The organism is Inhella crocodyli (genome assembly GCF_004004565.1).
GTDB classification, from domain to species: domain Bacteria; phylum Pseudomonadota; class Gammaproteobacteria; order Burkholderiales; family Burkholderiaceae_C; genus Inhella; species Inhella crocodyli.
Genome location: NZ_SACM01000001.1, coordinates 1,452,305 through 1,506,564 on the forward strand (window position 1 = coordinate 1,452,305; position 54,260 = coordinate 1,506,564).

56 protein-coding genes and 1 pseudogene (2 of these 57 running past the window's edge) are annotated in these 54,260 nt (G+C 70.4%); 31 read left to right on the forward strand and 26 right to left on the reverse strand.

Annotated features, from left to right (window positions below; all coding sequences use genetic code 11):
- The 6 genes from EOD73_RS06780 to EOD73_RS06805 all read left to right on the forward strand — a co-directional run.
- Positions 1-1,032: the 3' portion of an isovaleryl-CoA dehydrogenase gene (locus tag EOD73_RS06780; protein WP_205702415.1), read on the forward strand. 147 nt of this gene lie to the left of the window's left edge; the window shows 1,032 of its 1,179 coding nt (coding positions 148-1,179); its start codon lies off the left edge, out of view; the stop codon is at positions 1,030-1,032.
- Complete coding sequence (locus EOD73_RS06785) at positions 1,032-1,406, forward strand: hypothetical protein (RefSeq protein ID WP_127682076.1); 375 nt, start codon at positions 1,032-1,034, stop codon at positions 1,404-1,406. Before EOD73_RS06780 ends, EOD73_RS06785 begins: the two co-directional genes overlap by 1 nt.
- Complete coding sequence (locus EOD73_RS06790; RefSeq protein ID WP_127682078.1) at positions 1,403-1,951, forward strand: GNAT family N-acetyltransferase; 549 nt, start codon at positions 1,403-1,405, stop codon at positions 1,949-1,951. The genes EOD73_RS06785 and EOD73_RS06790 overlap by 4 nt, the downstream gene beginning before the upstream one ends.
- On the forward strand, positions 1,948-2,643 hold the full coding sequence (can, locus tag EOD73_RS06795) for a carbonate dehydratase (protein WP_127682080.1): 696 nt from the start codon (positions 1,948-1,950) through the stop codon (positions 2,641-2,643). Before EOD73_RS06790 ends, can begins: the two co-directional genes overlap by 4 nt.
- The gene (gene aceK, locus EOD73_RS06800) at positions 2,624-4,369 is read left to right on the forward strand and encodes a bifunctional isocitrate dehydrogenase kinase/phosphatase (protein ID WP_127682082.1); all 1,746 of its coding nucleotides are present in this window, start codon (positions 2,624-2,626) and stop codon (positions 4,367-4,369) included. The genes can and aceK overlap by 20 nt, the downstream gene beginning before the upstream one ends.
- 84 nt (positions 4,370-4,453) lie before the next feature.
- Entirely contained in the window at positions 4,454-6,049 is a 1,596-nt protein-coding gene (locus EOD73_RS06805; protein ID WP_164845966.1) for a S41 family peptidase, read from the forward strand.
- 106 nt (positions 6,050-6,155) lie between these two features.
- Here EOD73_RS06805 and EOD73_RS06810 read toward each other — a convergent pair whose 3' ends face one another.
- Positions 6,156-7,556 carry an erythromycin esterase family protein gene (locus EOD73_RS06810; protein WP_164845967.1) on the reverse strand — a complete coding sequence of 467 codons (1,401 nt, stop codon included), beginning with the start codon at positions 7,554-7,556 and terminating at the stop codon, positions 6,156-6,158.
- A 91-nt stretch (positions 7,557-7,647) separates the two neighbouring features.
- Here EOD73_RS06810 and EOD73_RS06815 point away from each other — a divergent pair, with 91 nt between their 5' ends.
- From EOD73_RS06815 to EOD73_RS06875, 13 genes and pseudogenes are all read left to right on the forward strand, one after another.
- Entirely contained in the window at positions 7,648-8,145 is a 498-nt protein-coding gene (locus tag EOD73_RS06815; RefSeq protein ID WP_127682088.1) for a hypothetical protein, read from the forward strand.
- Positions 8,142-9,077 carry a phosphotransferase family protein gene (locus EOD73_RS06820; RefSeq protein ID WP_127682090.1) on the forward strand — a complete coding sequence of 312 codons (936 nt, stop codon included), beginning with the start codon at positions 8,142-8,144 and terminating at the stop codon, positions 9,075-9,077. The genes EOD73_RS06815 and EOD73_RS06820 overlap by 4 nt, the downstream gene beginning before the upstream one ends.
- Entirely contained in the window at positions 9,074-10,594 is a 1,521-nt protein-coding gene (locus EOD73_RS06825; RefSeq protein WP_127682092.1) for an SH3 domain-containing protein, read from the forward strand. The genes EOD73_RS06820 and EOD73_RS06825 overlap by 4 nt, the downstream gene beginning before the upstream one ends.
- 75 nt (positions 10,595-10,669) lie before the next feature.
- Positions 10,670-11,849, forward strand: a pseudogene (locus tag EOD73_RS06830) (acetyl-CoA C-acyltransferase).
- 60 nt (positions 11,850-11,909) lie between these two features.
- Positions 11,910-12,575 (forward strand): SDR family oxidoreductase, encoded by a 666-nt coding sequence (locus EOD73_RS06835; RefSeq protein WP_127682094.1) that lies wholly within the window; start codon positions 11,910-11,912, stop codon positions 12,573-12,575.
- A 16-nt stretch (positions 12,576-12,591) separates the two neighbouring features.
- Complete coding sequence (locus EOD73_RS06840; protein WP_127682096.1) at positions 12,592-12,999, forward strand: DUF6841 family protein; 408 nt, start codon at positions 12,592-12,594, stop codon at positions 12,997-12,999.
- Positions 13,000-13,018: 19 nt separating this feature from the next.
- Positions 13,019-14,149: an acyl-CoA dehydrogenase family protein gene (locus EOD73_RS06845; RefSeq protein ID WP_127682098.1), complete on the forward strand. Its 1,131-nt coding sequence runs from the start codon at positions 13,019-13,021 to the stop codon at positions 14,147-14,149.
- A gap of 73 nt (positions 14,150-14,222) precedes the next feature.
- Positions 14,223-15,464 (forward strand): alpha/beta hydrolase, encoded by a 1,242-nt coding sequence (locus EOD73_RS06850; RefSeq protein ID WP_127682100.1) that lies wholly within the window; start codon positions 14,223-14,225, stop codon positions 15,462-15,464.
- Between the two features lie 37 nt (positions 15,465-15,501).
- Positions 15,502-16,122, forward strand: a complete 621-nt coding sequence (locus EOD73_RS06855) for a 2-hydroxychromene-2-carboxylate isomerase (protein ID WP_127682102.1) — start codon at positions 15,502-15,504, stop codon at positions 16,120-16,122.
- A 44-nt stretch (positions 16,123-16,166) separates the two neighbouring features.
- The gene (locus EOD73_RS06860) at positions 16,167-16,733 is read left to right on the forward strand and encodes a hypothetical protein (protein ID WP_127682104.1); all 567 of its coding nucleotides are present in this window, start codon (positions 16,167-16,169) and stop codon (positions 16,731-16,733) included.
- A gap of 110 nt (positions 16,734-16,843) precedes the next feature.
- Positions 16,844-17,029 carry a hypothetical protein gene (locus EOD73_RS06865; protein ID WP_127682106.1) on the forward strand — a complete coding sequence of 62 codons (186 nt, stop codon included), beginning with the start codon at positions 16,844-16,846 and terminating at the stop codon, positions 17,027-17,029.
- A 36-nt stretch (positions 17,030-17,065) separates the two neighbouring features.
- Complete coding sequence (locus EOD73_RS06870) at positions 17,066-17,320, forward strand: hypothetical protein (RefSeq protein ID WP_127682108.1); 255 nt, start codon at positions 17,066-17,068, stop codon at positions 17,318-17,320.
- Positions 17,321-17,374: 54 nt separating this feature from the next.
- Positions 17,375-18,262, forward strand: a complete 888-nt coding sequence (locus tag EOD73_RS06875; protein ID WP_240660643.1) for an HDOD domain-containing protein — start codon at positions 17,375-17,377, stop codon at positions 18,260-18,262.
- A 4-nt stretch (positions 18,263-18,266) separates the two neighbouring features.
- Here EOD73_RS06875 and EOD73_RS06880 read toward each other — a convergent pair whose 3' ends face one another.
- Genes EOD73_RS06880 through EOD73_RS06895 form a run of 4 tightly spaced genes read right to left on the reverse strand, consistent with a single transcriptional unit; the run spans position 18,267 to position 21,367 of the window.
- Complete coding sequence (locus EOD73_RS06880; protein WP_127682112.1) at positions 18,267-19,388, reverse strand: acyltransferase family protein; 1,122 nt, start codon at positions 19,386-19,388, stop codon at positions 18,267-18,269.
- A gap of 4 nt (positions 19,389-19,392) precedes the next feature.
- Positions 19,393-20,085 carry an ABC-2 transporter permease gene (locus tag EOD73_RS06885; RefSeq protein ID WP_127682114.1) on the reverse strand — a complete coding sequence of 231 codons (693 nt, stop codon included), beginning with the start codon at positions 20,083-20,085 and terminating at the stop codon, positions 19,393-19,395.
- Positions 20,082-20,972: an ABC transporter ATP-binding protein gene (locus tag EOD73_RS06890; protein WP_127682116.1), complete on the reverse strand. Its 891-nt coding sequence runs from the start codon at positions 20,970-20,972 to the stop codon at positions 20,082-20,084. The genes EOD73_RS06885 and EOD73_RS06890 overlap by 4 nt, the downstream gene beginning before the upstream one ends.
- The gene (locus tag EOD73_RS06895; protein ID WP_240660619.1) at positions 20,969-21,367 is read right to left on the reverse strand and encodes a GntR family transcriptional regulator; all 399 of its coding nucleotides are present in this window, start codon (positions 21,365-21,367) and stop codon (positions 20,969-20,971) included. Before EOD73_RS06895 ends, EOD73_RS06890 begins: the two co-directional genes overlap by 4 nt.
- A gap of 133 nt (positions 21,368-21,500) precedes the next feature.
- Between EOD73_RS06895 and EOD73_RS06900 the strand changes: the two genes are divergently transcribed.
- Positions 21,501-22,997 (forward strand): sulfatase-like hydrolase/transferase, encoded by a 1,497-nt coding sequence (locus tag EOD73_RS06900; protein ID WP_164845968.1) that lies wholly within the window; start codon positions 21,501-21,503, stop codon positions 22,995-22,997.
- A 21-nt stretch (positions 22,998-23,018) separates the two neighbouring features.
- Here EOD73_RS06900 and EOD73_RS06905 read toward each other — a convergent pair whose 3' ends face one another.
- Positions 23,019-23,489, reverse strand: a complete 471-nt coding sequence (locus EOD73_RS06905; protein WP_127682120.1) for an Lrp/AsnC family transcriptional regulator — start codon at positions 23,487-23,489, stop codon at positions 23,019-23,021.
- 111 nt (positions 23,490-23,600) lie between these two features.
- Between EOD73_RS06905 and hppD the strand changes: the two genes are divergently transcribed.
- From hppD to EOD73_RS06920, 3 genes are read left to right on the forward strand one after another with little or no spacing between them, the layout of a single operon-like run.
- Positions 23,601-24,737 carry a 4-hydroxyphenylpyruvate dioxygenase gene (gene hppD / locus EOD73_RS06910; protein WP_240660620.1) on the forward strand — a complete coding sequence of 379 codons (1,137 nt, stop codon included), beginning with the start codon at positions 23,601-23,603 and terminating at the stop codon, positions 24,735-24,737.
- A gap of 21 nt (positions 24,738-24,758) precedes the next feature.
- Positions 24,759-25,475, forward strand: coding sequence for a DUF8198 family protein (locus tag EOD73_RS06915; protein ID WP_127682122.1), 717 nt, complete (start codon positions 24,759-24,761; stop codon positions 25,473-25,475).
- Between the two features lie 47 nt (positions 25,476-25,522).
- On the forward strand, positions 25,523-26,212 hold the full coding sequence (locus EOD73_RS06920; protein WP_127682124.1) for a response regulator transcription factor: 690 nt from the start codon (positions 25,523-25,525) through the stop codon (positions 26,210-26,212).
- Between the two features lie 15 nt (positions 26,213-26,227).
- Here the strand turns inward: EOD73_RS06920 and EOD73_RS06925 are convergent, their stop codons facing one another.
- Positions 26,228-27,376, reverse strand: coding sequence for a PAS domain-containing sensor histidine kinase (locus EOD73_RS06925; RefSeq protein ID WP_164845969.1), 1,149 nt, complete (start codon positions 27,374-27,376; stop codon positions 26,228-26,230).
- Between the two features lie 97 nt (positions 27,377-27,473).
- Here EOD73_RS06925 and EOD73_RS06930 point away from each other — a divergent pair, with 97 nt between their 5' ends.
- Positions 27,474-28,820, forward strand: coding sequence for a DUF3422 domain-containing protein (locus tag EOD73_RS06930; RefSeq protein WP_127682128.1), 1,347 nt, complete (start codon positions 27,474-27,476; stop codon positions 28,818-28,820).
- 6 nt (positions 28,821-28,826) lie between these two features.
- Here the strand turns inward: EOD73_RS06930 and EOD73_RS06935 are convergent, their stop codons facing one another.
- The 5 genes from EOD73_RS06935 to EOD73_RS06955 form a co-directional block, all read right to left on the reverse strand.
- Positions 28,827-29,183: a carboxymuconolactone decarboxylase family protein gene (locus EOD73_RS06935; protein WP_127682130.1), complete on the reverse strand. Its 357-nt coding sequence runs from the start codon at positions 29,181-29,183 to the stop codon at positions 28,827-28,829.
- A gap of 64 nt (positions 29,184-29,247) precedes the next feature.
- Positions 29,248-29,397, reverse strand: a complete 150-nt coding sequence (locus EOD73_RS06940) for a DUF3149 domain-containing protein (RefSeq protein WP_127682132.1) — start codon at positions 29,395-29,397, stop codon at positions 29,248-29,250.
- Positions 29,398-29,484: 87 nt separating this feature from the next.
- A complete protein-coding gene (locus tag EOD73_RS06945; protein WP_127682134.1) occupies positions 29,485-30,000 on the reverse strand; it encodes a hemerythrin domain-containing protein in 516 nt (171 codons plus the stop codon).
- Positions 30,001-30,010: 10 nt separating this feature from the next.
- Positions 30,011-30,400: a SirB2 family protein gene (locus tag EOD73_RS06950; RefSeq protein WP_127682135.1), complete on the reverse strand. Its 390-nt coding sequence runs from the start codon at positions 30,398-30,400 to the stop codon at positions 30,011-30,013.
- A gap of 36 nt (positions 30,401-30,436) precedes the next feature.
- Positions 30,437-32,368, reverse strand: a complete 1,932-nt coding sequence (locus EOD73_RS06955) for a TonB-dependent receptor plug domain-containing protein (protein WP_164845970.1) — start codon at positions 32,366-32,368, stop codon at positions 30,437-30,439.
- 227 nt (positions 32,369-32,595) lie between these two features.
- On the opposite strand from EOD73_RS06955, the gene EOD73_RS06960 reads away from it, so the two are divergent.
- The 4 genes from EOD73_RS06960 to EOD73_RS06975 are packed head-to-tail and all read left to right on the forward strand — an operon-like array spanning position 32,596 to position 36,714.
- On the forward strand, positions 32,596-34,299 hold the full coding sequence (locus tag EOD73_RS06960) for a cytochrome D1 domain-containing protein (RefSeq protein ID WP_375137435.1): 1,704 nt from the start codon (positions 32,596-32,598) through the stop codon (positions 34,297-34,299).
- Between the two features lie 60 nt (positions 34,300-34,359).
- The gene (locus tag EOD73_RS06965; RefSeq protein ID WP_127682141.1) at positions 34,360-34,668 is read left to right on the forward strand and encodes a c-type cytochrome; all 309 of its coding nucleotides are present in this window, start codon (positions 34,360-34,362) and stop codon (positions 34,666-34,668) included.
- A gap of 22 nt (positions 34,669-34,690) precedes the next feature.
- Complete coding sequence (locus EOD73_RS06970; RefSeq protein ID WP_127682143.1) at positions 34,691-35,659, forward strand: hypothetical protein; 969 nt, start codon at positions 34,691-34,693, stop codon at positions 35,657-35,659.
- Positions 35,656-36,714: a hypothetical protein gene (locus EOD73_RS06975; protein ID WP_127682145.1), complete on the forward strand. Its 1,059-nt coding sequence runs from the start codon at positions 35,656-35,658 to the stop codon at positions 36,712-36,714. The genes EOD73_RS06970 and EOD73_RS06975 overlap by 4 nt, the downstream gene beginning before the upstream one ends.
- Here EOD73_RS06975 and EOD73_RS06980 read toward each other — a convergent pair.
- The 8 genes from EOD73_RS06980 to EOD73_RS07015 form a co-directional block, all read right to left on the reverse strand.
- Positions 36,699-37,388: a Crp/Fnr family transcriptional regulator gene (locus tag EOD73_RS06980; RefSeq protein WP_127682147.1), complete on the reverse strand. Its 690-nt coding sequence runs from the start codon at positions 37,386-37,388 to the stop codon at positions 36,699-36,701. The genes EOD73_RS06975 and EOD73_RS06980 overlap by 16 nt on opposite strands.
- Before the next feature lie 44 nt (positions 37,389-37,432).
- Positions 37,433-39,040, reverse strand: coding sequence for an MFS transporter (locus EOD73_RS06985; RefSeq protein ID WP_127682149.1), 1,608 nt, complete (start codon positions 39,038-39,040; stop codon positions 37,433-37,435).
- A gap of 76 nt (positions 39,041-39,116) precedes the next feature.
- Entirely contained in the window at positions 39,117-40,916 is a 1,800-nt protein-coding gene (locus EOD73_RS06990; protein WP_127682151.1) for a nitric oxide reductase activation protein NorD, read from the reverse strand.
- Positions 40,916-41,836: a 4Fe-4S binding protein gene (locus tag EOD73_RS06995; protein WP_127682153.1), complete on the reverse strand. Its 921-nt coding sequence runs from the start codon at positions 41,834-41,836 to the stop codon at positions 40,916-40,918. Before EOD73_RS06995 ends, EOD73_RS06990 begins: the two co-directional genes overlap by 1 nt.
- Positions 41,837-41,885: 49 nt before the next feature.
- Positions 41,886-42,701: a CbbQ/NirQ/NorQ/GpvN family protein gene (locus EOD73_RS07000; RefSeq protein ID WP_127682155.1), complete on the reverse strand. Its 816-nt coding sequence runs from the start codon at positions 42,699-42,701 to the stop codon at positions 41,886-41,888.
- Positions 42,702-42,765: 64 nt separating this feature from the next.
- The gene (locus EOD73_RS07005) at positions 42,766-43,494 is read right to left on the reverse strand and encodes a cytochrome b/b6 domain-containing protein (protein ID WP_127682157.1); all 729 of its coding nucleotides are present in this window, start codon (positions 43,492-43,494) and stop codon (positions 42,766-42,768) included.
- A gap of 93 nt (positions 43,495-43,587) precedes the next feature.
- Positions 43,588-44,394 carry an alpha/beta hydrolase gene (locus EOD73_RS07010; RefSeq protein WP_240660621.1) on the reverse strand — a complete coding sequence of 269 codons (807 nt, stop codon included), beginning with the start codon at positions 44,392-44,394 and terminating at the stop codon, positions 43,588-43,590.
- Positions 44,391-44,732, reverse strand: coding sequence for a YciI family protein (locus EOD73_RS07015; RefSeq protein WP_127682159.1), 342 nt, complete (start codon positions 44,730-44,732; stop codon positions 44,391-44,393). The genes EOD73_RS07010 and EOD73_RS07015 overlap by 4 nt, the downstream gene beginning before the upstream one ends.
- A 417-nt stretch (positions 44,733-45,149) precedes the next feature.
- Between EOD73_RS07015 and EOD73_RS07020 the strand changes: the two genes are divergently transcribed.
- Entirely contained in the window at positions 45,150-46,019 is an 870-nt protein-coding gene (locus EOD73_RS07020; RefSeq protein WP_127682161.1) for a hypothetical protein, read from the forward strand.
- 425 nt (positions 46,020-46,444) lie between these two features.
- Positions 46,445-46,987 (forward strand): nucleotidyltransferase family protein, encoded by a 543-nt coding sequence (locus EOD73_RS07025; protein ID WP_127682163.1) that lies wholly within the window; start codon positions 46,445-46,447, stop codon positions 46,985-46,987.
- A gap of 51 nt (positions 46,988-47,038) precedes the next feature.
- On the opposite strand, the gene EOD73_RS07030 is transcribed toward EOD73_RS07025, so the two are convergent.
- Entirely contained in the window at positions 47,039-48,457 is a 1,419-nt protein-coding gene (locus EOD73_RS07030) for a cbb3-type cytochrome c oxidase subunit I (RefSeq protein ID WP_127682165.1), read from the reverse strand.
- Positions 48,458-48,467: 10 nt separating this feature from the next.
- Entirely contained in the window at positions 48,468-48,893 is a 426-nt protein-coding gene (locus EOD73_RS07035) for a c-type cytochrome (protein ID WP_127682167.1), read from the reverse strand.
- 162 nt (positions 48,894-49,055) lie between these two features.
- Between EOD73_RS07035 and EOD73_RS07040 the strand changes: the two genes are divergently transcribed.
- Positions 49,056-49,529 (forward strand): DUF411 domain-containing protein, encoded by a 474-nt coding sequence (locus EOD73_RS07040; protein WP_127682169.1) that lies wholly within the window; start codon positions 49,056-49,058, stop codon positions 49,527-49,529.
- 7 nt (positions 49,530-49,536) lie between these two features.
- Here EOD73_RS07040 and EOD73_RS07045 read toward each other — a convergent pair whose 3' ends face one another.
- The 4 genes from EOD73_RS07045 to EOD73_RS07060 all read right to left on the reverse strand — a co-directional run.
- Positions 49,537-52,428, reverse strand: coding sequence for an adenosylcobalamin-dependent ribonucleoside-diphosphate reductase (locus EOD73_RS07045; protein WP_127682171.1), 2,892 nt, complete (start codon positions 52,426-52,428; stop codon positions 49,537-49,539).
- 111 nt (positions 52,429-52,539) lie between these two features.
- A complete protein-coding gene (locus EOD73_RS07050; RefSeq protein WP_164845971.1) occupies positions 52,540-52,824 on the reverse strand; it encodes a DUF2249 domain-containing protein in 285 nt (94 codons plus the stop codon).
- A gap of 64 nt (positions 52,825-52,888) precedes the next feature.
- Positions 52,889-54,187 (reverse strand): NnrS family protein, encoded by a 1,299-nt coding sequence (locus EOD73_RS07055; protein WP_127682173.1) that lies wholly within the window; start codon positions 54,185-54,187, stop codon positions 52,889-52,891.
- 16 nt (positions 54,188-54,203) lie between these two features.
- Positions 54,204-54,260, reverse strand: partial view of an NAD(P)H-dependent flavin oxidoreductase gene (locus tag EOD73_RS07060; protein ID WP_127682174.1) — the 3' end only. It continues 1,146 nt past the right edge of the window; the window shows 57 of its 1,203 coding nt (coding positions 1,147-1,203); the start codon falls outside the window, past its right edge — the gene reads right to left on this strand; the stop codon is at positions 54,204-54,206.

Here is a 54,260-nt window from a genome sequence, read left to right on the forward strand (position 1 = left end):
ATGGGCGAGCTGGGCGTGCTCGGCATCACCGTGCCCGAGGAGTACGGCGGCGCCAACATGGGCTACCTGGCGCACATGGTGGCCATGGAAGAGATCAGCCGCGCCAGCGCCTCGGTCGGCCTGAGCTACGGCGCGCACAGCAACCTGTGCGTGAACCAGATCAAGCGCAATGGCAACGAGGCCCAACGCGCCAAGTACCTGCCCAAGCTGATCAGCGGCGAGCACGTGGGCGCGCTGGCCATGAGCGAGCCCGGCGCCGGCTCCGACGTCATCAGCATGAAGCTCAAGGCCGAAGACAAGGGCGGTTACTACCTGCTCAACGGCAGCAAGATGTGGATCACCAACGGCCCCGACGCCGACACCCTGGTGGTCTACGCCAAGACCGAGCCCGAGCTGGGCGCGCGCGGCGTCACCGCCTTCCTGATCGAGAAGGGCATGAAGGGCTTCTCCATCGCGCAGAAGCTGGACAAGCTGGGCATGCGCGGCAGCCACACGGGCGAGCTGGTGTTCCAGGACGTCGAGGTGCCCGCCGAGAACATCCTGGGCGGCCTGAACCAGGGCGCCAAGGTGCTGATGAGCGGCCTGGACTACGAGCGCGCCGTGCTGGCCGCCGGCCCCATCGGCATCATGCAAGCGGTGATGGACAACGTGGTGCCCTACATCCACGACCGCAAGCAGTTCGGCCAGAGCATCGGCGAGTTCCAGCTGATCCAGGGCAAGGTGGCCGACATGTACACCGTGCTGCAGGCCGCCCGCGCCTTTTGCTACACGGTCGGCAAGAACCTCGACCTGCTGGGCGCCGGTCACGTTCGCCAAGTGCGCAAGGACTGCGCCAGCGTCATCCTCTGGTGCGCGGAGAAGGCGACCTGGATGGCCGGCGAAGGCATCCAGATTTATGGTGGCAACGGGTACATCAACGAGTACCCGCTGGGTCGCCTGTGGCGCGACGCCAAGTTGTACGAGATCGGGGCCGGCACGAGCGAAATCCGTCGCATGCTGATCGGCCGAGAACTCTTCGCGGAGACGATGTGATGTTGATGCTGGCCTTTGGCGGTTTGATGGTCGTGTTGGGCCTGCTTTCGGGCGGGGTGCTCACGGGGTCGGCCGTGGGGGTCAGCGGCTTGCAACCCGGCTGGACGGCCTGGCTGGCCTACCCCGGACTGACCTTGCTGGGCTACGGCCTCTTCGTGGCCGCGGCCAACGACGGCCCCATCCAGGGCCTGACGCGCGGCGCCGGCGCGCTGTGCACCCTGCTGGGCATGGCGGCCATCGCCGTGCTGGTGCTGCGCTCGCTGGGCATCCTGGCCTTCGAAGGCGGCACCTTCACCCTGTGGTGGGTCTTCGCTTGCAGCCTGGTGCTGGGGCCACTGGGCTGGATGGGCGGCAAGATGCCCCGCCCCGCATGAGCCTGCCGACGCTGGCCCTGCCCCACCCAGGCTGGACGCTGCGCCCCTGGCGAAGCACCGACGCCGAAGCCTTGGCCCGGGCGGCCAACGACGACGAGGTGCTTCGCTGGATGAGCGACACCTGGCCCGAGCCCTACACCCTGAAGGATGCGCAGTGGTGGGTGGACGAAGGGCAGTTGGCGATGGGCGACAACTGGGCGATTTGCCTGCACGACGTTCCCCAAGGCGGCTGCGGCCTGTCGCCGCTGGACGGCTTCCAGCGCTGCAACCTCGAAACCGGTTGGTGGCTGGCTCCGGCCCACTGGGGGCAAGGCGTGGCCAGCCACGCCGCGCGCCTCATGGTCGCGCGCGGCCTGGCGCAAGACGGCATCACCCGCGTGTTCGCCCCCATCCATGCCGGCAACACCCGCAGCATGGGCGTGGCCCGCCGTGCCGGCATGGCGCTGGAAGGCGTGCAGCGGCGCAGCGCCTTCAAGCGCGGGCAAGTCATCGACCGCCACCTCTACGCCGCCGTGCGCGACGACCTCCCGAACCCGGCCCCATGAGCGACGCCCTCGACCAACTGTTTGCCAACAACCAAAAGTGGGCCGCCAAGATGGAGGCCCGCGAGCCGGGCTTCTTCACCAAGCTCCTGGCGCAGCAAGAACCGCAGTACCTGTGGATCGGCTGCAGCGACAGCCGCGTGCCCGCCAACGACCTGGTGGGCCTGCTGCCGGGCGAACTCTTCGTGCACCGCAACGTGGCCAACCTCGTGGTCCACAGCGACCTCAATGCCCTGTCGGTCATCCAGTACGCGGTGGACGTCTTGAAGGTGACGCACATCATCGTGGTCGGCCACAGCCAGTGCGGCGGGGTGCGCGCGGCGCTGAGCGGCCGACGCGCCGGCCTGGTGGACAACTGGCTGCGCCACGTCCAAGACGTGCGCGACGCGCACCAGGGCCTGCTGCGCTGCATCGAAGACCCGGCCCGCCAGGTCGACGCCCTGGTCGAGTTGAACGTGCTGGAACAGGCCCGCAACCTGTGCCACACCACGGTGGTCAAGGACGCCTGGGAGCGCGGTCAAACCGTGGTCGTCCACGGCTGGGTATACGGCCTGCACAACGGCCTGCTGGACGACCTGCGCATCACCGCCAGCGGCCTGCACGAGGTGCAGATCGCCTACGCCAAGGGCCTGGCGGCCGTGGCACAACGCTACTTGGGCTCCACCGGCATCGACGATGTTTCCCCACCGCCTTAACGACCCCCGCGCCTTCGAAATTGCCGAGTGCCTGCTCGGGGGCTTCAACCGCCACTACCGCCTGTTTCGCGAGACGACCGCGAAGGCCAAGGCCCGCTTCGAGACGGCCGACTGGCACGGGCAACAGCGCGCCCAGGCCGACCGGATCGAGTTCTACGACCAGCGCGTGGGCGAAAACGTCGAACTGCTGCAGTCGCGCTTCGGCGCCAGCCAACTGCCCATGGAGGTCTGGCAGCAGGTCAAGCTGCACTACATCGGCCTGCTGACCGACCACCTGCAGCCCGAGCTGGCCGAGACCTTCTTCAACTCGGTGTGCACGCGCATCCTGCACCACAGCTACTTCCACAACAACTTCCTGTTCGTGCGCCCGGCGGTCAGCACCGAGTACATCGAGAACGACGAGCCCGCCGCCACCCCCACCTACCGCGCCTATTACCCCGAGCCCGGCAAACTGGCCGAGACCTTCCGCCGCATCGTCACCAACTTCCAGTTGCAGCGGCCGTTCGCCAACCCGGCCCGCGACGCGGCGCACGTGATGGACGCCGTGCAGTCGCGCCTGGGTGGCGAGCGCTGGCGCACCAACTTCCAGATCCAGGTGCTCTCCAGCCTGTTCTACCGGAACAAGGGCGCCTACATCGTGGGCAAGATCGTCAACGGCTTCCGCGAGATCCCCTTCGCACTGCCCATCCTGCACGACGCCAACGGCCAGCTCGTCATCGACGCCATGCTCTTCGGCGAGGACGACCTGCTGATGCTGTTCAGCTTCGCCCGCGCCTACTTCATGGTGGACATGGAGGTGCCCAGCGCCTGCGTGCAGTTCCTGCGCGGGCTCATGCCCAAGAAGCCGCGGGCCGAGCTGTACAACGCCATCGGCCTGCAAAAGCACGGCAAGAACCTGTTCTACCGGGACCTGCTCTACCACCTGCGCCACAGCTCCGACAAGTTCCGCATCGCGCCCGGCATCAAGGGCATGGTCATGCTGGTGTTCGACCTGCCCAGCTTCCCCTTCGTGTTCAAACTGATCAAGGACTTCTACCCGCCTCAGAAGGACACGACCCGCGAGCTGATCCAGAGCAAGTACCTGCTGGTCAAGCAGCACGACCGCGTGGGCCGCATGGCCGACACGCTGGAGTACAGCAACGTCGCGCTGCCCCGCCACCGCTTCGACGAAGAACTCATCAAGGAACTCAAGCACTTCTGCCCCAGCCTGTTGGAGGAGAACGGCGACGACCTCGTGCTCAAGCACGTCTACATCGAGCGCCGCATGGTGCCGCTGAACATCTACCTGCAAGACGCCACCCCCGCGCAAATGGAAACCGCGGTGGTCGAGTACGGCAACGCCATCAAAGACCTGGTGGCGGCCAACATCTTCCCGGGCGACATGCTGTGGAAGAACTTCGGCGTCACGCGCCAGGGCAAGGTCGTGTTCTACGACTACGACGAGATCGAGTACCTGACCGACTGCAACTTCCGCAAGGTGCCCGCGCCACGCAACGAGGAAGACGAGATGAGCGGTGAGATCTGGTACGCCGTGAACAAGGGCGACGTCTTCCCCGAAACCTTCGGCCCCTTCCTGCTCGGCCACCCTGGCGTGCGCGAGCCCTTCATGAAGCACCACGCCGACCTGCTCGACCCGGCCTTCTGGCAGCGCTGCAAGGACGCCATCCTGGCCGGGCACGTGCACGACGTGTTTCCGTACGACGCGAACCGACGATTTGCACGCTGACAATCCGCGCCCTCTTCAAAAAAGGGCCGTATGCGTTTTCTTCGTTTCTCCCGCGGGCTGTGGCCCCTTGTCTGGCTGGCGAGCATGTCGCTGGCCGCGGCGCAATCGCCTCGCTTGGAGGCCGCACAACGGCGCATGGACGAGGGCCATGCGGCGGAGGCTTTGGCCTTGCTGGAGGAAGACCGCAGAGACAACGGCCTGACCTCGCACAACGCCTGGGACTTGCTGCGTTTGCAGGCCGATCAGGGTCGGCACCATGAAGCGCTGCAGACGCTGGAGACCATGCTGCGGGTTGGGCGTGCCGTGCCTGCCGCGTGGCTTGAAGCCGAGGCGCGTCTGGCACCGTTGCGCGAGGATCCACGCTGGCAAGCGCTCGTCGCACGCGCACACCAACGCGACGCCTTGGAGCGTCGCTTGCAGGGTGCCGCTGCACTCGAAACCGGCTACCGCGCCAGCTTGCCCCTGGTCGAGCGCTTGGCTGGCGTCTCGCGCCTGTGGATGGAGGCGAAGAACCACTTTGCCAACTTCGACTTGGTCCCGGACTTGGACTGGGATGCGCTCTACCTGCGCACCCTGGAACGGGTGCAAAAAACACCGGACACCCTGACTTACTACGGTGAACTGATGCGCATGGTGGCCGCCTTGAACGACGGCCACAGCAATGTGTATCCACCCGAGGCCTTGTGGGAGGCCCTTTGGGCACGTCCCGCCCTGCGAACGGCTCGCATTGAGGACCGGGTGGTGATCACGGCCGTTCTCGATCCTGCCCTGGCGAAGCAGGGCGTGCGGGTTGGACAGCAGGTCCTCCGCGTCGATGGACTGGCCGTCGAGACCCACGTCGCCCGACGTGTGCTGCCGACCCTCAGCGCCTCGACGCCGCAGGACCGCAAGCATCGCGCCTACGGACAGTCGCTGCTCGCTGGCAACCTGGGCCAGGCGGTGCGCTTGCAGCTGGGCGACGGCACACGAACGCGCCATGTGCGCATACCGCGGGTTTCGGTGGCCCGCGCTTGGGAGTTGGAAGAACGACCGGCCTTTGCCTGGCGCAAGTTGCCCGGTGACATTGCCTTGGTGGAGCTCAACAGCTTTGCCGACGACAGCGCCGCCGACGCTTTCATGGCCGCCTTCGACGAGATTGCCCAGTCCCGCGCCATCGTGTTCGACGTGCGCCACAACGGCGGCGGCAACAGCCAGGTGGGCTACCGCATCTTGGCCACGTTGAGCGATCGCCCCATCGCCAGCTCACGCTGGTGGACGCGAACCCAGGTGTCCGCCTGGCGTGCCTGGGGACGGGCAATGCCCTTGGAGGGCGGTCACCATGGCGACGTCCTGCCCGACCCCAAGCGCCACTACCGCGGGGCGCTGGCGCTGCTCGTTGGGCCTGGGACGTACTCGGCAGCCGAAGACTTCACGGCCGCGTTCCGCTCGCTCGGGCGGGGCCCGGTCCTGGGCGCCGCCACCGGTGGCAGCACAGGCCAGCCGCTGTTCTTCAAGCTGCCCGGCGGCGGCCAAGCTCGCCTGTGCGTCAAGCGCGACCTGCTGGCCGACGGGCAGGAGTTCGTCGGTCGCGGCATCGCGCCCGATCAGCCGGTGGCGACCACATGGTCCGGCTGGCTGGCTGGCCGCGACGAGGTGCTGGACGCTGCGGTGCAAGCGCTGCAAGAGGTCGCGAAACCCTGAGCATGGCGGGATGGCCTCACTCGCTGGTCGCCCTCGTCCAGCTGTCCATGGTCGTCTGGGCTTCGGTCATCGCCGCACGAGCGCTGGGCCGACCGAGCCCCGGTCCTCAGGGCATGGGCTTGGCGTAGAAGCGCGACGGGCTCAGCGTCGGCAGGCGCACGAGCACGTCCACGCCGTAGCCCAGGACGTCGGGGCTCTCGTAGGCCCGCTCCATCTCGGGCGGCATCACCGCCGCCCCGTAGCCACCGCGCACGAAGGGCGTGGCCCGAAACCAAGCGGCAAAGCGCTCGTCGCGCGGCATGGCGGCCAGGTCGACCCAGAAGGCCGCCGCCGCATCGCCGCCGTCCACCAGGGCCGCGTCGAGCGAGCCGGGGCCCATCGTGCGAAACCACGTGGGCACGGCCCCGCCCCGCTCCATCTGCCCCTCGGCATTGATGCGGCGAGCGTGGAAGGTCGCGGCGCCGTACGTGAAGTTCACGCTCTGGTAGCCCGCCTGCAGCCGTTGGCGCAAGGCCAGGCCGGTGGTGGGCGCGGCGGCACCGGCCAGCAAGTAGCCGTGGTCGGCCACGTGCCCGTCGTGCGCCCACAGGGCCACCCGCCCCTGCCGCCCCGCCGCCCGCACCGTGCGCTCGGCCATGGCCACGTCGCGCCGGGTGAATGCCTCGGTGGGCAGGTCCATCATCGAGGCGCCTTGCACGTTGAACTCGAAGGTGTGGATGGCCATGCGCAGGGCGTACGCGGCCTCGTGCCCGTCAGGGTCGAGCTCGGGGGGCAAGGCCGCTTCCAAAGCCGACGCCGCATCCCGCCAGGCCTCCCACTCTGCCCGGGTGGCCTTGGCAAAAGGACCGGGCATGGAGGTGGGCGCCCCTTGCACCAAGGTCCCCAAGGCGGCCTGCAGGCGATCGGCCCGGGCGGCATCGCGGGCGCGCAGGGCGGCCAAGGCCGCCTGCCCGTCGCGCACCGGGTCTTGCACGTCGATCCCCACCACGCGGACCGGCTCCACCGCCTGCCGGTTGAAGGCTTGCAAACCCAGCAGCAAGCGCCCCAGGGCCTCCACGCGGTAGACCTCGAAGATCCGCGATTCGTGCAGCGCGCGCCCCACGTCGGACTCGGCGCTGCCGGGGGCGATGAAGCGCTGCAAGCGCTCGCCCACGGCGCGGTTGGACTCGAGCGCGACGACCCGGAAGCCGTGCTCGCGCACCAGGGCCAGGATGAGGTCGGCCTTCAAGACCATGTCCTCGTGCGTGCCGTGGGTGGCTTCACCGATGCCGACCACGCGGGCCGGCGCCAGTCGCGCGGCCAAAGCGGCGACGGCGTCGGGCGCGCCCAGATCGCGCCGGTTCTTGCCCAACCAGGCCTGAAGGGCCGCGCGGTTCTCGGCGCTCATCTGCGCCGGCGACGCGTACACCCCATCCAGCGAGGTTGGCGCGGTCTGCGCCTGCAAGGGCGACGTGGCCAGGGAAAGCAGCAGGGCCAGGGTCAGGCCAGGGTGACGCAGGAAGGGCACGGTCGGGTCTCCAACGATGGGCTTCGGAACGGCAGCGAGCAGGATAGGCCGCAGCGCAGAATCGAGGCCCCACCGGCCCCCCCGCGATTGCATGGACATCAACTGGCACGAAACCCTCGAGATGGCGAGCTTCATCGTCACGGTGGTGGGCTTGCCCTTCGCCATCTGGGTGTTCCTCAAGCAAGAGCGCGCCGAGCGTGAGAACGAGGAAGAGGAGGCCTACCTGCTGCTGGCCGACGCCTACGACGAGTTCCTCAAGGTCGTGCTGCAGCACAGCGACCTGCAGCTGCGCACCGCCGCCGCGCTGGAGAACCCCACGCCCGAGCAGCGAGAGCGCATGCAGGTGATCTTCGAGATGCTCATCAGCCTGTTCGAGCGCGCCTACCTCGTGGCCTGGAAGCCCGACATGAGCGAGAGCGAGCGCCGCCGCTGGAACAGCTGGGACGACGCCATGCGCGAGTGGTGCGGGCGCGACGACTTCTTTTTCCTGCTGCCGCAGCTCCTGCGCGGCGAAGACGCCGCCTTCGCGGCGCACTTGCAGCAGGTGGCCAAGGACGTGCGCGGCAGCCAGTTCATGGTGCGCCCGTGACCCGCCTGCCCCTGCCCAGCGGTGGTCCTGCACAAGACCCGCGCGCCTTCGACGCCTTTCACGACCAGCCCGAGGCTTGGCGTCCGGCCATGGAAGCCCTGGTCAGGGCCCAAGGCTGGACCGGCGACTGGCGGGCGGCGGGCGAGGGCACCGTGCTGGTCGCGCTGTTGGGCGATGCGCAGGTGCTCAAGCTGTTCCCGCCCTTCTTGGCCGACCACGCGCACTTCGAGCAGGGCCTGCTGCAGCGCCTGCAGGGCCAGCTGAGCCTGCCCACGCCCACGCTGCTGGCCCAAGGCGAGCAAGACGCCTGGCGCTGGACGCGCATGACCCAGCTGCCCGGCCAGCTCTTGCTGACCCGCTGGCCGTACATGACCGAGATCCAGCGCCTGACCTTGTTGCAGCGCCTGGGCGAACTGGCGCGCGAAGTGCACGCCCTGCCCGTCGGCGACCAAGCCGAGCGCGCCCCGGCCTGGGCCGACTTCCTGACCCGGCAGCGGGCGCAGTGCGTGGCGCGCCAGCAGCGCACCGGCTTACCCGCGCACTTCCTGGCCCAGTTGCCCGCGTTCCTGGACGGCCCCTTGCCTGCCGAGGGCGCGCCCGACGTGCTGCTCACCGGCGAGTACACGCCCATGAACCTGCTGGTGGACGAGCACGACGCCCTGGCGGGCATGTTCGACTTCGGCGACGGCCTGGTGGGCCTGCCCGCCTACGACTGGCTGGGGCCGCTGTGCTTCTTGTGCAGCGGCGTGCCGGCGCGCGTGCAGGCCTGGTTCGACGGCCTGCTTCAGCCGGTGCCCGCCGACCCCGTGCCACTGCTGCGCCTGATGCTGTTGCACCGCTACAGCCACCTGCCCTTCCAACTGGCCAGCCTGCCAGGGTGGCAAGACGAGCCCACGCTGGCGCGCCTGGCCGAACGTTTGGTGGGCCGATGAAACGGCTGGCCCTTCTGTTGGCTTGGGGCGCCCTGAACGCGGGGGCACAGCCCCCCGAACTCGGCACGCGGTGGGTTCAGGTGCCGGTGCTGCCCGTCCGCACCGAAGCGCGGGCAGACGCTCCCGTCTTGGTCCACCTGCAACAGGGCAGCCGTTTGGCGGCCGTGCGGGCGGTGGCGGGCACCGAGTTTTGCTGGGGCAGTGTCCGCTGGGACCAGACCGGCTTCGTGCCCTGCCACGTGCTGAGCGCCACCCCGGTGGCACCGCGGCGTGCGGGCGTGGGCGGGGTCCCGAGCGAGCTGCGCTGGGTGGCCGGCCAAGGCGTCTTTCTGCGTGCGGCGCCGAGCCCGCAGGGCGAGGTGCTGGCGCGGCTTCCCCTGAACGCCGAATTGATGCTGGAGGCGCCGAGCGGCACCGACTATTGCCCCGTCCGAACGGCGGTCGCCCCTGGCGCGCCCGTCCAGCGGGGCCACATCGCCTGCCGCTACCTGGCCGAAACGCCCGTGGCCATGGAGCGCATCGCCCAACCCCAAGGCCCCGACGGCCTGCCCAACCCCGACTTCAACCCCCGCCTGGCCTTCGCCATCGAGCCCAACTGGGAGCACCTCGGTCAGTACGTCATGTGGCGCGGCCGACCCTGCGACGCCCTCGCGGGCTGCGCCGCACTCGCGCAAGACCCCGAACTGGCCGCCATGCGCCGCCAGTTGCACGGCCAGATGGTGGACCACCGCGACCCGCCGCGACCCTGGCCCGCGTGGACGCCGGAGGCCTTGCGACCGGTGCGGGGCAACGGCTTCGAGGCCGATGCCGCGCTGAACATGGCGCTGTGGCAGGCGCTGCCCCTGCCGGCGCTGCGCCCCTCCTGGTTCCGCAATCCGACCGAACTGGCCGGCCCCGGCGAGCCCCTGGCCGAATTGGCCGCGCGCTTCGACGCCCGGCAGCAGTGGTTCGTCGGCGAGCTCTACGCCCCCGGCCCCCAGTTCGCCGGGGCGCGCGTCGAACGCCTGACCAAGAAACTGCACCGCATCGACCTGCTCGGCGACGGCCGCGTCCGTGGCGAAGAACACACCCCGCAGTGGGCGAACCGGGCCTGGCTGCCCGACAACGAGGCCATGTGCCAGAACTGGCACGGCCTGGGCTACGCCTTCGGCGACACCGACGCCGCCACGCGGCGGCGCAATGGCTTCCCCCCAGCCACCCAAGCCGGTGGCCCGCCGCGCCTGTTCTGGTTGCACAGCACGCGTCCCCTGCCGCCCGGCCCGGCGCGCAGCGAACGCCAGGTCTTCGCCCTGGACCGTGCCCGCACCGGCTTCACCCAAGCCGAGCTGCGCCCCTTCGACCTGGACGCCGACGGCGTGCCCGACCTGCTGTGGGTCGAAGCCACCGGCCGCGGTCCCGGCCACCTGGACGAAATCCCCAAGCACGACGACCCTTGGCTGCGCCTGCTGCTGGTGAACCTGAACGGCGCTTGGCACCTGCTGTCGGCCGACGCCATCAGCTGGGGCTGTGGCTGCTGAGCCCCTGCTGATATTGCGCCGCAGCAAACGCGCCAAAATCGCGAGTTCCATTCGATTACAGCCCCGGAGCCCACCATGTCCGATCCCATCGTCATCGTTTCCGCCGCCCGCACGCCCATCGGGGGTTTGCTGGGCGATTTCGCCCACCTCGCGGCCTGGGAGCTGGGCGCCGTGGCCATCCAAGCCGCCGTCGAGCGCGCCGGTGTGCCGGGCGACGCCGTCAACGAAGTGCTGATGGGCAACTGCCTGATGGCCGGCCAAGGCCAGGCCCCGGCCCGCCAAGCGCTGCGCAAGGCCGGGCTGCCCGACAGCGCCGGCGCGGTGACCCTGAGCAAGATGTGCGGCAGCGGCATGCGCGCCATGATGTTCGGCCACGACATGCTGGCCGCCGGCAGCGCCGACGTCGTCGTGGCGGGCGGCATGGAAAGCATGACCAACGCGCCGCACCTGATGTTCGCGCGCAAGGGCGTCAAGTACGGCATGACGCAGATGTACGACCACATGGCCATCGACGGCCTGGAAGACGCCTACGAGCGCGGCAAGGCCATGGGCGTGTTCGCCGAGTCCTGCGTCAGCCACTACCAATTCAGCCGCGAGGCGATGGACCAGTACGCCATCACCAGCACCCAGCGCGCCAAACAGGCCAACGAAGACGGCAGCTTCGACTGGGAAATGGCCCCGGTCACGCTGCGCAGCCCGAAAGGCGACACGGTCATCAAGCACGACGAGCAGCCCTTCAAGGCCAAACTCGACAAGATCCCCGGCCTGAAGCCCGCCTTCAAGAAGGACGGCGCCATCACCGCCGCCACGGCGTCGAGCATCTCCGACGGCGCCGCCGCCCTGGTGCTGATGCGCGAAAGCGAGGCCGCCAAGCGGGGCCTGAGCCCCATCGCCCGCATCGTCAGCCATGCCGTGCACGCCCGCGCGCCCGAGTGGTTCACCACCGCGCCCGTGGGCGCCATCGAGCTGGCCTTGAAGAAGGCCGGCTGGGACGCCAAGAGCGTCAACCTGTGGGAGGTGAACGAAGCCTTCGCCGCCGTGACCATGGCCGCGATGACCGAGTTCAAGCTGCCGCACGAGATCGTCAACGTGCACGGTGGCGCCGTGGCCCTGGGCCACCCCATCCGGTGCCAGCGGCGCGCGCATCGTCGTCAGCTTGCTGGGCGCCCTGAAGAAGCGCGGCCTCAAGCGCGGCGTGGCGGCGCTGTGCATCGGCGGCGGCGAGGCCACCGCCATGGCCGTGGAAATGATCTAAGCCCCCGTCCTTCCACCGAACCCGACCGCGGCCCCGGCCGCGGTCTTTGCTTTCCTCTCCATGCACCTCCTTGTCATCGGCGCCTCGCGCGGCATCGGCCTCGAGTTCGTCAAGCAGTACCGGGCCGAGGGCCACCAAGTCACCGCCACCGCGCGCGACGAGGCCAGCCTCATCCGCCTGCGCGACCTGGGCGCCAAACCGGTGCGCCTGGACGTGCTCGACCCCGGCTCCTGCGCCGGCCTGGCCTGGCAACTCGACGGCCTGCAGTTCGACATCGCCATCGTCAATGCCGGCGTGTACGGGCCGCACGTGGACGCGCCCACCGCGCCCTCGCAAGACGACTTCGACTTCGTCATGCGCACCAACGTGCTGGGTCCCATGCGCGTGCTGCCCGCCCTGACCGAGACGCTCGCCCAAGGCGCCAAGCTGGCCGTCATCAGCAGCAAGATGGGCTCCATGGCCCTGCGCGCCAGCCCCAACGGTTGGCTGTACCGCGCCAGCAAGGCGGCGGTGAACTCCGTGTTGAAGGACGCCAGCATCGTGCTGGGCGGGCGCGCCACCTGCGTCGCCTTCCACCCCGGCTGGGTGCGCACCGACATGGGCGGCCCCCAGGCCGACCTGAGCCCGGCCGACGCCGTGGCCGCCATGCGCCGCACCTTGGTGGGCTTGGGCGCCGGCGACAACGGCAGCTACCTGAACTTCGACGGCCAGCCCCTGGCTTGGTGAGCCGAGCCTTCCCACCATGCAACTGCACGACATCGAGGCCTTCTTCCGGGCCTACGCCGACGCCTACCAAGACCTGAACGGCGACGCTGTGGCCGCCCACTGCGCCGCGCCCATGGCCATCTCCCAAGGGGGCAAGGTCACCTGGTGGGCCGAGCACGCGCCCGTGCAGGACAACATGCGCCAACTCTGCGCCGTCTACCGCGAGGCCGGCCTGGACCGCGTGGACTTCGCCATCGAGCAGGCCACGCTGATGGGCGCGCACGACGCCTTCGCCCTGCTGCGCTGGACGCTGACGCGCGCCGACGGCTCGCTGCTGCAGCAGTTCCGCACCGGCTACCACCTGCACCGCCACGGCGGCCGCACCCAAGTGCTGCTGGTGACGGCCTTCGACGAAAACCTGGCGGCGATGAAGCCCGGCGCCTGAACCGACCCAAGAGACCCCCATGCTCCTCTCCGAAGACCACCTCGCCGTCCAAGACGCCGTTCGCGCTTACGTGCAGGCCGAAATCGCCCCCCACGCCGCCGCCTGGGACAAGGCCCACCAATTCCCCGCCGAGCAACTGAAGGGCCTGGCCCAACTCGGCTGCTACGGCGTGGCGGTGCCGCCGGAGTACGACGGCGCCGGCCTCGACTACCTGGCCTTGGCGGTGATCCTGGAAGAGATCGCCGCCGGCGATGGCGGCACCTCCACGGTGGTCAGCGTCAACAACTGCCCGGTGTGCTCCATCCTCATGGCCTTCGGCAACGAGGCCCAGAAGGAACAGTTCCTCAAGCCCTTGGCCCGTGGCGACATGCTGGGCGCCTTTTGCCTGACCGAGCCGCACGTCGGCTCGGAGGCGGGCGGCTTGAAGACCACCGCGGTGCGTGACGGTGACGACTACGTGCTCAACGGGGTCAAGCAGTTCATCACCAGCGGCAAGAACGGCGACGTGGCCATCGTCATGGCCGTCACCGACAAGGCCGCCGGCAAGAAGGGCATCAGCGCCTTCTTGGTGCCCACGGCCACCCCCGGCTACACCGTCGCCCGCTTGGAAGACAAGATGGGCCAGCACAGCAGCGACACGGCGCAGATCCTGTTCGAGAACTGCCGCGTCCCCGCCGCCTACCGATTGGGCGACGAAGGCCAGGGCTTGAAGATCGCCCTCAGCGGTTTGGAAGGCGGCCGCATCGGCATCGCCAGCCAATCCGTGGGCATGGCCCGCGCGGCGCTGGAAGCCGCCCTGGCCTACAGCAAGGAGCGCGTCAGCTTCGGCCAGCCGATCTTTCAGCACCAGGCCATCCAGTTCAAGCTGGCCGACATGGCCACGCAGGTGGAGGCCGCGCGCCAGCTCATTTGGCACGCCGCCGCGCTGAAAGACGCCGGCAAGCCCTGCCTGAAGGAAGCCGCCATGGCCAAGCTGTTCGCCAGCGAAATGGCCGAGCGGGTGTGCTCGGCCGCCATCCAGGTGCTCGGCGGTTACGGCTACGTGAGCGACTTCCCGGTCGAGCGCATTTACCGCGACGTGCGGGTCTGCCAGATCTACGAAGGCACGAGCGAGGTGCAGAAGATCTTGATCGGCCGCGCCATGGCCTGAGGGCCACCAGGTTCGGGATCGCCAAGGGGGCGGCGTGCTGCTACGGTGGCGCCCGCTCACCGAGACCCGACCCATGGACATCAGCGTTTACTACGCCACCAACCGCGCCCACGAGGGCGAGCACCGCTTCCAGCCCACGCGTTACGGCAAGCGCTTCTCCAGCGATGGCATGGAGAACCTGCGCTTCGGCCGCGTGGTGTTCCAAGCCGACCGCGCCCGCGTGGACGCGCTGCTGGCCCAGGCGCCCAACCCGCGCATCGGCGCCGGCGATGGCGAGGCGCTGCAGGGCTACTTCACGCAGTGCGTGAAGGACAGCCAACGCATCGAGGCCTACGCCGAGCACATCCCCGACGCCGGCTTGAACGAGACCGCGCAGGCCGATGTCCGCTTGGGCTCCTTGGCCATGTTCGCCGACCTGCGCGCCGACATGCAGGCCGGCCGCGACCTGCTGGTGCTGGTGCACGGCTTCAACGTCAGTTGGGAAGAGGCCGTGGCCACGGCCGCCGCCTTCGAGGCCGCGCTCAACCGCGTCGACCCCGCGCTGGACGACCCGGCCCAGTGCCACCCGGTGCGCGTCGTGCTGTTCACCTGGCCGAGCGACGGCGCCGCCCTGCCCTTCGCCAGCTACAAGAGCGATCGCGCCGACGCCCGCGGCACCTCGGGCGCCTTCGGCCGCGGCCTGCTGAAGCTGCGCGACCACCTGCACCAGCTCGGCCGCGAGGCGCGACAGGGCAGCGTGCAGATGCGGCAACTGCGGGAGGCCATGGCCGGCTCGCCGCAGGCCGAGGTCGACCGCGCCGTGGCCCGCTTGGAGGCCACCGCGCTGTGCGGCCAGAAGATTCACCTGCTGGCCCACTCCATGGGCAACTACGTGCTGCAAAACGCGCTGGCCCGCGTGTTCGAGTTCAGCCCCGGTCCGACCATGCCGCGCCTCTTCGACCACGTGGTGATGGCCGCGGCCGACGTCGATGACGACGTGCTCGAGCCCGGTCAGCCCCTGGCCCGTTTGCACCAGGTGGCGCAAACCGTGCTTGTGCTGCACAACGCCGGCGACACGGCGCTGAAGATCAGCGACTACACCAAGGGCAACCCCGATCGCCTGGGACAGCGGGGGGCGGCCAGGCCGCAGCACTTGCACCAAAAAATCGTCCAAGTGGACTGCCAGCCCCTGGTCAGTGGCCTCACGCAGCACAGCTACTTCACCAACGGCCGCGTGGCCCGCGACCTGCGCTTGGCCATGCAAGGCCTGAGCCCGAAGCAGCGCGGCCTGACGCCCTTGGGCGTGGCGCCGAATTGTTGGCAGCACGCGGGGTGATTCCGGGCCGCGCGCTGGGGGGCGCACGCGCATACTCATGGCCATGCGCCTGCCCATCGACTTCTACTTCGATTTCTCGAGCCCCTACTCGTACATCGCGTCCGAGTGGATTGGCGCGGTGGCCGCGCGCCACGGCCGCACGGTGCGGTGGCACGCCATCCTGCTGGGCGCGGCCAACCAAGTCACCGGCCTGCAGCCGCCGGTGAACTTCCCGCTCAAGCGCGACTACCTCTACCGCGACGTGCAGCGCTCGGCCGCCTTTGCCGGCGTGCCCATCCGCATGCCCGACCCCTTCCCCATCCCCACGCAGAACGCCGCCCGCGTGTTCTGGTGGCTGCACGAGGCTGACCCCCAACGCGCCGTCGCCTGGGCGCGGGCGGGTCTGCGCGCCTACTTCACGCGCAACGTGAACCTGAGCGACGTTCCGGCGCTCAAGGCCCTGGTGCACGAGACGGGCTTGGACGCCGACGCGGCCGAAGCCGCCTGGAACGACCCCGCCTGGAAGGCCCGGCTCAAGGCCGCCAACGAGGCGGCCATCGCCACCGGCGTGTTTGGCGCTCCCTACGTGGTGGTGGACGGCGAGCCGTTCTGGGGCAACGACCGGCAGGCCCAGATCGAGGCCTGGCTCGCCAGCGGGCCGCCGCGCGGCCTGGAGTGAGGGGCGCCGCGGCCTGATCAAGCCGCATTTATCATTGCGCCCCTATGCCGACCGCGCCCCGCGATGTGGCGCAAGTCCGTTTGGACAACGCGCTGCGCCTGTTCGACGAATTCGTCGCTGCCACCATCAAGCACCCTGACGCCGCCGCGCTGCGCGGCCTGGAGCGGCGCTTTGCCGAACGGGTGCTGATCCAGCCCAGCTACTGGAGCCAGATCAAAAGCCGCTCGCGCCAGATCGGCGAGCGCTTGGCGCGGCAGTTCGAGCAGTGCTGCCACAAGCCGCGCGGCTGGATGGACCTCGACCCGGCCGAAGGCGCGGCCCCTTCGCCGGCCCCCGGCGCGGCACCCGTGCCGCGGCCCGACGAGGGCAGTCCCAGCGTGCCGCAGGACGACGACGAGCGCTTCATCGTCGGCCTGGTGCTGACCTACTACCGCCGCCACCCCCAGCGCGCCCGCACCCGACTGCTGGACCTGCTGGGCGAAGTGCTGACGCCCGCGCCCAGCCCGGCCCCCACGCCGACACGCCCAGCCCCGGCCACCGACGACAGCCTGAACGACTGGCGCAAGGCCGCGGCCGGCATCGCCCCCCTCAAGCCCTCGAAGAAGCGCTGACCGCGCGCGCCTTTTTTTGGCGCCCCACGTTGTGGGGGCTTGATTTCCTGAGCAAGTGTTCTTTATCATTTGCGCACTGTTTATCAGACAGTGTTGCTCAGGAGATCACGATGCCCCATTTCACCCAAGCCCGACCGATGACCGCCAAGGCCTTGCGCAAACCGCGCAATCCGGTGGTCGCACCCGCCCTGCTGCGCCAAGCCGGCCGACACCAGGGCCCCCATGCCCGGCAGTCGGCCCAGTCCCAGCTGCGCCACGCCTTGCAAGACCTTCATCCCCCCACGCCCCACGACTGAATCGCCGCCTGCACGGCGGCGATGCCGGAGACCGACATGCACGCTTCGCCACTCGCCACCCGCCACGCCACCCAAAGCAGCGCCCCTTTGCGCCGCGCCGTGGCCCGCGTCCTCCAAACCCTGAGCCAGCAACTCGACGCGCTGGCCGAGCGCCTGCAGGCCCCGCCTGCCGACGACGTCGACCAAGCGTCGCACCTGGAGTTCCGCCACGACCCGCGCACGGGGCATGGCGTGCTGTTCGAGAACGGCGAACGCCGATTCACGTTTTTGCAGGGCCTTGAGCGCCTGTAATCCGCGTTTGTCCCAAGCAAGGGCCGCCCTATCATCGGGCGGCCCTTGTCATTGGTGCCCTCGATGGACTTCCAGCCCCGCGCCGAGTTCCTGACCAAATCGCTGCACCGCGCCGATGCGTGGGTGGACCACTTCCGCCGCCAGGAATTCCCGGTGCTGGCCAGCAGCGCCGAGGCCCTGGAGCAACTGCGGGCCAACGAAGACGACGTCGACGCCCACCTGATCGGGCAGACCTTCGCCAACGACCCCTTGATGACCCTCAAGGTGTTGATCCACGCCTCGAACCTGAACCGCGAGCGGCGCACGGCCGACGCCGAAACCCTGACCAGCGCCGTGGTGCTGATGGGCATCACGCCCTTCTTCAACCTGCTCGGCCCGCAACCCACCCTGGAAGACTGGTTGGCCGGCGACAGCGAGGCCTTGGACGGCGTGGACGCCGTGCTCGGTCGCGCCGAGCGCGCCTCGCGCTTCGCCTTGGGTTTCGCCGCCCACCGCATGGACCCCGACGCTGACATCCTGCACCAGGCCGCGCTCTTGCACGACTTCGCCGAGCTGCTGCTGTGGTGCCACGCGCCGGCCTTGGCCAAGACCATCCGCATCCATCAGAAGTTCGACCCCGGCTTGCGCAGCAAGGTGGCGCAGCAGCAGGTCTTGGGCGTGGACCTGATGAGCCTGCAAAAGGACTTGATCCGCGCCTGGCACCTGCCCGCGGTGTTCGGTCACCTCTTGGACGAGCGCGACCCCCAGGACCCGCAAGACCGCTGCGTGTACCTGGCCACCCGCGCCGCCCGCCACAGCATGCTGGGCTGGGACAACGCGGGCCTGCCCGACGACCTGACGGACATCGGCGCGCTGCTCAACCTCGGCCCCATTCCCACGCTGCGCCTGCTGCACGACCTGGCCGGCGACCCGCTGGCCCGCGGCCCCGACACCACGATGTGAGGCCTCAGGCCGGGGCGGCCTCGCGCCGCCCGAGCAGCCAGCGGCCCCAAACGCCGTTGCGAATCCACAGGGCGAAGGTCCCCAGGCTCAAGCCCAAGGTCAGGCCCAGCACCAGCGGCAGCTTGAGGGTCCACGGCCAGTCCAGGTCCATCGTCGCCAGCTGCAGGGCCAGCAAGATCGGCAGGTGCACGAGGTAGACCCAGTAGGCGGCATCGGCCAGGAAGTGCATCGCCCGCCCCAACGGCGCCCGCCACGCGCAGGCCGCCCCCGCCACAGCCCCACACCCCCACACGGCCGCCACGCTGGAGACGGCCGCCACCGCCCAATCGCCGGGCGGCACCGGGCGGGGCAAGAGCAGCACAAAGCCCACCATGGCCAGCCCCGCCCCAAGCCCCAGTCCCAGCCAACATTTCTTGCGGGCGAGCACCGGCAACCACGGACGGGACACCGTGCCCAGCGCGAAGAAGGTGCCGTAGAACGCGATGGCCCAGGGCTGCGGCAGCAGCGCCTCGGGCGCCGGGTGCGGCGCGGGCACCGCGGCCAGGGTCGGCACCAGCAGCACCGGCAGGGCCAGCAGCCCGAAGGCGCCGGCGCCCCGACTGGGCACCGACCAGCGGGCCCGCCAAGCCAGCGGCACCAGCGTGCGCCCCACCCACAGCAAGACGGTGAAGAGCAACAGGTAAGCCAGGAACCACAGGTGCCCCAGGCTGGGCGGGGGGGAGGGCCAGCCCTCGGCCCAGGCCCGGCGCACCCAGCCCATCAGCGGCGACGGGTGCTGCACGTGGGCCACGCCCCACTGCACCAAAGCGTCCATGGCCAGGTGCATCAAGGGCAGGCCCACGACCAAGGGCACCAGCACCCGGCGGGCGCGGTCGCGCATCAAGCCACCCGCGCCCCGCCGCTCCCACTGCCACGCCGCAAAGAATCCGGCCAGCCAAAAGAACAGGGGCATGCGCAGCAGGTGCATCGGCCACAAGAGGCCGTCCAGCCAGGGGGCTTGGGCGCGGTCGGCGGTGAGCCACAGCGGCTGCACCATGGGGCTGTGGGCCAAGGCCGCGTGGAAGGCCACGCCGGCCAGCATCGCCCCCGCGCGCAGGCGGTCCAGCGCGTCCAGGCGGGTGGGCATGGCGTCAGTAGAAGGCGGGTTTGCGCAGGTGCTGCCAACCCGTGTGCACCAGCAGCGCCAGGCCCAGGCCCAGCTGACCGGCCAAGATGGCCACGGCCTGCCAGCTCCACACCACCTCGGGCCCCGACCAGTGCGACGCGATGGCCGGGATTTGCCCCAAGGCCATGAGCAAGGGGTTGATCAGGACCGAGCTGCCAACCATGGCGAAGATGTTCCAGCCCTCGGACTCGACCCGCATCGCCACGGCCAGCGACACGCAAAAGGCCAGCAGCAGGTGACCGGCCAAGAGCAAGACCAGGGTCAGCAAGCCGTCGGGCAGCGGCGTCCACAACACGACGGCCACGGCACCGGCGGTCAGCACCGTGAAGGGCACGCCGAAGGTGATCAGGTTGCCCACCAGCTTGGCCAGGTAGAAGTCGAAGGGCGTCACCGGCAGGCTCATGACCAGAGCGAGCGTCTTCTCCTTGCGCTCGTTGATCAAGGCCGTGCTCACCGCGAAGCAGGACGCCGCGACCATCACGATGATCAGCATCAGCGAGCCCAAGTAGAAGCTCCAACCCTTGGCGAGCCCCATCAACGCCAAGGCCAAGAGGCCGGCGCCCACGTAAGCGGCCAGCTGCTTCTCGAACAGCTGCCAATCCTTGAGCACCAGGGTGCGGATCACAGGCCCTCGCAGGCAGTGGAAGACGGTGTTCATGCGGCAACTCCAGCGTGCTGGCGAACGGTCGTGACAAAAATCTCTTCGAGCGACAAGGGCTCGACCTGGCGGATGTGCAGGCCCTCGGCCAGCAGTCGCTGCTGCAGCGCCTCGCTGTGCTGGCGCACGCGCAGCTCGACCAGGGAGCCGTTGCGGCGCACTTGGGCCACCTCGGGCCAGGCGCTCACGGCCTCGGCCAAAGCGCCCTGCCCCACGATGCGCCGCCAGCGCTGCAGGTAGTCCTCTTTGTCTTCTTCGGTCAGCAAGCGCCCTTGGTGCAGGAAGCCGATGCGGTCGGCCAAGCGCTCCACTTCGTTCGTCTGGTGCGACGAGAACAGCACGCTGCGCCGCTCGTCCAGCAGCACGTCCGACAGGGCGTCCAGCACTTCGGCCCGCGCCACCGGGTCCAGGCCCGTGGTGGGCTCGTCCAGCAGCAGCAGGCGCGGCCGGCGCGCCAGCACCAAGAGCAGCAGCGCCTTCACGCGCTGGCCGTGCGAGAAACCGCCCACGCGCTGGTCGGCCGGCAGGTCGAAGCGCAGCCGCAGGTGCTCGGCGTAGCTGGCGTCCCACTGCGGCACCAGGCGCTGCACGAAGTCCATGTGCCAAGCCAGGGTCTGGGAGCCGTAAAGGCGCATGTCGTCCGACGCCAAGCCGGTGTGCTGCTTGGCCTGCACCTGCTGCTCGGGCAAGCGAAAGCCCAGCACCTCGACGCGGCCACGGTCCGCCAGGGTCAAGCCGGCCAGCAAGCGCAGCAAGGTGCTCTTGCCGGCGCCGTTCACCCCCACCAAGCCCATGATCTGGCCCTCTTCCAGGCGCAGGTCCAAGGGGTGCAAGGTGAAGGCCTCGTAGCGCTTGCTGGCGCCGTGCAGGGCGAAGGCGGGGGTCATGCGGTGTCTCCGTCGGTGGCGCGCGCGGCGCGCCGGGTTTGGACGAGTTGCTGCCACTCGGCCTCGCTCAGGTCCAAGCGCTCGGCACGGGCCAGCGCCTGGTCCAGGTGCTGCATAAGTTCAGCGCGCAGGTGGGCGCGCGAGGCCTCGGTCGACTCGGCCACGAACGAGCCTTTGCCATGGCGGGTGACGATCACCCCGGCGTGCTCCAACTCCAGGTAGGCGCGCTTCACGGTGATCACGCTCACGCCGTTGGCCGCGGCCAACTCGCGGATCGAAGGCAAGGCCTCGCCCGGCGCCCAGTCGCCCGCCACCACCTTGGCGCTCACCTGCTCGACGATCTGCCGGTACATCGGCTGGGCGTCGGCGGGAGAGAGAAACAACTCGGCGTTCACGGGCGGGTCTTACTGTGCATATGTGACATACACAGTATATACAGCGATGTGTGACCGGCACAAGGCCCGGGTTCACACAGCTTTACCTTCCCTGCAAGACCGTGACACGGACGCCTCCGACCATGCGACGTCCATGCAGAAGCCCACCCCTGTCCCGCCATCGATCGCCCCCGTTCGCGCCACCTGGCGCAGCCCCCGCTTCTGGGCCACCGCCGCACTGCTGGCCGGACCGGTGCTGACCGTGGTGGGCAGCTGGTACCTGCGCGTCTACTTCGGCCCGGTGTCGGTCGACCAACTGCTGTTCCATGCGAACGAGGGCGGCCTGGGCTGGGCCGACGCCAAGGCCCTGTGGCGTGCCGTGCGCAGCGTGCTGCTCTGGGCCTTGCTGACCCTGGCGCTGACCGCGCTGCACCTTCGCTTGCGAGCGCGCTCTCGCGGCCTGCTGTGGGTCGCGCTGTTGGGGGCCAGCGGGCTGTCGGTGGCCACCACGCTCAAGCCCGGCTGCGCCGACCCGGATTCCGGCGACGCCATCGCCCAGTGGTACGTCGACCCGCGCGCGCAACGCGTCACCCAGGTCGGCCCGCCGCCCGACCTGCTGCTCGTGTACGTCGAATCCCTGGATGCGGCCTATGCCGGGAAACGGGCCTTCGGGGCGCCGCTGGCGCCGCAGCTGGCGGCCTGGCGCGCCGCGCACACGCGCTTCGGCCGCTTGCAGATGCTGGACGGGGCCTCCTGGACCATGGCCGGCCTGTTCAGCAGCCTGTGCGGCCTGCCCCTGCAGAGCGTGGGCCTGCTGACCGCCAAGTCGACCGACCGCGCGCCGCGCTTCTTCGCCGACGGCCAGTGCCTCACCGACTGGATGGCCGCCCAAGGCTGGGAGCTCTCGTTCTACGGCGGCGCCTCGCTGGACTTCGCCGGCAAGGGCCGCTTCTTCGCCGACCACGGCGTGGCCCGCCGCTTCGGGCGCGACGAGTGGCAGGCCCTGGGCGTGCCCGTTCCCGAGGAGGGTTGGGGCCTGGCCGACACGGCGCTGGTGCAGCAGGTCATCCGCCAATGGGATCGCCCGCGGCTGGGCCCGCACGCGCGCGCCAGCATCGTGCTCACGGTGGACACGCACGACCCCCACGGCAACCCCGACCCCGACTGCCCGATGCCCGTCGCCAGCGACGACGACGAAGCCCGCATGCGACACGCGCTGCATTGCACCGACGCCGCCGTGCAGCGCTTGGTGCAGGCCTTCGTCGCGCGGCGTGACGGCCGCGCCAAGCTCGTTTGGGTCATGGGCGACCACCTCAGCAAGGCCCACCCCTTGATGCCGGCCCTGGAGGCCGCGGCGGCGGTGCGTCCCCGCGGCGTTTTCCACGCCGTGGCCCGCTGGGACGCCCAGGGCGAGCCCCTGCCAGTGCCCCTGCCAGGGGGCACCGAACGCCAGTTCACCCACCTGGACGTGGCACCCACGCTGGCCCAACTGCTGGGCCTGCGCTGGCAGCCGCAGGGCGACCGCCTGGGCTTGGGCCGTTCGCTGCTGGCCGAACCCGGCCGGGGCACGCTGCTCGAGCAGCACGGGCTGACGCGCCTCAACCAACGGCTCGGTTGCCCCTCGCCCCTGTTCGCTTCGCTGTGGACCTGAAGCGCTGGCCGGAGCGCCGCGTCAGCCGCGGCCTTTGACCCGCTCCAGCACGAAGCTCGTCTTGCAGTCCTGCACGCTGGCATGGCGCAGCAGGGTGTCGCGGATGAAGCGCGAGAAGTGCTCCATGTCGCGCACCTGCACGTGCAGCAGGTAGTCCATCTCGCCGGCCAGCGCCACGCAGTCCACCACCTCGCTCCAGCCCTGCACCGCCGCCCGGAACGAGTCCATCGGGCTCTGCCGCTGGCTGGGGGTGTGCTTCTCCAAGCGCACGTTGATGTATGCGAGCAGGCCCAAGCCCATGCGCTCGGGCGCCACCTGCGCGGCGTAGCCGGTGATCACGCCCTCGGCCTCCAGCCGCCGCACCCGGCGCAGCACCGCCGAGCTGGACAGGCCCACGCGCTCGGCGAGTTGTTCGAAGGTCAGGCGCGCGTCCTGCCGCAGCGCAGCAATGATGCGCTGATCGATGGCGTCTAGCCCGTCTGCGTTGCTCATTTGCTCGATTTTGCAGGATTCCTGCGCCAACGACGCGTACAAAGGGACAGCTTGCAGGCTTCCTGCGGGCCTTCGTTCCTACAGTGCCGCACCCCTCTTTGGAGCTCACGCATGGCCGCCTTCACCCCCTGGGACAACCCGATGCAAACCGACGGCTTCGAGTTCGTCGAATTCGCCGCCCCCGATCCCGTGGGCCTGGGCAAGCTGTTCGAAACCATGGGCTTCAAGGCCGTGGCCAAGCACCGCCACAAGAACGTGCTGCTGTACCGCCAGGGCGACGTGAACTTCATCGTCAACGCCGAAGAGCAGTCGTTCGCGCAGCGCTTCGCCCGCCTGCACGGCCCCTGCGTGTGCGCCATCGCCTTCCGCGTCAAAGACGCCGCCTTCGCCTACCAGCGCGCGCTGGAACTGGGCGCCTGGGGCTTCGACAACAAGACCGGCCCGATGGAGCTGAACATCCCGGCCATCAAGGGCATCGGCGACTCGCTCATCTACTTCGTCGACCGCTGGCACGGCAAGGACGGCGGCCAGCCCGGCCAGATCGGCAACATCAGCATCTACGACGTCGACTTCGTGCCGCTGACCGACGCCAACGGCCAGGCCGTGCCCAGCGAGGTGCCCGGCTTTGGCCTGGAGACCATCGACCACCTGACGCACAACGTCTACCGCGGTCGCATGAAGGAATGGGCCGACTTCTACGAGCGCCTGTTCAACTTCCGCGAGGTGCGCTACTTCGACATCGAGGGCAAGTTGACCGGCCTGAAGAGCAAGGCCATGACCAGCCCCTGCGGCAAGATCCGCATCCCCATCAACGAGAGCAGCGACGACAAGAGCCAGATCGCCGAGTACCTGCACCTGTACAACGGCGAAGGCATCCAGCACATCGCGCTCAGCAGCCCGCACATCTACCAAACCGTGCAGGGCATGAAGCAGTCGGGCGTCGAGTTCCAGGACACCATCGAGACCTACTTCGACCTGATCGACAAGCGCCTGCCGAACCACGGCGAAAACGTCGACGAGCTGCGCCGCCTGCGCATCCTGATCGACGGCGCCGCGCACCTGGGCGCCGAGAAAGAGCTGCTGCTGCAGATCTTCACCAAAGAAGTGATCGGCCCGATCTTCTTCGAGATCATCCAGCGCAAGGGCAACGAAGGCTTCGGCGAAGGCAACTTCCAGGCCCTGTTCGAGAGCATCGAGCTCGACCAGATTCGACGCGGCGTTCTAAAGGACGAGAAGGCCCCGGCCTGAGCCCGGTTTGACAATCCGGGGATGACGACCGACCCCATCGGCACCGACATCCTCGATTGCCTCGCCCGCGTCGGCCAAGAACGCGCCGCGCGGGCGGCCGACCCCGGCTTGCAAGCCCGCTGCACGGCGCTCAAGGCCTTGCAACAGGCGCGCTTCCAGCGCAGCTACGCCGACCTGCTGGCCGCGCCGCGCTACGCCGGTGCGGCCCGCTTCTTTCTCGACGAGCTCTACGGCCCGCGCGACTTCAGCCGGCGCGACGCCCAGTTCCAGCGCATCGTGCGCCCCTTGGTCCGCCTGTTCCCGCGCGAGGTGGTGCACACCGTGCACGAGCTGGCCCGGCTGCACGCCCTGAGCGAGCGCCTGGACACCGCCATGGCGCAGTTGCTGCCCGCCGGTGACGAGGCGCCGACGCCCGCGCAATACGTCCAGGCCTGGCAGGCCGTGGGCCAGCCCGAGGCGCGGCAGCAGCAGATCGACCTGACCCTGAGCGTCGGCCGCGCGCTCGACGTCTACACCCGCAAGCCCTTTTTGCGGCACGCGCTGCGCATGATGCGCGGCCCCGCCTCGGCGGCCGGGCTGAGCGAGCTGCAGGCCTTCTTGGAGTGCGGCTTCGACACCTTCCGCGCCATGAACGGGGCCGACCACTTCTTGGGCACGGTGCGCGAGCGCGAAATGGCCTGGGCCGCCACCTTGTTCGCCGGCGACCCCGAGGGCCGCTGGGTCGCCCTGTTCGGCTAGGGCAAGACCGGGCCCCCAGGCCGCCGCCGCACCGCAAAATCACCCCCATGCTGCCCGCCACCATCGCCCTCGTCGACGACGACCCCGAGTTCAGCCAGTACCTCGCCCAGCACCTCAGCTCCGAGGGGGTGTCGGTGCAGGTGTTTGCCGACAGCAACCTGCTGCTCGTGTCGCCCAACGCCTACCAATTCGACTTCTACGTGCTCGACCTGTCCCTGCCCGGGGTCGACGGCGTGGAGTTGATCCGCATCCTGCGCCTGCGCACCAAGGCCGGCATCCTGGTCGTGTCGGGGCGCCTGTCGCCCGACGTCTTCCAGTCCGTCGTGCGCGCCGGCGCCGACATGTACCTGGCCAAGCCGGTGCAGTTCGAGCAGGTCTCGCTCGCCATCGAGGCCGTGCACCGCCGCTCCAGCTCGCCCGCCGGGCCCGACGCGATGTGGGTGCTGGACCGCAAGAGCGCCGACCTCGTCGCGCCCGACGGCTCCCGGGTCGGTCTGAGCGAGGCCGACCTCGCGCTGCTCAGCTGCTTCGTCAAGGCGCAAGGCGCCGTGGTGCCGCGCGAAACCCTGCTGCAGGGCCTGGGCCGCAACCCCGACGACGGCGACAACGACCCGCTCAACGCCACCATCTTCCGGCTGCGCCGCCGCATCGAGCGCGCCACCCCGCTGGCCGTGCCCCTGCACAGCAAGAGCCGCGTGGGCTACGCCTTCCGCGCGCCGCTCAAAGAGCTGAGCTGAGCCCGCCGGCGGCGCTCAGGCCTCCCCGGCTTCGGGCCCGTCCTCGTTCAGTTCCAGCCGGAAGGCGCTGCCCTTCGGCCCGGTGGCCAGCAAAAAGGCCCGGCCGCCCTGCATCTCCAGCGCGCGACGCACGATGTACAGGCCCAGGCCGTGACTGCCCCGGCGTTCGTGCGCCCGGCCGCGGGCGCCGCGCTGGAACAGGCGCGGCAACACGGCCGCGTCGATGCCCGGTCCGCGGTCGATCACGTCGATGAACAGCCCGTTGGGCGCGTCGCTCAGGCGCACGTCCACGGCGGCCTGCGGCGGCGAAAACGCCAAGGCATTGGCCAGCAGGTTGCGCAGGGCCAGGCGGGTCAGCCCAGGGTCCAGCATCAGGGTGCGGGTGGCCGACTCGCGCACCACGCGGATGCGATCGCGCTCGGGCGCCGGCATGTCGGCGATGGCGATGTTCAGCAACAGGTCCACGTCGGACTCGGCCAGCACGGCCTGACCGTTGCCCGCCACCAAGGAGGCCACCGCCAGGGCGTTGTCCACCCCCGCCATCACCTGCCCCAACACGCGCTGCGCCCGCGTCAGGGGCTCGGTGGCTTGGGGGTCGCCGCGCGCGGCCAGGGTGTGCGCGGCGTTCTGCAGCGCGGCCGAGGCGTTGTTCAAGGGCTGGCGCACCTCGTGCGCCAGCACGTTCAGCATTTCGCTGCGCTCGCGCAGCACCGTGTTCAGGTCGTGGGCGTGGCGCTCCAGTTGCATGCGCAAGGCCTGCTCCTGGCGCAGCTCGTGCGTGCGCTGCAGCGGCTCGGTGACGTCCTCGGTGGCGCCGCTCCAGCCTTGCAACTTGCCGTCGCTGCCGCGCAGGGGCGTCGCGCGGCAGTGCACCGCCCGCACCTCGTCCTCCAAGCCCAACACCCGAAAGCGCACGTCCAAGCCATGCCCGTGGGTGACCATGGCCCGCCAGGCCTTGCGCACGGCCGGCGCGTCGTCAGGGTGAACGCAGCGCCACCACTGGTCGCCCAGGGCCTCGCCCACCGACAGCCCGTGCATCGCCTCCCAGCGCTGGTTCACCGCGCACACATGGCCCGCCACGTCCACGCGGAACAAGGCGGACGGGGCGCGTTGCCACCACAGCAGGTCGTTGGATTCGGCGGTCGAGTCAGGCACGGCAGGCATGGCCGCGCAGCCTACCCGAGCGCGCCGCGCGCGGCGATCCCAGGGTTCGCCCGATGGCAAGGCCCGCACCACCTGGCGCTGAAAGAATCCCTGGGCCATGAACGCCCCCGCCTTCCCGCCCCGCGCGGGCTTGGAACTCCACCAGGAGCTCCACGCCCGACCGGCCCTGCCCGCGCGCACGCCCTGTGCGGTCTCCCACTGGGTGCAGCACGGCATGGACCCCGCCTGCGCCGACGCCGCGTTGCAGGCCTTGTGCGCCAGCGTCGGGGCGGAGGCCCCGCGGACCGGCCAGCGCCACGCGCGCGTGCAAGGCCCGAATTGGCAGCTGAAGTTCGAACGCCACGGCGAGTTCGTCAGCTGGCAGGTCAACCGGCCCCTGGCGCCCACGCCTTGGCCCGAGGACGGGAACCGCGCGCGCGAGCAGCTGCTGCGCACCAGCGCGCTGGACGAACTGCCCGCCGCCTTCCGCCAGGCCCTGACGGCCGACGGGGCCGGCGCCATGCTGGCCGCCACGCACGTGCTGCTGATCGACGCGCGCGGCAACGACGAATTGCTGGGCCGCTGCCGCGCCGCCCTGCGCAGCGGCAGCGCCCCGGGCAGCGACGACCTCGCCCCTTTGATGGGCGCCTTCATCGGCGACGCCCGCAGCGCCGCGCTGTTCACGCCGCTGCAGCTGGGAGCCGACGGCTTCACCCGCTTCTTCGTGCTGGACTTCGACCTGCCGCCCGACCAGGCCGCCCGCGAGGCCCAGCGCCTGTGCGAGATCGAGGCCTACCGCATGCTGGCCATGCTGGGCTTCCCACTGGCCCAGGCCGAGTCGCAGCGCCTGGGCGCGCTGGAGCAACGCTTGCAAGCCACGGTGGATGCCATGGCCAACGACGACCAGCACGACGACGCCCAGGCCTTCGCCGCGCTGACCACCCTGGCCGCCGAGGTCGAGCACGCCGCGGCGCGCACGCGCTACCGCTTCTCGGCCACGCGGGCCTACCACGCGCTGGTGCAGCAGCGCTTGGCCGACCTGCGCGAGCAGCGCATGGCCGGCGTGCAAACGCTCAGCGGCTTCCTGTCGCGGCGCTTCGCCCCCGCCATGGCCTTTTGCGAAAGCACCGACCGCCGACTGACCGACGTGGGCGAACGCATCAACCGTGCGCTGAACCTGGCGCGCGTGCGCATCGAGTCGCAGCGCGAACAGGGCAACCAAGAGCTGCTGCGCGCGCTGGCCGAGCGCCAGCACCAACAGCTGCGCCTGCAGCAAACGGTCGAGGGCCTGTCGGTCGTGGCCATCAGCTACTACGCGCTGGGCTTGATTGGCTACGCCGCCAAAGCCCTGGGCAAATGGCCCACCCTGGCCGCCTGGTGGCCGTCGTCGGAAGCCCTGGTCGGGATGGCGGTCGTGCCGGTCGTGCTCGGCGTGGCCTGGGGCTTGCGCCGGCTCCGGCACTAAAGCCCTTCAGGCGGACGCGCGTTCCCCTCCGAACTGCTCGTAGGCTTCCATCGCGTGGGCCGCGTACATCAGCGCCGGCCCGCCGCCCATGTACACGCACATGCCCAGCATTTCCTCCAACTCGGCCCGGGTGCAGCCCAGTTTGACCAATGCCTGCGCATGGAAGCCCAAGCAGGGATCGCAACGCGCCGCGACCGACAGCGCCATCGCGATCAGCTCTTTCGTCTTGCCATCCAGCGCACCCGGCCGGGTGGCAGCTTGCGCCAGGCTGCTGAAGCCGCGCAGGGTGTCGGGCTGATCGGCGCGAAGGGCCGCCAAGCTGCGGGACACCTCGGCCGTGATCTCAGGGTAGGACTTCGCCATGCCTTTGTCTCTTCATTTGAATAAACCAATATTTAGGTCGTTGTCGGTGGCTGCGTGGGCACCATCAGCGCTGGCCGCCTGAGCGGACGGTGTCTTCGGCCACGTGGCGCAGGAAGTAGCGGACGTAAAACGCGCCCATCCCAAGCATGAAGACGATGACGCCCAGGCTCATCAGGCCCACGTCGGAACCGAGCAAATCCTTCCAAAGCTGCATGGTGGTTTCTCCTGTGGTGGAGTCACCATTCGACGGCCGACCGACCTTGCGCGCCTTGACGCAGCGCAAGGCCCCGTGCCGTGGCGATCAGGCCAGGCCCGTGCGACGTCGCCCAGCCATTTCGTCGCCCATGACGGCGATCTCGCCCTCGGCCAAGGTGCGCCGCACCGCGGGGTAGGCCACCTGCTCTTCCAAGGCGATGTGCGCGTCGTACAGGTCACCAAAGGCGGCCCACGAACCGGTGTCGGGCACGCGGGCGTCGTCGCGCAAGGCGAGCAGGCCCGGGCGCAAGGCGGCCCAGGCGGCATGCATGGCCTGGTGGTCGGCGGCCAAGCGATCGGCCACGTCCGCGCGACCCATCGCGCGCAGGCGAGGCAGCACGTGCCGCTCCTCGTCCTCGTGGTGGTGCGGGGCGGCGAGGTCGAAGTAGCGCAGCACGTCGCCGGCCGCGTCGCGCGCGGCCGCATCGGCGCCGGCCATCGGCAGGTGCGCAGCCAGGCGCCCCAGCAAGGCCAGGCTGCGCTGCACCCGCTCGTGGCAGGCGCTGAGCATCTCGAAAGGCTGGTCAAAGCCCACGGCAGGCGGGGTGTGCAGCAGGCTCATGACCCCTCCTTCAGACCCAGAGCTTCAACAGCCCCAAGGGGTGGTGGAAGCGCGCAACAGCCGCCATTTGCAACACGCACAGCAGCGCCAGCAGGAAGCACAGCGCCTTGCCACTGGCGCTGCGCGCACGCTTCAACGCGAACGCCCCCAGCACGATGTAGGCCAGCAGCAGGCCGAGCTTCACGTGCAACCAGCCCATGGGCGCCCACTTCAGCCAGGCCCAGAGGCCCAGGCCCGCGGCCAGCAGCAGGCTGTCGACGACCACGCTGGCCTGGCGCACGCCGGCCTTCATCGGCCAGCGCGCGCCGGCGAGCACGGCCAGGCCGCGCAGGGCAAAGCCCAGCACGCTCACCGCGGCCAGGCCCATGTGGGTGTGTTTGAGAACGGGGTAGAGGTCCATGCCGCCATCCTGCCTCAAGCGCCGAGCGGCCGGCGTTCACCAGCGGCCCTCCAGCGTCAGCCGCAAGGTGCGTGGCAAGTCTTCGTAGCTGAACAGGGGCGAGCGCTCGGCCAGACGCAGGTTCGTCGCGTTGTCCAGGCCCAAGCGCACGGCCATGTGGGCCGTGACGGGCACCTTGGCGTGCAGGTGCACGAAGGTGAGCGAGCGCACGGCCTGCGGCGGCTGCCCAACGACCGCACTGGCCAAGCGCAGGCCGCCTTGGTGCTCCAGCGCGACGCCCAGGCTGCCGGCCTCGCCGCGCACGTCGGCGCGCAGCCCCAAAGTGCGGGCGGCGCGCTTTTCCAACCACACGCCCTGGCCATCGCGGGCGCTCAACCAGGTGGCATTGGCCTGCAGCGACCAAGCGCCCTGGCGCCAACCCAGCTGCGTCTCCAAGCCCTGCAGTCGAGCCTGGTCGATGTTGCGGAACTCGTAGACGCCGCGCGCCGCCGTGCCGCTGATGAGCTTGGGCACGATGAGGTGCGCCACCCGGTTGCGGAACAGCATGGCCGAGGCGCCCCAGTGGGCGGCGTCCCAAGCCAGGCCCAGCTCGGCGCTGTCGTTGACCTCGGGGCGCAGGTCGGCCCGGCCCACGTAGGTGTTGGGCCCCTCGTCTTCGCGGTAGGCCGGGTCGATCTGCTTCAAGGTCGGTGCCTTGAAGCCGTGCCCCACCCCGCCCTTGAGTGTCCAGTCGGCGCCCAGCTTCCACACCGCGTAGGCGCGCGGGCTGAGCTCGCTGCCAAAGCGGGCGTGGTGGTCGGCACGCAGCCCACCCGTGATCGCCAAGGTGGTGTTGGCCTGCCATTCGTCTTGCAGGTACGCGGCCCGGTGCGTGGCCTGGGCCTGCCCGCCGGGCAGGCCCGCGTTGTCCAACTGCTCGTCGCGCCACTCAAAGCCCGTGGTGACCCGGTGCGACGCGCCGACTCGCCAGCCGGCTTGGCCCTCGACCACGCCATCGCGCAGGGTGTTGGGTCGCAGGGAGGCGACGCCGTTGGTCTTCTGGTTGTGAACGTCCAAGCCGCTGCGGTAGGCCCGCAACAAAGTCTCGAGTCCGCGCTCGCCCTCCCAGTTGGCGGTCCATCCCAGGCCCAGCTGGCGGCGGCTCAGGTCGTGCAGGCTCTGGTGGTAGCGGCGCAGGCCGCTGCGCTCGCGGGCGTCCAACCAGCGGTCCTCGTCGCTGTGGCGGGCGTCCAGCGTGAGCTCGTGCCCCAGGGCGGGCAGCCAGCTCAGGCGCAGGGCGGCCTCCTTCGCGTGGCGGCCCTCGACGGCGGTGATGCGGGGGTCGGCTTGGGTGGGCGTGGCCTCGCGCCGACCGTCCGACACCGACAGGCCCACGCGCCAGTCCTGCGCCAAGCCCCCCCGCAGGGCGACGGCCGCCCGGTGGCCACTGCCCCCGCCTTCGCCTTCACGGCCCTCCAGCAGGGCACGCCCTTCCCAGGCCTCGGGCAAGGGCTGGGTGATGACGTTGACCACCCCCCCCAGGGCCTCGGCGCCGTAGAGCACCGACATCGGGCCGCGCACCACCTCCACGCGCGCGATGTCCACGGCCCCGGTCCAGTCCAGTTGGAAGTCCGACGAGCCCACCAGGCCATCGCTGGCATTGATGCGCTGGCCGTCCACCAGGATCAAGGTGTGCCGCGGGTCCATGCCGCGCAGGCTCAAGGCCTTGCGTCCGCCGATGGGCCGGCCGAAGCTGCTGACGCTGGGTTCGGTGCGCAGCAAGGCCAGCAGGTTGTCGCTGCCGCGCTCGGCCACGGCCTCGGCGTTGAGCACGGTGATCGCGGCCGGGGCGTCGGCCAGAGCGATGGCGTGTCGCGTGGCGCTGACCACCACCTGGGGCAGGGCACTGGGTGGCAATGAAGTCGCGGTCTGCGCTTGGGCCGCGAAGGCGCCTGTCAAGGCAATGACCAAGGGCAAGGGGTGGCGCATGTCGTTTCCTGGTTGGCGGTGCATGGCCGCAGGTTGCGCCGGCCCTTCGCCCTCGGCCTTGACCTGGTTCAGGTTTTGCCCCGCCCCTTCAGGGCCCTTGACCTGCGTCAACACGCCCAGGCCAGTGTGGGATTGCTTGAAGCAGTTCAAGGATTTCCAGGCGCCTCGACCGGAGCATCTCGCCATCCTCAACGACCCCTGAAGGAGGCGCCATGAACGCGCTGAAGATGCTCCCGGCCCTGACGGCCATCGCCGCGACCCTCGTGCTGTCGGGCGCGGCCGTGGCGCAGGAGAAGAAGGACCAGGCCGACGTGAAGTACCACGCCGCCCCGTCCGCCCTGGCCAGTGTGCCGATGGTGGAAAGCCGCAACCCCAAGGCCCCGCCCATGACGCAGGCCGAGTTCGACCAAGCCCGCACCATCTACTTCCAGCGCTGCGCCGGCTGCCACGGCGTGCTGCGCAAAGGGGCCACGGGCAAGCCCCTGACGCCCGACATCACCATCGGCAAAGGCACCGACTACCTGAAGGTCTTCATCGCCTACGGCAGCCCGGCCGGCATGCCCAACTGGCAAACCAGCGGCGAGATGAGCGAGCAAGAGGTCGACGTCATGGCCCGCTACATCCAGCACGACGCGCCCACGCCGCCCGAATTCAGCATGGCCGACACCAAGGCCACGTGGAAGGTGATCGTGCCGCCCGAGAAGCGCCCGACCAAGAAGATGAACAACTTCAACATCAAGAACATCTTCAGCACGACCCTGCGGGACACGGGCGAGGTGGCCCTGATCGACGGCGACACCAAGAAGATCATCAACATCGTCAAGACCGGCTACGCGGTGCACATCTCGCGCACCTCGGCCAGCGGCCGCTACCTGTACGTGATCGGGCGCGACGCCAAGATCAACATGATCGACCTGTGGATGGAGAAGCCCGACAACGTCGCCGAGGTGCGCGTGGGCTTGGAGGCCCGCTCGGTCGAAACGAGCAAGTTCAAGGGCTTCGAGGACAAGCTGGCCATCGCCGGCAGTTACTGGCCGCCGCAGTACACGATCATGAAGGGCGACACCCTGGAGCCGCTGAAGATCGTCAGCACCCGCGGCAACACCGTGGACAAGCAGGAGTACCACCCCGAGCCCCGGGTGGCCTCCATCGTGGCCAGCCACTTCAAGCCCGAGTTCGTGGTCAACGTGAAGGAGACCGGCCAAACCCTGCTGGTCGACTACTCGAACATCGACGCGCTCAAGGTCACCACCATCGGCACGGCCCGCTTCCTGCACGACGGCGGCTTCGACTCGACCAAGCGCTACTTCATGGTGGCGGCCAACCAAAGCAACAAGATCGCCGCGGTTGACCTGAAGGAGGGCAAGCTCACCAAGCTGATCGACGTGGGCAAGATCCCGCACCCGGGACGTGGCGCCAACTTCCTGCACCCGACCTTCGGTCCCGTGTGGAGCACCGGCCACCTGGGCGACGAGACCATCTCGCTCATCGGCACCGACCCGGTCAAGCACCCGGGCAACGCCTTCAAGGTGGTGCAGACCTTGAAGGGCCAGGGCGGTGGCTCGCTCTTCCTGAAGAGCCACCCCAAGAGTCAACACCTTTACGTGGACACGCCCTTGAACCCGGAGCCGGGTCTGTCGCAGTCGGTCGCGGTTTACAACATCAAAGCGCTGGACAAGGGCTACAAGGTGCTGCCCATCGCCGAGTGGGCCGGCCTGAAGGACGACGGCGCCAAGCGCGTGGTGCAGCCCGAGTTCAACGTGGCCGGTGACGAGGTCTGGTTCTCGGTCTGGTCGGCCAAGAACAAGGAGTCGGCCATCGTCGTGGTGGACGACAAGACCTTGACCCTCAAGGCCGTGATCAAGGACCCGCGCCTGATCACCCCCACGGGCAAGTTCAACGTGCACAACACCCAGCACGACATCTACTGAGCCCGCTCGCCCCGCCCGGCCACCCCTGGGCGGGGCCCCCTGCACTGCACGGAGTCCAACATGCGCAAACTGATTCTTTTGAGCGCCGCGCTGGCGCTCACCCTGCCGGCGGTGGCCGCCCCCGAGGACGCCATGAGCAAGGCCGGCTGCATGGCCTGCCACGCCAAGGACAAGAAGATCCTCGGCCCCTCGTTCAAAGACATCGCGACCAAGTACAAGGGCCAGGCCAGCGCCGTGGCCACCCTCAGCGACAAGGTGCGCAAAGGGGGCAAGGGCAGCTTCGGCCCGATTCCGATGCCGCCCAACGGGCCCGACAAGATCAACGACGCGGACCTGAAGGCGGCCGTGGAGTTCATCCTGGCCCAGTGAGGGTCGACCCGCACCGGACGGCATGGCCCACGCCCCCACCGCCCCCAGCTGCTGCGCCGGACTGCGACCGGCGCTGCTGAACGGTTGGCGCGCCTGTTTTCCGGTGCACCCCTCGCCCTTTCACCAGGTGGCGGCGCAATGCGGCGGCACCTGGCGAGAGGTGCTGCAGCAGTGCCAGCGGCTGCACCACAGCGGCGGCCTGCAAGCGCTGCAGGCGCGCTGGGGCCACGCCCTGCAACGGGTTCATTGGCGCTTGGGCCTGCGCCCTGCGGCCTCGGATCGCCAGCGCGCGGCCCGCGCGCTGGCGGCGCACCCGGCCTGTGTGCGCTTGACGCATTGGCAAGGGCAAGACCCGGGCCCCGCGGCCCCGCCCACGCTGTGGGTCGACCTCGTCGGGCGCGACAGCGCCGCCTTGGCGGCCACCGTGGACGCGTGGCGCGACGCCGGCTGGGTGGACGCCCAGGTGCAGCGCCTGGTGCTGCGCGAGCCCGACCGCCCCTGCGACTGCGCCCAAAGCGAAGGGCCCTGCGCGGATGCCGAACTGGCCCACGCCCTGGAGGCCGGGCTGCCCCTGGTTGCCCACCCCTACGGTGCTTTGGCGGCCCAACTTCAGCGCCCAGAGCGCCGCGTGCTCGCCCGCTTGCAACGCTGGCAGCGCCAGGGTCAGCTCGGGGCCATGGCCTTGTCCGGCCCCTGGTCCGCCGCCACGCTCACCGGCGCCGCGGCCCTGCTTCGGGACGCCGCCCTCGACGCCGATCGGCTGCGCGCCTTGCGCGCCCAGCCGGGCGTGAGCGAGGTGCACGTCCTGCCGCCGGCACCGCTGCAGCCCGGCGGCCTGTGGGTGGCCGTGCAAGCCCCGCACGATCGCGCGCTGGCGGTGCTGCGCGCCGCGCTGTCCGGCTGGGGCACGGTCTCGCCCCCGGCGGTGCTGGGCCTGACGCACACCACGCTGCCGCGGGCCGCGCCGGCGCTGTTCTCGCACGCGGCGTGATTCGCCGTCGCCCCTTGCTGGCCCTGGGAGCAGGCGGCGCTGTCGCCGCACTGGGCCCATTCGGCGCGCTGCGAGGGGCGGCCGCCAGCCCCGCCCCGGATGCCTGGTGGGCCTGGGGCCCGGAGGGCGTGCGGGGCCCGGCCGGCTGGGTCCCCTGGCCCGCGCCTCCGGCGGGCGCGCCGCAGGCCGGCGCCGGCGCGCTGTGGTGGGTGGACGCCCGCCCGGCGCTGCAGCGCCTGGCGGCGGACGGCGCCCTCACCACCCTGCCCTTGGCGGCGATGCCCGACGCCTGGGTGCCCGCCCCGCGCGGCGAAGGCCTGCTGCTGACCGACGGCCCCCTCGCCCGCTTGCTGGACCCGACCTTGCGCGAGGTGCATCGCTGGCCCCTGCGGGACCTGGCCGGCCGGCAATCCGCCCCGGCCGCGCACGCCTTGGCGCACGAGGGTCGGCGCAGCCTGCTGCTGAGCCTGCCGGGCCTGGGCGAGGTCTGGGAGCTGTCCTTGGACCCCGACGCGCCGCCGGTGTTCGACGGCCTCGTGCACGACCACCGCCTGGGCGAGGCCATCGCCCGGCCCGGTCACCACGGGGTGCGCCGCGTGCCGCTGCGCGAGCCCGGCGACGCGGTGCCCCTGCGCCTGCACGGCGTGCCCGATCGGCCCTGGGTCTACGGCCCGGTGCCCGGCGGCGTGGCCGTGCTGAACCTGGACGTGCGCCGCCGGCTCGCCACCCTGCCGGCCCTCGACGACCTGCACGCTTGGCAGCCCCAGGGCGGCTGGCTCTGGCTGCGCCAGGGCGAACGCCTGCAGGCCTTCGATGCGCAGCGTTGGCAGGCCGGGCCCACCCTGCCCCTGCCCGCCCCGGCACTCCAGCTGGTGGCCGCGGGGGCCGAGCTGTGGCTGCGCGACGCGAGCGACCGCCTGTGGCGTGGCGGTCCGGGCAAGGCCTGGGAGCGCCAGGGCAGCGCGCGCGCACTCGCCCTGGCCCCCGATGGGCGCTTGGGCCGCCTCGACGACCACTGGGCCGCCGGCTTGCGCGGGCTTCAGCCGGCTTGGTAGGCGGCGAGGCGCTGGGCGTCCAGGATGCGGATGTCGCGCTTGTCCACCTCGATCAGGCGGGCCTCTTCCAGCTCGCGCAGCACGCGCGAGAAGTACTCCGGCGTGAGCGACAAGCGCGAGGCCAGCGTGGCCTTGCTCACCGGCAGCGACACCGTCAGCGGCTCCCCGTCGCTGGCGGCGTCGCGCAGCAGGTAGCCGATGACACGCTGGATGCCCGACTGCAGGGCGTAGGCCTGCACGTCGCCGACCAGGCCGTGCAGGCGCCGGCTCAGTCCGGCCAGCATGCGCATGGCAAAGCGGGCATCGGCCTCCAACTCGTCCACCACGGCCTGCCGGGGCACCGCCAGCAAGGTGGTGTCGGCCAGGGCCTGCGCGTTTACCAAGCAGGGCTTGCCCAGGAACATCAGCGCCTCGGCAAAGCTCTGCCCGGGGCCGATCAGCTCGATCACCTTCTCGTTGCCGTTGGGCGCGATGACGAAGAGCTTCACCTGCCCCGTCACGGCCACGAAGAAGGCCTCGCAGGGGTCGCCGACGTGAAACACCATCGCCCCCCGCTCCAGGCGGCTGATCTGGCACGCCGGCGCCAAGCGCAGCAGGGCCTCGTCCCCGATGTCTTGGAACAGGGGCAGGCGGGCCAGGAAGCGGGCGGTGTCAAAGCTGCGGGTGTCGAGCATGGCGGCATTCTTCTGCGCCGCCGCCGGCCCCCGGTTGACCCAGGTCAAGGGCCGGGGTCCCCGCCTCCCAGCGCCTGCTGGATGCCTTCGAGGCTCGCACCGCGCGTTTCCACGCCGCAGCGGGCCAGCCACCAGGCCGAGGCCAGCATCGGCAGGGCCAGCAGCACCGCGGCCAGCACGAAGTGCTCGAAAAAGCCCCCCACCGCCAGCAACGCGCCCACGATGCCGCCGGCCTTGGAGCTGGCTGCCACCACCCCCGAGCCGCTGCCGCGCAGGTGCACGGGGTAGATCTCGGCGGCGTAGGGAATCAGCATGGCGATGACCCCGCTCACGCTCACCAGCAGCGCCGCAGTGGTCGCCGTGGTCAGCGCCGGCGCGCGCAGGCCCAGCAGCGCCAGCGCCGCGAACGCCAGCAGGCTCAGGGCCGTGAGGGCGATGAAGAGCACCAAGGCCCGCACGCTGCTCCAGCGGTGGTACAGCAGCACCACCAGCGCGATGCCCGGCAGCGCCAGCACCGAGGACCTGGCCAGCAGCGCGTTGGCGCCGCTGGCGTCCACCCCCAGCGCGCCCAGCTGGCTGGGCAGCCACAGCAGGAAGCCGAAGTTCACCAAGCCCCAACCCAGGCCGCACAGCAGCAGGGCGCCGGTCAGTCGGGCGTGGCGGCCCTGCAGCAGCGCGCGCAGGCCCTGCACCGGGTGGCGCTCGTCGTCCACCTCGGGCGGCGCCGGGTGGCGGGCGTCGTCCAAGGCCAAGCGCTGTCCGCCGGCAAAGCGGGCCAGCACGTCCCGGGCCTGCTCAGCCCGGCCGGTGGCCGCCAGGAAGCGGGGCGACTCGGGAATGAAGCGGTTCAAGAGCACGATCACCGCGCCCGTGGGCAGGCCCAGCAGCCACAGCACGCGCCAGCTGAACAGGGGCTCCAACCAGGCCGCCGCGCCCGCCGCCAGCAGGTAGCCGGCCGAGGTGCCCACCCCGCCCAGCGCCACCAGCAGCCAGCCGCGGTGGCGCGCGGGCACGGTCTCGGCCATCAGCGTGAACGCGATGGGCAGCAGGCCGCCCGCCGAGGCGCCCATCAAGAAGCACATGGCCAGGTTCCACTCGAAGCTGGGCATGGCCCCGCATATGGCCGTGCCGATGAACATCAAGGCCGACAGCAAGATGGCCGCGCGCCGTCCGTAGCGGTCCGCCAGGCGGCCCCACACCACCGAGCCCACGGTGGTGCCGGTCAAGGCGAACAGGGCAAGCCATCCCGCCTGGCTGCGGGCGATTTCGTACTCCGCGCTCAGACCGGGCATGACGAAGCCCAGCGTCGCCGGCTTCATCACGTCGATGGCCAAGGTGACGATCAGCACCAGCACCAGGCTGGCGTGCGCGCGGTTCAGCGCCGCCCCATCGGCCACGTGAAAGCCCTGCCCCAGGCCATGCGCCGCGTCGCCGGGGGGCGGCGGCAGCAGGCCCCAAAAGGCCAGCGCCAGGCCCAGGGGAATGAGCCCCATGCCCACCCACATCTCCCAGGTCATGGGCATGCCCACCATGCGCCAGTGGGTGTGCTGCCCCATCAGGAACATCGGGCCGTGCGACAGCACACCCAAGGTGATGAGCAACACCCCCGCCCAGAAGGCCAGGGGGCGTTGGAAGAAGGGCTGGGCGGTCATGCGAAGGGGCGCGAGGCGGGACAGGTCGGCCCGCGATTAGACGGCGTCGCCCCGCCCCGGCATGCCCTGGCGCGCCCTAGCGCGTCAGCTGCCCGTACAGCGTGGCCAAGCGGGCGGGCAGTTCATCGGGCCGGCGCACCCAGGCCCAACCCTGGCTGCCGAAGAGCTGGGGCAGCGCTTCGGGCGCGGTCTCGTCGATGCTGACCGCAAACGGCAACAGGCCGGCCGCGCGCGCCTCTTGCACGGCCTGGCGCGTGTCCTCTTGGCCCAAGCGCCCCTCGTAGCCGTCCAAGTCGTGCGGCTTGCCGTCGGTCAACAGGATCAGCAAGCGCTGGCGCTCGGGGCGCTGTTGCAGGCGCAGGGTGGCGGCGCGCAAGGCCGCGCCCATGCGCGTGTAGTAGCCCGGCTTGAGCGCACCCAACCGAGCGTGCACGCCCGCGCCCCAACGCTCGTCAAAGCCCTTGAGCGCGTGCAGGCGCAGTTGCCGCCGCACAGAGCTGAAGCCCAGCATGGCGAAAGCGTCGCCGCTGCCGCTCAGGGCCTCGCCGAAGGTGAACAGCGCGTCGCGGATCACGTCGATCACCCGCTGCTGGTCGTTGGCGTGGGCGTCGGTGGACAAGGACAGGTCGGCCAGCAACAGGCTGGCCAGCTCGCGCTGCGCGCGCACCGGCCGTTGGTACACGGCGGCCACGCCAACGGGATGGCTGAGGTGGCGCACGCAGGCGTCCAGGTCCAGGGCCTCGCCGTCGCGCTGGCCGCGCAACCAGCGCGGCGCCGCCTGTTGCAGCGCCAGGCGGCGGCGCAGCCGCGCGGCCTGGGCGCGCAGGGCCGGCGCCGGCTGCCAAGGGACCGGGTCGCGCGCGGCCATGGCCTGGGCCAGCACGCGGCGCGGCACCAGGGTTTGGCGGCGGGGGTCCCACTCGGACAGCCACTCGCCCTCGCCCACCGGCAGGTCGTCGGCGCTGGCCGCGGGCAGGTCGAGGTCGAAGCGCACGCGCGCCGCCAGGCTCGGGCCCGGTTGCCGTTGCAGCGTGAGCGCGTCCAGCTCTTCGGCCGCGGTGGCCGCGTCGCCGTCGTCGTGGTCGTCCTGCGCCCGGTCGATGGGGAAGGGGTCGGTGAAGGTCTTGAGCCACTCGCTCTTGGGCGCCAGCAGCAGCGGCGCGCGGGCCGCCTCGCCGTCCTGGTGCTGCACGCGGCGGCGCTGGCGCAGCGTCGTCACGCGCGCCCCGGGTGGGTGCGGTGGCGGCGCCCCGCCCGCTTCGTCCGCCGCGTCCGCGGCGCCGCTCCAAAGCGCACCGGCGCAGGGCCGCAGCCAGCACCACACGGGGGCCACATCGCGTGGGTCCACCGGGGCCGTGGCGCGCAGCGCCCGCAGCGCGGCCTGTACCGCGCGTTCAGGCCCCAGCTCGGTCGCGGTGGGCCGCAGCGCCAGCTCGGCCTCGCGCAGGCGCTGCCAACGCGCGCGCAGGCCGGGCAGCGCCGCCAAGGTGCGCTGCGTGGCCGCCAGGTTGGCCTGCAGCCAGTCCCCGTCCCGCGGGTCCAGGTGCGCCGCCAGCGCGGCCAGCCACAGGTAGAGGTCGCGGTTCAAGCCGGCGTCGGCGTGCACGGCCAAGCGCTCGGGCAGGGCCAGCACCTCGGCATCCAGCTGGCCCAGGGGGGCGCGGCGACCGGCTCCAGCCAGGCGCTGCCACAGCGTGCGCTCGCCCCCCACGGCCACCGGCGCGGCCGGGGCCACGCGGGCCTGCCCGCCGGCGGCGTGCAGCAGCAGGGCGATGGGGCGCTGCATCTCGGCCAGGCTCACGGCCGCATCGGCGTGCGTGCCATCGGCCTGGGCGGTGACGAAGCGGTGCCAATGCTGGCCGATCCACTCTTCCATCAGGGCTTCCCTTTCTGGCTCACGTTGTGGCGCAGGGTTTCGCGCAGGGCGTCGGCGCCCACCGTCCACACCAGGGTGGGCGAGGCGCCGCGCTGGGCGTGCGAGCGATCGCAGGCCTGCAGGCACTGCCCGCACTGCACGCAGCTGAACATCAGGCGCTTGAGGTTGCGCGGGCGCAGGCGCATGGGGCAGGCGTTCTCGCAGGCGTCCTGGGCGGGACTGCAGTCGCGGCATTCGGCGGCGCGCGCTCGCGCGAAGCCCACCACCAAAGCCCGGCGGTTGGCCATCCAGGCCAGGCTTTGGAAGAAACCCACGGCGCAGCCGAAGCGGCAAAACAGGTGGCGCGCGAACAGCAGCTCGGCGCTGAACACCGCCCAGGCGATGAGCAGGAAGCGCGTTTGGTTGGGGGTGAGCGTGCCGCGCCACAGCCCGCCCCAGATTTCGGCCGGGGGCAGCAGGTAGGTCAGCAGGGTGATGGACCAGGCGAAGCCAAAGAACAAGGCCGTGCCCACGAACACCGGCCAGTAGCGGGCCTGCGGGCGCACGCCCGGCTGGGACTGCCGGTCCCACAGGCTGAGCTTGCCGCTCGCGCGCACCAAGAGCGCGTTCAGGCCTTCCACCAGGCTGAAGTGGGGGCACAGCCAGCCGCAGTACAGGCGCCCCCAGCGGTAGGCCACCCACAGGAAGCCGACGATCAAGGCCAGCGCGGGCACGATGCCGCGCAGCAGGATGGACAGCGCCACCTCGTTGGCCGAAAGCTGCCCAGCGCGGAAGGCGTCGATCCCCAGGCTCCAGCGCAGCCCCAGCACCCACAGCTGCGCCTCGTGCAGGTCAAAGCGCAGCAGGTTCAGGGCCGGCGCCGACAGGAACAGCGCGAAAAAGCCCAGCTGCAGCGCGCGGCGGCGCGCCTGCAGGCTCATTGCGCCCGGGGTCGCGACCCGGTTCGCGCCCGTGCCCGTGCGCGGGGGCTCAATCGCCGAGCACGGCACGCAGCACCTCCGCCAAGGCGGCCAGGGTGGGTGCGTCGTCGGTCAGGGCCTCGGCCACGGCCACGTGGGCGGCGCGGGCCAGGGGCAGGCCGGCTTGCGTCAAGCGGGCGGCCATCACCAGCAGGCGCGTGCTGGCGGTCTCCTCCAGGTCGTGCTCGGTCAGGCGGCGCAGGGCCTGGGCCAGGCGCACCAGTTGCAGCGCCACCTCGGGCGGGCAGCCGCTCTCGCTTTGCACGATCTGCGCTTCCAGCACCGGGCTGGGGTAGCCCAGGCTCAGCGCCACAAAGCGCTGCCGCGTGCTGGGCTTCAGGCCTTTGAGCAGGTGCTGGTAGCCGGGGTTGTACGAGAGCACCAGCATGAAGCCGGGCGCGGCGGCGATCTGCTCGCCCGTGCGGTCCAGCGGCAGTTGGCGGCGGTCGTCGGCCAGCGGGTGCAGCACCACGGTGATGTCCTTGCGCGCCTCCACCACCTCGTCCAGGTAAAAGATCGCGCCCTCGCGCACGGCGCGGGTCAGCGGCCCGTCCACCCAGCGGGTGTCACCGCCCTCGATCAGGTGGCGGCCGGTCAGGTCGGCCGCGCCCAGGTCGTCGTGGCCGCTCACCGTGATCAAAGGGCGCCCCAAGCGCGCGGCCATGTGCTCGACCAGCCGCGTTTTGCCGCAGCCGGTGGGGCCCTTCAACAGCAGCGGCAGCCGGGCGGCATGGGCCTGGGCGAAGAGGTCGCACTCGTCGGCCTGGGCGAGGTAGGGCGGCGGGGCGGTGGCCAAAGGAACGGCGGCAAGGTGGGGCGATCGCATGGCCCCAAGACTAGGCAGCCGGCGCCCGCCTGTCCTTGAAGTGGTTCAAGGACGGCGGGGGCCCTCAGTCGTCGTCCCAGTCCCGCGCGTGGTGGCGCTCGCCACCGTGCCGTTCCGCCCGGGCCGAGGGCTCCCGCGCCGACTCCCACTGCCAGGCCGCGACCGCACCGACCAGCACGGCCAGGGCCAGCAGCAGCGCCGCACCGCGGCGCTCTTGGCGCACCAGGTCCGGCCCGGGGCCGGCCACGCGGCCGCTCCACATGGCGCGCGCCAGGTTGCGCCCGCGCAGCACGCTTTGCGCCAGCACCAACAAGGGGTGCAAGAGCGCCACCAGGCCCAAGCCATTGGCCAGCCCCTCGTGCACCTCCTCGAACACCTCCTCGCCGCCCGCCCAGTCCAGGTGCGTGGCCAGGCCACTCAGCGCCAAGAAGGGCAGGCCCATCAGCAGCACCGTGGGCAGCAGGCCCACGAGCAGGGTCAAGCCCTGCTGCGCGTGCTGCTCGGGCGCACGCACGCCCCCCGGCTGCCACCAGGCCGACCCCCAGCGCCGCAGCGCCCCGAGCCGGCGCCCCACCGGGGCCAGGCGCGCCGAGGGCGGCCCGAACAGGCCATAGGCCACGCGCCATGCCAGCAAGCCGGCCAGGCTGTAGCCCAGGGTGACGTGCAACGGACGCCAGCCGTCCTCGTCGCCCGTCAACCAGGCCAGGGCAAAGCCCAGCGCCAACAGCGCGTGGAACACGCGAATGGGGGCGTCGGTGACCCAACGGTCGGGGGGCGTGGCGGTGGCGTTCATGGCAAGGCCCTGTCTGCAGCGATGCCGCCATCTTGAAACGCCAGGGTGAAGCCGGGATGAAGACGCGGCGGGCTGGGTGCCCCCCGCGCCAAATCAGCGCGCCAGCACCCAATCGGTCACGCGCCGCACCACCTCGGCCTCCAGGCCGTTGAAGCCGTGGTGCGCAAAGGCCTCGCAGGGCTCGCCCACGTTGCGGCCGCCGGTGAACGACAGCAGCTCGCGCCGCGGCGCGTGCGTGAACTTCGCCATCAGCGCCGGCACCTCGGCAAAGGCACAGTGGCCGCAGCCGTCCTGCTCGTGGTGCACCACGAGCACCGGCACGGTCACGCGTTCCAACGCCATGGCCGGTACCGGCCGGCCGCGGGTGTCGCTCAAGATCGTCGCCGTCAGCACCAGGCCGTCCGGCCCCTCGGGCGGCGGCAGCACCGTGGCCACGTGCGCGGCCGACTGCGTGCCCCTGCTCGTGCCCACCAGCCACACCGGCAGGCGGTGGCGCTGGCGCAGCCAAGCGAGGGTGGCGGCCACGTCGGCCACGTGCTCGGGCGTCTGCCGAAAGCCCGCCAGGAACGGTGGGCCCTGGCGGTCGGACGGCGCGTCCAGCACCGCCACCGCCAGCCCCTGTGCGGCAAAGCGCTCGCGGCTGCGCACCAGGAAGTTGCCCTCGCCCCAGCGCATCGCGCCGTCGAGCCCCAGTTGCAGGCCCCCGTGCCCGCCGGGAAGCAGCACCACCACCGCCTTGGGCTCGGGCGGGGTGAGCAGCAGCAGGCGCTGCGTCACCCCCGGGCGCGTGGGCAACTCGTGCACTTGGGCCTCGGTCGCGACCGCCGTGCCCCACGTCGACCCCGCCACCACCGCGGCCAGCATCGCGCGCCGCAGGCGCCCCCATGCCCGCACGCTCATGACAGCGGGTCGAACAGGAACACGCGCAGCTCCTGCGCACAGCGGCAGCCCGCGGCCAGGCGCGCGGCCCAGTCCAGGGCAGCGGCGCGGTCGGGCAACTCCAGCACGGCAAAGCCGCCGTCCAGCAGCGGGCGCTCGGGGTAGGGCCCAGGCGTCACCGCGCCATCGCCCGCCACGCGCACCGCGGGCACGCTGGCGTCGATGCCGCCGGCAAACACGTACACCCCCGCGGCCTTCGCCGCCGCGATGACCGCGCGCGACGCGCGCCCCACGGCCTCCATCTCCTCAGGGGGCGCGACCATGGCGGCGCTGGGGAAGGTGATCAGGTACTTGGCCATGCGGGGCCTCGGGGGTGGAGAGGGGAACAGTCTCGCGCAGCGGGCAGGGTCATCAACGCGAGCCCATGGAAGCGAGGGCGGAGTGCGTGGGGCGCCCCTGCAACGCCAGTTTGGGCGTCAAGGTCAGGCTTGCAGCGGGTACTGCCGTTCGGCGACGGCAGTTTGACCGGCCGCTCTCGGCCAGAAGCGGTAACTTGCGAATGACGGCTCTCAGGTAGGCTGATCACCGTCGGCCCGACCTCGGCATGGCGCCCGTGCGGCTTACAGGCCGATGTCCAACGGCGACATGATCTGCAACCCAGTCAGTGCTCCCGCATTGCCCTCTACAGCCTTGGCATGAGACCCAAGAGGTGACTCTTTCCGATCCAGCCATTTAGTTGACCGTGCCCAGCACCACCAACCTTTGGAGCTACCGCCATGCTGCTTGAATCCATCTGCACCAGGGCGCCCGCACGTCCACTTCGCCATTGGGCCTTGGGCTTGTTGGCCGCTGCGCTGATGCTCACCGGCTGCGAGAGCCAAGCGGACAACGACAAAGCGGCAACCGATGCCGCTTACCGCGAAAAGCTAGCCAAGGCGCAAGCCATCTTTGCGGAGCGATGCAAGTCGGCGGGAGTGGTCATTCACCGCACAGTAAAGGACGTCGAAGGCATTGAGCTCAAGAGGATTCGGCCGAAGCTGGAGTTTGGGGACAAGCGGTACTTCGACCCGATGTTCGAGGGAGCGGCGATGGCGGGGGAGCAAGGCGGTGTGGACTACATCAAGCAGTTTTTGATGTACGAGTTTCGATCACCTGACAGACCGACTTCGCGTGGGTCCTTAGGGCCCATGACGCTAGAGGCCCGTCGGACACGACCGGATGCCCGAAAGGGCTATGCATTCATCGAGTACGTTGATGCCAAGGATCAGAAGCGCCATCGGTGCAGACCTGACTGGTCGCTGAACCACCCCAACTGGATAGAAGGGCAGTTGAAGTGCGAGCAAGTCACCGAGACCAATGCTCGATATGCGCTGGATTATGAAAACCTGGTCGATTCAGGCGACCGGGCGCACTGGGTAGCAGGAACCAAGCTACGCGTCATCGAGCGGCAATCTGGCGAAACCGTCGCCGAGTTGACGCGATTTGTCATCGATCCCGGCTTCGGGGTGAGCACAACCGGTCGCTGGCCTTGGTCGCACGCAGCAAGCGCAGCTAGCAACGTCTGTCCTTCTGACGCCACCAGATTGCTGGGCCACGAAAGCCGCTACTTCGTGGACTCCGTACTGATTCCAAAGCAGGGAGATTGATCATGAGCCAACCCACACCGCGAGATCTTCAGACCTCAACGCTGCTCCAGATCGCAGCCGAATAGTTTCTGAACGACACAACCAGAAATGACGGAACCAAGCCTCCAAGTGGTCCAGAGGACTATCCCCTCACCGTCAAGATGCACACCGACGGCAACGGCCAATACAGCCGCATGACCGATGTCGCCGAGACGGCCATTCGCAGCAATGGGTCGCGATTTGCCGTCCGCTGCATATTGGGTTGAGCGACAGCTCTGGGGTAGTTCGCTGGGGACTGCCCAACGACCTCCTTGGGTCGAGTGCAGCTGCTGATCAGATTGGATGGACGGCCTGCTCACCGCCTGCACCGGACCCAGCACCCACCCAGCCCCAACCCCACGGGCGGTGGCCTGCCGTCACAAGATCCCACCGCCCCTTGCCTGCCGATGCCCGCCGCCTTCCTTCGCGACCTCCTCGCCCACGCCCCCAACGCCGCCCTGCTGGCGCGCTGGCCGGCGCTGGGCTTGCCCCACGCGTGGCTGGTGGCTGGCTGCCTGTTCCAGCCGGTGTGGAACCGGCAGGCGGGGCGGCCGGCGGGGGAAGGGGTCCGCGACCACGACCTCTTCTACTTCGACCCCAGCGACCTGAGCGAGGCCGGTGAGCGGGCCGCGCAAGCGCGGGCGGATGCGCTGTGTGCCGACCTCGGGATCACCGTGGAGGTGGCCAACCAGGCCCGCGTGCACCTTTGGTACGAGGCGCATTTCGGGCGTCCCTGCCCGGAGTTGCAATCGGCCGAGGACGGCATTCGCCGCTTTTTGGTGCTGGAAACCTGTGTGGGCGTGCGCCCCGGGGCATGCCATGCGCCCTATGGGCTGGACGGCTTGGCGGCCGGCACGCTGACGCCCAACCCGCTCACGCCCTACCCCGAGCTGTTCGCGGCCAAGACCGACAGCTACCTGCGACGCTGGCCGCACCTGCGACGAACCTGAAACGAAAAAGGCCGCCCTCAAGGGCGGCCTTGTCTTGTGGGTGAAACCGGATCAGGCGCGGGCCAAGTTCGGCACCGTGGCGTCGGGCTCGTGCTGGCCGATGAAGAAGCTGCTCAGGTAGGTCAGCAGGCCCACCAGGAAGCCCACACCGCCGGCCACGCGCAGCCAGTAGAAGAAGCGCAGTTGGTCTTGGGTCTGCATGAAGCCCATGGCGCTGCCGTCGGTGGGGATGCGTTGCAGCCACACCTGCAGGATGCCGGCGCCGGTCAGGGCCAGCACCATCACGCCCATGCCCAGGGTCATGAGCCAGAAGCTCCACATCTCGGCGTTTTGGGCGCGCTGCGGGGCGGCCTGGCGGCCGCGCAGCAGGGGCATGGCGTAGCTGATCATGGCGATGACGACCATCACGTAAGCGCCGTAGAAGGCCAGGTGACCGTGGGCCGCGGTGACCTGCGTGCCGTGGGTGTAGTAGTTCACCGGGCTCAGGGTGTGGATGAAGCCCCACAGGCCAGCGCCCAAGAAGCCCATCACCGCGCAGCCCACCGTCCACAGCACCGCCGCTTGGTTCGGGTGCTCGCGCTTGCGGCGCTGCACCATGTTGAAGGCGAACAGGGTCATCATGAAGAAGGGGATGGGCTCCAGCGCGCTGAACACCGAGCCGACCCACTGCCAGTAGCCGGGCAGGCCGATGAAGTAGAAGTGGTGGCCGGTGCCCAAGATGCCGGTGACCAGGGCGAAGGTGATGATCAGGTACAGCCACTTGTCGATGACCTCGCGGTCGACGCCCGTGGTCTTGACCAGCAGGTAGGCCAGCAGCGCGCCCAAGATCAGCTCCCAGGTGCCTTCCACCCACAGGTGGACGACGAACCACCAGTACATCTTGTCGCGCACCAGGTTGCTGGGGTTGACGAAGCTGAACAGGAACATCAGCGCCAGGCCCCACAGGCCCATCAAGAGCACCAGGCTGATGGCGGTTTTGCGGCCCTTGAGCACGGTCATGCTGAGGTTGAACAAGAAGCCCAGCGCGACGACCACGATGCCCAGCTTGGTGGGCAGGGGCTGTTCCAGGAACTCGCGCCCCATGGTGGCCAGCAGGTCGTTGCCCGTGGCCTGCGCCAAGGTGGCGTAGGGCACCAGCAGGTAGCCCAAGATGGTGAGCGCCCCGGCGACCAGGAAGGTCCAGAACAGGATCACGGCCAGCTTGGGGCTGTAGAGCTCGGTCTCGGCCTCTTCGGGCACCAGGAAGTAGGCGCTGCCCATGAAGCCCATCAGCAACCACACGATGAGCAGGTTGGTGTGCACCATGCGCGCGATGTTGAAGGGGATGAAGGGGAACAGCAGGTCGCCGATCAGGTACTGCAGGCCCAGGGCCACGCCGAACACGATCTGACCGAGGAACAGCGCCAGCGCGCCGATGAAGTACAGCCGGCTCACCGACTGCGACTTGAACTTGAGGGTGGTGGTGGTCATGGGTTGCTCCTCAACCTTCCTTGTTGGGCGGCCAGTTCTCGGTGTTGATCCGGCTGGTCCACTTGAGGAACTCGGTCAGGTCGTCGAGTTGCTGTTCGTTCAGGTGGAACTGGGGCATTTGCCGGCGGCCCGGGGCGCCACTGGGTTGGCCCTGCATCCAGGCCTTGATGAACTCGGGGCCGCGGCGCGTGTACACATTGCCCAACTCGGGCGCGAAGTAGGCGCCCTCGCCCAGCAGCGTGTGGCAGCCGATGCAGTTGCGCGTCTCCCAGATGTGCTTGCCGCGCACGACGGCGGGCGTCAGTTCGGCCACGTTGGAGCGCTGCGGGATCCGCTGCTCCGTGTGGAACACGATGGCTGCGAACAGCAGGATGAAGAAGGCCGTGCCACCGTAAAAGATGTTGCGGGCGGCCTGGCTGGTGAAGCCTTGGCTCATGGGGTGCCTCTTGGGGGTTTCTGAGTGACCCGAAGGCTAGGGATGCCCGGCCGCGCCGTCCTTGAAGCGGTTCAAGGAAAAAGAAAGCGCCGCACTTGATCCCGATGAAGGCAAGGGCTTCGCCGCTGCGCGATGCTGTGGCCCTTCATGAAGGAGCCCGCCATGACGCCCCCGCGCCGCCACTTTCTGCAACAAGCCCTGGCCGCCAGCAGCCTGCTGCCTGGCCTGTTGCACGCCCAAGCCCGCGCGCCCCTGCCGCCGGTGACGGTGTGGAAGGACCCGAGCTGCGGCTGTTGCAAGGACTGGATCGTGCACATGGAGGCCGCCGGCTTCGCGGTGAAGGCCCTGGACGAAAGCCCCAACGCCGCCCGCGCCCGCCTCAAGGTGCCCCGCGCACTGGGCTCGTGCCACACGGCGGAGGTGGGCGGCTACGCCATCGAAGGCCACGTGCCGGCCGCCGACGTCAAGCGCCTGCTGCGCGAGCGCCCCACCCAGGCCATCGGCCTGACCGTGCCCGGCATGGTGGTGGGCAGCCCGGGCATGGACGGCCCGGTCTACCAAGGCCGCCAGCAGCCCTACGAGGTGCTGCTCATCACGGCCGACGGCCGCACGCGCGTGTTCGCCAAGTACGGCTGAGTGCGGCTCAGCCGCAGGCCCCCACGTGCCCGCAGGCGGTGCAGAAGTCGCAGCCGTCTTTGTGGATCAAGGTGGCGTTGCCGCATTCCGGGCAGGGGCGGCCGGCCTGCAGGGCCAGGCCCGGCGCCGACCCGGGGGGTTGCGGCGCGGGGGCTTGCATCACGCCCATGTCGCGCACGGGGTGGCCGGCTTCGTCCAGCACGCCCAGCTGGGCGTAGCGGTGGATGACCAAGCGGGCCACGTAGGCCACGGTGCTGGGCCAGGTGCGCTGGCGGCGCGGGCCTTGCAGGCAGGGCTCGAAGGCCATGAAGTCGCCCAGGGGCTCGGCGTAGTTCAAGAGCTTGCGCAGCTTCATGCCGATCCAGGCGGGGTCGACCACGCGCATGTCCAGGCTCAGCACGCGGGCCAGGCCGTCCAGGGCCTTGGGGTAGCGGCCCGAGAGCGCCATGGCGCAGGGCCGGGTGTGCACGCTGCCATCGGGGCTGCTCAGCGCCACTTCCTTCAGCGTGAGCGTGAAGTCTTCGTGGGTGGCGGGGTTCACCACGTCCACCGCCCAGGCCAGCGTGCCCTCGAAGCCGGTTTGCGGCTCGTGCCGGCTGAAGAGCGCGTCCAGCACGGGCGTGGGCGCGCCTTCGGGCGCGGGCAGGGTGCCAAGCTGTTCGCAGCGCCACTGCAGCAGCGCGGCCAGCGCGGCCACCACGCCGGGAAAGCGGCGGGGCTGGCCGTGCGGCGGGAAGGGCAGCTCGAAGGCGTGCTCTTCGGCCACGGTGGCCAGCTGCGCCAGCTTGAGCTGCAGCCAGCCGGTGTCGTCGGCGCGCAGGTCCATCGACAAGGTCTTGGCCAGCGCGCCCAGGCCGCGCAGGCCCTCGTGCTGCTCGGCGCCGTTGACCCAGACCTCGAAGGGGCGCGGCCGGCCCGCCTCCGCCAACTCACCCACAAAGAGCGCGAAATCGCCCTGCGGGTGGCGCACCATGAAGGTCCATGCCGGGTTGCCGCCCGGCAGCTCGGGCCGGCCGGGCCAGCGCAGCGAGGCCAGCACCGGCGCGCGCGGCGGCTGCAGGGCCAGGCGCTGGTTGGGGTCGCTGGGGCCATGGGCCGATGCGGTCGTCACTGGCGGGGCGGCGGGCGTGGTGGACAGCACCGAGCCCAGCACGGCGTTGGGCCGGTAGGTGGCCAGGCCCTTGAGGCCGAGCTGCCAGGCCTGGCGGTACAGGTCGCGGAAGGCCTCGAAGGGGTAGTCGGCCGGCACGTTCACCGTCTTGCTGATGGCGGTGTCGATGTAGGGCGCGACAGCGCCCACCATGGCGGCGTGCGACTCGGCGCTCATCTCCAGCGCGCTCACGAAGGCCGGCGGCAGCGGCGCATTGGGCCCGTGCTGGTGGCGGAACAGGCGGTAGGCGTGGTCCTCCACCGCGTACTCCTTGGTCGTGCCATCGGCCTGGCGCTTCTTGCGCTGGTAGGTCCAGCTGAAGGCGGGTTCGATGCCGTTGCTGGCGTTGTCGCAAAAGGCCAGGCTGATGGTGCCGGTGGGCGCAATGGCCAGCAGGTGCGAGTTGCGCAGGCCGTGCTGGCGGATGCGGTCCTTCAGGCCGGTGGGCAGGCGCGACGCGAAGCGCCCGCCGCTCAAGAACAGGTCGGCGTTGAACATCGGGAAGGCGCCGCGCTCCTGCGCCAGGTCCACCGAGGCGCCGTAGGCCGCATCGCGCATCAACGCGCTGATGCGCGCGGCTTGGGCGCGGGCCTCGGGGGTGTCGTAGCGCAGGCCCAGCATCACGAGTGCGTCGCCCAGGCCGGTGAAGCCCAGCCCCACACGGCGCTTGGCCTGGGCCTCGGCGGCCTGCTGGGGCAGGGGCCACAGGGTGAGGTCCAGCACGTTGTCGAGCATGCGCACGGCGGTCGGGATCAAGGCCGCAAAGGCCGCCTCGTCGAACCGGGCTTCGGGCGTGAAGGGCGCACGCACGAAGCGCGTCAGGTCGATGGAGCCCAGGCAGCAGCAGCCGTAGGGCGGCAGCGGCTCTTCGGCACAGGGGTTGGTGGCGGTGATGGTCTCGCAGTAGCTGAGGTTGTTGTCGCGGTTGATGCTGTCCAAGAACAGCACGCCGGGCTCGGCGTGGTCGTAGGTGCAGCGCACGATCTGGTCCCACAGGGCGCGGGCGCCGAGGCGGCGGTAGACCCACTGGCCGTCGTCGCGCCGGTAGGCGCCGTCGGCCTTGAGCGCCGCGCCCGGCTCGGCCGCGTGAACGAGCTCGATCTCGCCGTCGGCCTCCACGGCGGCCATGAACGCGTCGGTCACGCCGACGCTGAGGTTGAAATTGCGCAGCTCGCCACCGTCCTTGGCGTGCACGAAGGCCTCGATGTCGGGGTGGTCGCAGCGCAGCACGCCCATCTGCGCGCCACGGCGCGCGCCGGCGCTTTCCACGGTCTCGCAACTGCGGTCGAAGACCTTGAGGTAGCTGACCGGGCCGCTGGCGCTGCTTTGCGTGCTGGCCACCCAGGCCCCGGCGGGGCGGATGCGCGAGAAGTCGTAGCCCACGCCGCCACCCCGGCGCATGGTCTCCGCGGCCTCGGCCAGCGCCGTGTAAATGCCCGGGAAGCCGTCTTCGGGGGTGCTGATGCTGTCGCCGATGGGCTGCACGAAGCAGTTCACCAGCGTGGCCTGCAGGCCGGCGCCGGCGGCCGACTGCACGCGCCCGGCGGGGATGAAGCCTTGGTGCAAGGCCGCCTCAAAGCGCTGCGCCCAGGTGCCGCGCTGCTCTGGCGCTTCCGCCTGGGCCAAGGCCAGCGCCACGCGGCGCTGCACCGCCTCGGCGCTGTCTTCGTCGCCCTTGGCGTACTTTTCCAGCAGCACCTCGCGGCTGATGGCTTGGGGCGGGAGTTCGAGCGACAGGGTGGCGTTCATGGCTAGATGTAGGGGGTGATGTGCCGACTTGGCACTACATCCAGTGTTGGACGCTGCGGCGCCGAAATCCTTGAATCAGATCAACCCGCCACCAAAGCGGCGGGCAAACGCTCAGCAGCCGCCGGCGCGTGCGCCCCCGCAGGCGCAGGCACAGGCGGCGCAGCCCAAGGCCTCGGACGTCTTGCGCAGGGCCACGCGCCATTCGCCGGGGGCGGCCTCCAGGCGGTCCCACTCGAACACGCCGCTGCGGGCCGCCTGCAGCAGGTGGTGGAGGGATTGCAGTTCGCGGTCGTCGCACAACTCCAGGTGCTCGCCCACGGTCAGGCCGTCCAAGGCGGCGAACACGGGGCGGTGGCGCTCGCGCAGCGGCGCGCTTCGAAGGTCGAGAACGGTCATGGCAGGTCTCCGGCGTGGGGTGCCGCAGGCTAGGGCCGGGGGCCCACCGCCGCTTTGCGCCACGTCAACCCGGGCGCCCGTCCACGCGGGGGCGGCCCAGCCAAGCGCCATGGCGCCCGGCCCAGGCCAGCGTGACGACGGCCCAACCCAGCGCGGCGGCCAGGGTGAGCGCCCCACCCATGGCCGGCCAGAGCGCGGCCAGCACGCGCGCCACGGCCGTGCCTTGCAGCAGACCGTACAGGCCCCAGGCCAGCGCGTCCACCGCCAGCGGGCGGCCGCTGTGCCCGGCCGACACGCGGGTGATCATCGCGATCAGGGTGCAGCCCAGGTAGCCCACGGTCAGGGCGTGCAAGGGCGCCAGCCCCAGGCCGGGCAGGCCCAAGGCCTGCAGGCCGTTGGACGCAGCGGCCAGGCCCAGGGCCAGGCCCAGCCAGACGAAGCCGCCGTGCAGCATGGCCAGCAACCGCAAGGCCTTGCCACGCAGGCTGTGCAACAGGCCCCAGCGCACGGCCAGCCACAGCATCAGGCCCGAGGCCGCCGCCTGCAGGCCGGCCGCGGCCGCCAACAAGGGCGCGGGCCATCCCCCCCACAAGGCGTCGGCCATCGCGACCAGGGCGCTGGCCGCCAAGGCCCCCCCCATGGCGCTGAGCAACCAGTGGGGCCGCCAGGCCTCCAGCTGCGGCAACACCGAGGCGCTGAAGAAGGGCAGCATGCGGTGCGACACCACGGCAAAGGTGGGCGCCAAGAAGCCCCACAGCGCCAGCTGCACGGCCGCGCGCGCCAAGTCGGGCGCGTCCAAGGCCCAGGCGGCGGCCAGGCCGGCCCAGGCCAGCAGGCCGAAGCAGCCGGCCCCCAGCACCGCCTGGGCGTGCACCCGGTCGGGCACGCGGCTGTCGCGCACCAAGTGCGCGAAGCGCCACAACACCTTGGCCCAACCCGAGGCCTGCAGCCCCAGACCGAGCGCTGCCAGCGGCCCGTGCACGTGCACGCCCAACAAGGTCAAGGCGCCACCGCCCACCATGGCCAGCACCGGCCGCAGCAAGACGGCGGCTGGCACCTCCGGCTGCCCCAACCAGCGCGGTCCGGCGGTGAACAAGAAGCCCACGATGAACAGGGGCATGAAGGCCAGCGACAGCAGCGCGCCGTGGGCCAACAGGGGCGCCACGGCCCAAGGCCAGGCCCAGCCCTGCGCGCGTGCCGTCAGGGCCAGCGCCCACCACAGCCCGGTCAGGGCCATGGCGCAAGCCCCGGCAAAGAAGGCCAAGCGGTGAGGCGCGCTGAGCAGGCGCGTCCAATGCCAGCGCCCGCCCTGGGCGCGAGGCTCGGGCGGCGGGGCGGCGGGTTGCAGGTGCATCACGCTCATGGCCAGATCCAGCGCTTCAAGCGGGCGCGGTGCCCAGGGGCACGCCGGGCGTGAGCAAGCGCTCCAGCAGCTG

Excerpts from the sequence above, each read along its gene's own strand:
- EOD73_RS06865 (WP_127682106.1), top strand. The coding sequence starts at position 16,844 with ATGCCCCATTTCACCCAAGCCCGACCGATGACCGCCAAGGCCTTGCGC.
- EOD73_RS06990 (WP_127682151.1), bottom strand. The coding sequence starts at position 40,916 with ATGGAAGAGTGGATCGGCCAGCATTGGCACCGCTTCGTCACCGCCCAG.
- EOD73_RS06900 (WP_164845968.1), top strand. The coding sequence starts at position 21,501 with ATGCAGAAGCCCACCCCTGTCCCGCCATCGATCGCCCCCGTTCGCGCC.
- EOD73_RS07005 (WP_127682157.1), bottom strand. The coding sequence starts at position 43,494 with ATGAACGCCACCGCCACGCCCCCCGACCGTTGGGTCACCGACGCCCCC.
- EOD73_RS06995 (WP_127682153.1), bottom strand. The coding sequence starts at position 41,836 with ATGAGCCTGCAGGCGCGCCGCCGCGCGCTGCAGCTGGGCTTTTTCGCG.
- EOD73_RS06825 (WP_127682092.1), top strand. The coding sequence starts at position 9,074 with ATGAAACGGCTGGCCCTTCTGTTGGCTTGGGGCGCCCTGAACGCGGGG.
- EOD73_RS07025 (WP_127682163.1), top strand. The coding sequence starts at position 46,445 with ATGCCCGCCGCCTTCCTTCGCGACCTCCTCGCCCACGCCCCCAACGCC.
- EOD73_RS06880 (WP_127682112.1), bottom strand. The coding sequence starts at position 19,388 with ATGCCCACCCGCCTGGACGCGCTGGACCGCCTGCGCGCGGGGGCGATG.
- EOD73_RS06965 (WP_127682141.1), top strand. The coding sequence starts at position 34,360 with ATGCGCAAACTGATTCTTTTGAGCGCCGCGCTGGCGCTCACCCTGCCG.
- EOD73_RS06860 (WP_127682104.1), top strand. The coding sequence starts at position 16,167 with ATGCCGACCGCGCCCCGCGATGTGGCGCAAGTCCGTTTGGACAACGCG.
- EOD73_RS06915 (WP_127682122.1), top strand. The coding sequence starts at position 24,759 with ATGACGACCGACCCCATCGGCACCGACATCCTCGATTGCCTCGCCCGC.
- EOD73_RS06845 (WP_127682098.1), top strand. The coding sequence starts at position 13,019 with ATGCTCCTCTCCGAAGACCACCTCGCCGTCCAAGACGCCGTTCGCGCT.
- EOD73_RS06960 (WP_375137435.1), top strand. The coding sequence starts at position 32,596 with ATGCTCCCGGCCCTGACGGCCATCGCCGCGACCCTCGTGCTGTCGGGC.
- EOD73_RS07010 (WP_240660621.1), bottom strand. The coding sequence starts at position 44,394 with ATGAGCGTGCGGGCATGGGGGCGCCTGCGGCGCGCGATGCTGGCCGCG.
- can (WP_127682080.1), top strand. The coding sequence starts at position 1,948 with ATGAGCGACGCCCTCGACCAACTGTTTGCCAACAACCAAAAGTGGGCC.
- EOD73_RS06790 (WP_127682078.1), top strand. The coding sequence starts at position 1,403 with ATGAGCCTGCCGACGCTGGCCCTGCCCCACCCAGGCTGGACGCTGCGC.
- EOD73_RS06905 (WP_127682120.1), bottom strand. The coding sequence starts at position 23,489 with ATGAGCAACGCAGACGGGCTAGACGCCATCGATCAGCGCATCATTGCT.
- EOD73_RS06940 (WP_127682132.1), bottom strand. The coding sequence starts at position 29,397 with ATGCAGCTTTGGAAGGATTTGCTCGGTTCCGACGTGGGCCTGATGAGC.
- EOD73_RS06785 (WP_127682076.1), top strand. The coding sequence starts at position 1,032 with ATGTTGATGCTGGCCTTTGGCGGTTTGATGGTCGTGTTGGGCCTGCTT.
- aceK (WP_127682082.1), top strand. The coding sequence starts at position 2,624 with ATGTTTCCCCACCGCCTTAACGACCCCCGCGCCTTCGAAATTGCCGAG.
- EOD73_RS07040 (WP_127682169.1), top strand. The coding sequence starts at position 49,056 with ATGACGCCCCCGCGCCGCCACTTTCTGCAACAAGCCCTGGCCGCCAGC.
- EOD73_RS07030 (WP_127682165.1), bottom strand. The coding sequence starts at position 48,457 with ATGACCACCACCACCCTCAAGTTCAAGTCGCAGTCGGTGAGCCGGCTG.
- EOD73_RS06840 (WP_127682096.1), top strand. The coding sequence starts at position 12,592 with ATGCAACTGCACGACATCGAGGCCTTCTTCCGGGCCTACGCCGACGCC.
- EOD73_RS06950 (WP_127682135.1), bottom strand. The coding sequence starts at position 30,400 with ATGGACCTCTACCCCGTTCTCAAACACACCCACATGGGCCTGGCCGCG.
- EOD73_RS06885 (WP_127682114.1), bottom strand. The coding sequence starts at position 20,085 with ATGAACACCGTCTTCCACTGCCTGCGAGGGCCTGTGATCCGCACCCTG.
- EOD73_RS06805 (WP_164845966.1), top strand. The coding sequence starts at position 4,454 with ATGTCGCTGGCCGCGGCGCAATCGCCTCGCTTGGAGGCCGCACAACGG.
- hppD (WP_240660620.1), top strand. The coding sequence starts at position 23,601 with ATGGCCGCCTTCACCCCCTGGGACAACCCGATGCAAACCGACGGCTTC.
- EOD73_RS07045 (WP_127682171.1), bottom strand. The coding sequence starts at position 52,428 with ATGAACGCCACCCTGTCGCTCGAACTCCCGCCCCAAGCCATCAGCCGC.
- EOD73_RS06815 (WP_127682088.1), top strand. The coding sequence starts at position 7,648 with ATGGACATCAACTGGCACGAAACCCTCGAGATGGCGAGCTTCATCGTC.
- EOD73_RS06890 (WP_127682116.1), bottom strand. The coding sequence starts at position 20,972 with ATGACCCCCGCCTTCGCCCTGCACGGCGCCAGCAAGCGCTACGAGGCC.
- EOD73_RS06850 (WP_127682100.1), top strand. The coding sequence starts at position 14,223 with ATGGACATCAGCGTTTACTACGCCACCAACCGCGCCCACGAGGGCGAG.
- EOD73_RS07050 (WP_164845971.1), bottom strand. The coding sequence starts at position 52,824 with ATGACCGTTCTCGACCTTCGAAGCGCGCCGCTGCGCGAGCGCCACCGC.
- EOD73_RS07015 (WP_127682159.1), bottom strand. The coding sequence starts at position 44,732 with ATGGCCAAGTACCTGATCACCTTCCCCAGCGCCGCCATGGTCGCGCCC.
- EOD73_RS07055 (WP_127682173.1), bottom strand. The coding sequence starts at position 54,187 with ATGAGCGTGATGCACCTGCAACCCGCCGCCCCGCCGCCCGAGCCTCGC.
- EOD73_RS06935 (WP_127682130.1), bottom strand. The coding sequence starts at position 29,183 with ATGGCGAAGTCCTACCCTGAGATCACGGCCGAGGTGTCCCGCAGCTTG.
- EOD73_RS06970 (WP_127682143.1), top strand. The coding sequence starts at position 34,691 with ATGGCCCACGCCCCCACCGCCCCCAGCTGCTGCGCCGGACTGCGACCG.
- EOD73_RS06955 (WP_164845970.1), bottom strand. The coding sequence starts at position 32,368 with ATGCGCCACCCCTTGCCCTTGGTCATTGCCTTGACAGGCGCCTTCGCG.
- EOD73_RS06855 (WP_127682102.1), top strand. The coding sequence starts at position 15,502 with ATGGCCATGCGCCTGCCCATCGACTTCTACTTCGATTTCTCGAGCCCC.
- EOD73_RS07035 (WP_127682167.1), bottom strand. The coding sequence starts at position 48,893 with ATGAGCCAAGGCTTCACCAGCCAGGCCGCCCGCAACATCTTTTACGGT.
- EOD73_RS06920 (WP_127682124.1), top strand. The coding sequence starts at position 25,523 with ATGCTGCCCGCCACCATCGCCCTCGTCGACGACGACCCCGAGTTCAGC.
- EOD73_RS07000 (WP_127682155.1), bottom strand. The coding sequence starts at position 42,701 with ATGCGATCGCCCCACCTTGCCGCCGTTCCTTTGGCCACCGCCCCGCCG.
- EOD73_RS06930 (WP_127682128.1), top strand. The coding sequence starts at position 27,474 with ATGAACGCCCCCGCCTTCCCGCCCCGCGCGGGCTTGGAACTCCACCAG.
- EOD73_RS06925 (WP_164845969.1), bottom strand. The coding sequence starts at position 27,376 with ATGCCTGCCGTGCCTGACTCGACCGCCGAATCCAACGACCTGCTGTGG.
- EOD73_RS06870 (WP_127682108.1), top strand. The coding sequence starts at position 17,066 with ATGCACGCTTCGCCACTCGCCACCCGCCACGCCACCCAAAGCAGCGCC.
- EOD73_RS06835 (WP_127682094.1), top strand. The coding sequence starts at position 11,910 with ATGCACCTCCTTGTCATCGGCGCCTCGCGCGGCATCGGCCTCGAGTTC.
- EOD73_RS06980 (WP_127682147.1), bottom strand. The coding sequence starts at position 37,388 with ATGCTCGACACCCGCAGCTTTGACACCGCCCGCTTCCTGGCCCGCCTG.
- EOD73_RS06985 (WP_127682149.1), bottom strand. The coding sequence starts at position 39,040 with ATGACCGCCCAGCCCTTCTTCCAACGCCCCCTGGCCTTCTGGGCGGGG.
- EOD73_RS07020 (WP_127682161.1), top strand. The coding sequence starts at position 45,150 with ATGCTGCTTGAATCCATCTGCACCAGGGCGCCCGCACGTCCACTTCGC.
- EOD73_RS06945 (WP_127682134.1), bottom strand. The coding sequence starts at position 30,000 with ATGAGCCTGCTGCACACCCCGCCTGCCGTGGGCTTTGACCAGCCTTTC.